General features: G+C 38.9%; 50 protein-coding genes and 1 pseudogene (1 of these 51 cut by a window edge). 28 read left to right on the top strand and 23 right to left on the bottom strand.

The window, feature by feature from the left end; translation table 11 throughout:
• Together nfuA and OOA_RS14910 are read right to left on the bottom strand one after the other, a co-directional pair.
• Positions 1-166 carry the 5' end (the start) of a Fe-S biogenesis protein NfuA gene (gene nfuA / locus OOA_RS14915; protein WP_008912992.1) on the bottom strand. 413 nt of this gene lie to the left of the window's left edge, so only the first 166 of its 579 coding nucleotides appear in the window; it begins with the start codon at positions 164-166; its stop codon lies beyond the left edge, outside the window.
• Between the two features lie 89 nt (positions 167-255).
• Entirely contained in the window at positions 256-939 is a 684-nt protein-coding gene (locus tag OOA_RS14910; protein ID WP_008912991.1) for a phosphoribosyltransferase family protein, read from the bottom strand.
• A 33-nt stretch (positions 940-972) separates the two neighbouring features.
• Here OOA_RS14910 and bioH point away from each other — a divergent pair, with 33 nt between their 5' ends.
• Complete coding sequence (gene bioH / locus OOA_RS14905) at positions 973-1,752, top strand: pimeloyl-ACP methyl ester esterase BioH (protein WP_008912990.1); 780 nt, start codon at positions 973-975, stop codon at positions 1,750-1,752.
• Positions 1,753-1,792: 40 nt separating this feature from the next.
• Here the strand turns inward: bioH and OOA_RS14900 are convergent, their stop codons facing one another.
• The 4 genes from OOA_RS14900 to OOA_RS14885 all read right to left on the bottom strand — a co-directional run bounded on the left by OOA_RS14900 (position 1,793) and on the right by OOA_RS14885 (position 7,585).
• On the bottom strand, positions 1,793-2,026 hold the full coding sequence (locus tag OOA_RS14900; RefSeq protein WP_008912989.1) for a FeoC-like transcriptional regulator: 234 nt from the start codon (positions 2,024-2,026) through the stop codon (positions 1,793-1,795).
• An 11-nt stretch (positions 2,027-2,037) separates the two neighbouring features.
• Positions 2,038-4,359: a Fe(2+) transporter permease subunit FeoB gene (feoB, locus tag OOA_RS14895; protein ID WP_008912988.1), complete on the bottom strand. Its 2,322-nt coding sequence runs from the start codon at positions 4,357-4,359 to the stop codon at positions 2,038-2,040.
• Positions 4,360-4,413: 54 nt separating this feature from the next.
• Complete coding sequence (gene feoA / locus OOA_RS14890) at positions 4,414-4,644, bottom strand: ferrous iron transporter A (RefSeq protein WP_008912987.1); 231 nt, start codon at positions 4,642-4,644, stop codon at positions 4,414-4,416.
• A gap of 610 nt (positions 4,645-5,254) precedes the next feature.
• The gene (locus OOA_RS14885) at positions 5,255-7,585 is read right to left on the bottom strand and encodes a Tex family protein (RefSeq protein ID WP_008912986.1); all 2,331 of its coding nucleotides are present in this window, start codon (positions 7,583-7,585) and stop codon (positions 5,255-5,257) included.
• Positions 7,586-7,889: 304 nt separating this feature from the next.
• Between OOA_RS14885 and greB the strand changes: the two genes are divergently transcribed.
• The 5 genes and pseudogenes from greB to OOA_RS14860 all read left to right on the top strand — a co-directional run bounded on the left by greB (position 7,890) and on the right by OOA_RS14860 (position 12,511).
• Positions 7,890-8,375 carry a transcription elongation factor GreB gene (gene greB, locus OOA_RS14880; RefSeq protein ID WP_008912985.1) on the top strand — a complete coding sequence of 162 codons (486 nt, stop codon included), beginning with the start codon at positions 7,890-7,892 and terminating at the stop codon, positions 8,373-8,375.
• Positions 8,376-8,500: 125 nt separating this feature from the next.
• Positions 8,501-9,220 carry an osmolarity response regulator transcription factor OmpR gene (gene ompR, locus OOA_RS14875; protein ID WP_008912984.1) on the top strand — a complete coding sequence of 240 codons (720 nt, stop codon included), beginning with the start codon at positions 8,501-8,503 and terminating at the stop codon, positions 9,218-9,220.
• Positions 9,217-10,551: a two-component system sensor histidine kinase EnvZ gene (gene envZ, locus OOA_RS14870; RefSeq protein WP_008912983.1), complete on the top strand. Its 1,335-nt coding sequence runs from the start codon at positions 9,217-9,219 to the stop codon at positions 10,549-10,551. Before ompR ends, envZ begins: the two co-directional genes overlap by 4 nt.
• A gap of 507 nt (positions 10,552-11,058) precedes the next feature.
• Positions 11,059-11,823, top strand: a pseudogene (locus OOA_RS20915) (arylamine N-acetyltransferase family protein).
• Positions 11,824-11,953: 130 nt separating this feature from the next.
• Positions 11,954-12,511 carry an RBBP9/YdeN family alpha/beta hydrolase gene (locus OOA_RS14860; RefSeq protein ID WP_008912980.1) on the top strand — a complete coding sequence of 186 codons (558 nt, stop codon included), beginning with the start codon at positions 11,954-11,956 and terminating at the stop codon, positions 12,509-12,511.
• A 224-nt stretch (positions 12,512-12,735) separates the two neighbouring features.
• On the opposite strand, the gene OOA_RS14855 is transcribed toward OOA_RS14860, so the two are convergent.
• Complete coding sequence (locus OOA_RS14855; RefSeq protein WP_008912979.1) at positions 12,736-13,338, bottom strand: RBBP9/YdeN family alpha/beta hydrolase; 603 nt, start codon at positions 13,336-13,338, stop codon at positions 12,736-12,738.
• Between the two features lie 223 nt (positions 13,339-13,561).
• On the opposite strand from OOA_RS14855, the gene OOA_RS14850 reads away from it, so the two are divergent.
• The 19 genes from OOA_RS14850 to hemN all read left to right on the top strand — a co-directional run bounded on the left by OOA_RS14850 (position 13,562) and on the right by hemN (position 35,527).
• A complete protein-coding gene (locus tag OOA_RS14850) occupies positions 13,562-14,374 on the top strand; it encodes a hypothetical protein (RefSeq protein ID WP_008912978.1) in 813 nt (270 codons plus the stop codon).
• Between the two features lie 918 nt (positions 14,375-15,292).
• Entirely contained in the window at positions 15,293-16,087 is a 795-nt protein-coding gene (locus tag OOA_RS14845) for a class I fructose-bisphosphate aldolase (RefSeq protein WP_008912977.1), read from the top strand.
• Positions 16,088-16,230: 143 nt separating this feature from the next.
• Complete coding sequence (locus OOA_RS14840; protein ID WP_008912976.1) at positions 16,231-16,788, top strand: glycerol-3-phosphate responsive antiterminator; 558 nt, start codon at positions 16,231-16,233, stop codon at positions 16,786-16,788.
• 253 nt (positions 16,789-17,041) lie between these two features.
• Complete coding sequence (locus OOA_RS14835; RefSeq protein ID WP_008912975.1) at positions 17,042-18,595, top strand: FGGY-family carbohydrate kinase; 1,554 nt, start codon at positions 17,042-17,044, stop codon at positions 18,593-18,595.
• Positions 18,596-18,618: 23 nt separating this feature from the next.
• Positions 18,619-19,380 (top strand): SDR family NAD(P)-dependent oxidoreductase, encoded by a 762-nt coding sequence (locus tag OOA_RS14830; protein WP_008912974.1) that lies wholly within the window; start codon positions 18,619-18,621, stop codon positions 19,378-19,380.
• A gap of 125 nt (positions 19,381-19,505) precedes the next feature.
• Positions 19,506-20,498: a 2-hydroxyacid dehydrogenase gene (locus tag OOA_RS14825; RefSeq protein ID WP_008912973.1), complete on the top strand. Its 993-nt coding sequence runs from the start codon at positions 19,506-19,508 to the stop codon at positions 20,496-20,498.
• 373 nt (positions 20,499-20,871) lie between these two features.
• The gene (locus OOA_RS14820; RefSeq protein ID WP_008912972.1) at positions 20,872-22,128 is read left to right on the top strand and encodes a PTS galactitol transporter subunit IIC; all 1,257 of its coding nucleotides are present in this window, start codon (positions 20,872-20,874) and stop codon (positions 22,126-22,128) included.
• Between the two features lie 255 nt (positions 22,129-22,383).
• Complete coding sequence (locus OOA_RS20650) at positions 22,384-23,199, top strand: hypothetical protein (RefSeq protein ID WP_008912971.1); 816 nt, start codon at positions 22,384-22,386, stop codon at positions 23,197-23,199.
• A 703-nt stretch (positions 23,200-23,902) separates the two neighbouring features.
• On the top strand, positions 23,903-24,946 hold the full coding sequence (pstS, locus tag OOA_RS14810; RefSeq protein WP_008912970.1) for a phosphate ABC transporter substrate-binding protein PstS: 1,044 nt from the start codon (positions 23,903-23,905) through the stop codon (positions 24,944-24,946).
• A gap of 109 nt (positions 24,947-25,055) precedes the next feature.
• On the top strand, positions 25,056-26,012 hold the full coding sequence (gene pstC / locus OOA_RS14805; RefSeq protein WP_008912969.1) for a phosphate ABC transporter permease PstC: 957 nt from the start codon (positions 25,056-25,058) through the stop codon (positions 26,010-26,012).
• A gap of 1 nt (position 26,013) precedes the next feature.
• Positions 26,014-26,895 (top strand): phosphate ABC transporter permease PstA, encoded by an 882-nt coding sequence (gene pstA, locus OOA_RS14800; protein WP_008912968.1) that lies wholly within the window; start codon positions 26,014-26,016, stop codon positions 26,893-26,895.
• A 37-nt stretch (positions 26,896-26,932) separates the two neighbouring features.
• Positions 26,933-27,709, top strand: coding sequence for a phosphate ABC transporter ATP-binding protein PstB (pstB, locus tag OOA_RS14795; RefSeq protein WP_008912967.1), 777 nt, complete (start codon positions 26,933-26,935; stop codon positions 27,707-27,709).
• Between the two features lie 13 nt (positions 27,710-27,722).
• A complete protein-coding gene (phoU, locus tag OOA_RS14790; RefSeq protein ID WP_008912966.1) occupies positions 27,723-28,445 on the top strand; it encodes a phosphate signaling complex protein PhoU in 723 nt (240 codons plus the stop codon).
• A 391-nt stretch (positions 28,446-28,836) separates the two neighbouring features.
• Complete coding sequence (locus OOA_RS14785) at positions 28,837-29,667, top strand: ABC transporter substrate-binding protein (protein WP_008912965.1); 831 nt, start codon at positions 28,837-28,839, stop codon at positions 29,665-29,667.
• Positions 29,668-29,833: 166 nt separating this feature from the next.
• Positions 29,834-30,586 carry an amino acid ABC transporter permease gene (locus OOA_RS14780; protein ID WP_008912964.1) on the top strand — a complete coding sequence of 251 codons (753 nt, stop codon included), beginning with the start codon at positions 29,834-29,836 and terminating at the stop codon, positions 30,584-30,586.
• Positions 30,587-31,345, top strand: a complete 759-nt coding sequence (locus OOA_RS14775; protein WP_008912963.1) for an amino acid ABC transporter permease — start codon at positions 30,587-30,589, stop codon at positions 31,343-31,345.
• A 213-nt stretch (positions 31,346-31,558) separates the two neighbouring features.
• Positions 31,559-32,893 (top strand): NCS2 family permease, encoded by a 1,335-nt coding sequence (locus OOA_RS14770; protein WP_008912962.1) that lies wholly within the window; start codon positions 31,559-31,561, stop codon positions 32,891-32,893.
• Positions 32,894-33,095: 202 nt separating this feature from the next.
• Positions 33,096-33,620: a Der GTPase-activating protein YihI gene (gene yihI / locus OOA_RS14765; protein ID WP_008912961.1), complete on the top strand. Its 525-nt coding sequence runs from the start codon at positions 33,096-33,098 to the stop codon at positions 33,618-33,620.
• A gap of 533 nt (positions 33,621-34,153) precedes the next feature.
• Positions 34,154-35,527, top strand: a complete 1,374-nt coding sequence (hemN, locus tag OOA_RS14760; RefSeq protein WP_008912960.1) for an oxygen-independent coproporphyrinogen III oxidase — start codon at positions 34,154-34,156, stop codon at positions 35,525-35,527.
• A gap of 44 nt (positions 35,528-35,571) precedes the next feature.
• Here hemN and ampC read toward each other — a convergent pair whose 3' ends face one another.
• Positions 35,572-36,714 (bottom strand): class C beta-lactamase, encoded by a 1,143-nt coding sequence (gene ampC, locus OOA_RS14755; protein WP_008912959.1) that lies wholly within the window; start codon positions 36,712-36,714, stop codon positions 35,572-35,574.
• Positions 36,715-36,897: 183 nt separating this feature from the next.
• Between ampC and OOA_RS14750 the strand changes: the two genes are divergently transcribed.
• Positions 36,898-37,782, top strand: coding sequence for a LysR family transcriptional regulator (locus tag OOA_RS14750; RefSeq protein ID WP_008912958.1), 885 nt, complete (start codon positions 36,898-36,900; stop codon positions 37,780-37,782).
• Between the two features lie 65 nt (positions 37,783-37,847).
• On the opposite strand, the gene OOA_RS14745 is transcribed toward OOA_RS14750, so the two are convergent.
• The 11 genes from OOA_RS14745 to glnA form a co-directional block, all read right to left on the bottom strand.
• Positions 37,848-38,132 carry a helix-turn-helix domain-containing protein gene (locus OOA_RS14745; RefSeq protein ID WP_008912957.1) on the bottom strand — a complete coding sequence of 95 codons (285 nt, stop codon included), beginning with the start codon at positions 38,130-38,132 and terminating at the stop codon, positions 37,848-37,850.
• Between the two features lie 68 nt (positions 38,133-38,200).
• A complete protein-coding gene (locus OOA_RS14740) occupies positions 38,201-38,464 on the bottom strand; it encodes a helix-turn-helix domain-containing protein (protein WP_008912956.1) in 264 nt (87 codons plus the stop codon).
• 78 nt (positions 38,465-38,542) lie between these two features.
• Positions 38,543-39,040 carry a fimbrial protein gene (locus OOA_RS14735; RefSeq protein ID WP_008912955.1) on the bottom strand — a complete coding sequence of 166 codons (498 nt, stop codon included), beginning with the start codon at positions 39,038-39,040 and terminating at the stop codon, positions 38,543-38,545.
• A gap of 10 nt (positions 39,041-39,050) precedes the next feature.
• Positions 39,051-39,563 (bottom strand): fimbrial protein, encoded by a 513-nt coding sequence (locus OOA_RS14730; protein ID WP_008912954.1) that lies wholly within the window; start codon positions 39,561-39,563, stop codon positions 39,051-39,053.
• A gap of 9 nt (positions 39,564-39,572) precedes the next feature.
• Complete coding sequence (locus tag OOA_RS14725) at positions 39,573-40,544, bottom strand: fimbrial protein (protein ID WP_040691720.1); 972 nt, start codon at positions 40,542-40,544, stop codon at positions 39,573-39,575.
• Between the two features lie 14 nt (positions 40,545-40,558).
• A complete protein-coding gene (locus OOA_RS14720) occupies positions 40,559-43,057 on the bottom strand; it encodes a fimbria/pilus outer membrane usher protein (protein WP_008912952.1) in 2,499 nt (832 codons plus the stop codon).
• 24 nt (positions 43,058-43,081) lie between these two features.
• Positions 43,082-43,750, bottom strand: a complete 669-nt coding sequence (locus OOA_RS14715) for a fimbrial biogenesis chaperone (protein ID WP_008912951.1) — start codon at positions 43,748-43,750, stop codon at positions 43,082-43,084.
• Between the two features lie 192 nt (positions 43,751-43,942).
• Positions 43,943-44,467, bottom strand: a complete 525-nt coding sequence (locus OOA_RS14710) for a fimbrial protein (RefSeq protein WP_008912950.1) — start codon at positions 44,465-44,467, stop codon at positions 43,943-43,945.
• Positions 44,468-45,159: 692 nt separating this feature from the next.
• The gene (glnG, locus tag OOA_RS14705; RefSeq protein ID WP_008912949.1) at positions 45,160-46,605 is read right to left on the bottom strand and encodes a nitrogen regulation protein NR(I); all 1,446 of its coding nucleotides are present in this window, start codon (positions 46,603-46,605) and stop codon (positions 45,160-45,162) included.
• 9 nt (positions 46,606-46,614) lie between these two features.
• On the bottom strand, positions 46,615-47,664 hold the full coding sequence (glnL, locus tag OOA_RS14700) for a nitrogen regulation protein NR(II) (protein ID WP_008912948.1): 1,050 nt from the start codon (positions 47,662-47,664) through the stop codon (positions 46,615-46,617).
• A 175-nt stretch (positions 47,665-47,839) separates the two neighbouring features.
• Positions 47,840-49,249: a glutamate--ammonia ligase gene (glnA, locus tag OOA_RS14695; protein ID WP_008912947.1), complete on the bottom strand. Its 1,410-nt coding sequence runs from the start codon at positions 49,247-49,249 to the stop codon at positions 47,840-47,842.
• Positions 49,250-49,680: 431 nt separating this feature from the next.
• On the opposite strand from glnA, the gene yiaA reads away from it, so the two are divergent.
• The gene (gene yiaA, locus OOA_RS14690) at positions 49,681-50,154 is read left to right on the top strand and encodes an inner membrane protein YiaA (RefSeq protein ID WP_008912946.1); all 474 of its coding nucleotides are present in this window, start codon (positions 49,681-49,683) and stop codon (positions 50,152-50,154) included.
• A gap of 71 nt (positions 50,155-50,225) precedes the next feature.
• Here the strand turns inward: yiaA and OOA_RS14685 are convergent, their stop codons facing one another.
• Positions 50,226-50,885 (bottom strand): PadR family transcriptional regulator, encoded by a 660-nt coding sequence (locus OOA_RS14685; RefSeq protein ID WP_008912945.1) that lies wholly within the window; start codon positions 50,883-50,885, stop codon positions 50,226-50,228.
• A 420-nt stretch (positions 50,886-51,305) separates the two neighbouring features.
• On the opposite strand from OOA_RS14685, the gene typA reads away from it, so the two are divergent.
• Positions 51,306-53,129, top strand: coding sequence for a ribosome-dependent GTPase TypA (gene typA, locus OOA_RS14680; RefSeq protein ID WP_008912944.1), 1,824 nt, complete (start codon positions 51,306-51,308; stop codon positions 53,127-53,129).
• A gap of 69 nt (positions 53,130-53,198) precedes the next feature.
• On the opposite strand, the gene abgT is transcribed toward typA, so the two are convergent.
• The 3 genes from abgT to OOA_RS14665 all read right to left on the bottom strand — a co-directional run bounded on the left by abgT (position 53,199) and on the right by OOA_RS14665 (position 57,582).
• Positions 53,199-54,728, bottom strand: coding sequence for a p-aminobenzoyl-glutamate transporter (gene abgT, locus OOA_RS14675; protein WP_008912943.1), 1,530 nt, complete (start codon positions 54,726-54,728; stop codon positions 53,199-53,201).
• An 87-nt stretch (positions 54,729-54,815) separates the two neighbouring features.
• Positions 54,816-56,264 carry a M20 family metallopeptidase gene (locus OOA_RS14670; RefSeq protein ID WP_008912942.1) on the bottom strand — a complete coding sequence of 483 codons (1,449 nt, stop codon included), beginning with the start codon at positions 56,262-56,264 and terminating at the stop codon, positions 54,816-54,818.
• Positions 56,257-57,582 carry a M20 family metallo-hydrolase gene (locus OOA_RS14665; protein ID WP_008912941.1) on the bottom strand — a complete coding sequence of 442 codons (1,326 nt, stop codon included), beginning with the start codon at positions 57,580-57,582 and terminating at the stop codon, positions 56,257-56,259. The genes OOA_RS14670 and OOA_RS14665 overlap by 8 nt, the downstream gene beginning before the upstream one ends.
• Positions 57,583-57,671 lie beyond the last annotated feature (89 nt).

Genomic DNA, 57,671 nt, shown 5'->3' with positions numbered 1-57,671 from the left:
ACACTTGGTCTGTTGCTTCAACGGCATCTGGTGGGCAGTAAGAAACGCCGCATTCCGCAGAAGGAGTGCCTGGATTAATTACAAACACACGAATTTGGGTTCCAGGCTCTTGATTTTCTAGTAATTTTGCAAAGTGAGTCTGTGCTGCTTCAGTAATATTAATCATAATGTGTACTCAATAAACCTGCTCAATAAATATGCTCAATACATAGTTGAGTGCTTCAGTTGGTTATAATACGCCCATTTGCCCTCATCCTACAAGGTACGACATACAGACCAAGCCTCTACAGTCTGTACACCCGCACAAATTAGCAATTGTGCAGCGGCTTGCATAGTGGCTCCAGTAGTAATGACATCATCTAAAATGGCGACCTGTCGCCCAGTTACGGATGTTGTTAGGCTAAATGCGCCATTAAGATTGCTGTGGCGGTATTTACGTTTTAATGTTATTTGAGTCAGTGTATCACGAGTACGCAATAATGAATTTCGTGAATAGGTAATATTTAACCACCTGGCTAAATATTCACCAATAAAAGCGACATGATCAAATCCACGTTGCCACAACCGATTAGGATGCAGCGGAATAGTGACTATCATATCTGGTTTCGGCCAGCGCATTTGCCGGTAGCCATTTAACCAATGTAAAACAAATATTCTGGCGAGTGCAAAGGCCAATTGAGATTGAGAATTAAACTTATAGCGATGAATCAACTTGCGTAAAGGAGCCTGATAAGGCGTAACTGTTACTAACCTCTGCCAAGCGGGCGGTTGCTTTAAACAGCGGCCACACATGACATCTTGCTGTTCGGAAGGCAGCGCACAACGTGGGCAGCAATTTGGCATTAGTGGTAAGCTTTTTAGGCAAAAAGAGCAAACCCCTTGGCTTATTAATTTTAAAGGCTGGTGGCATAGCCAACAGGCACCTTCCATTGATAGCATAAACATATTCCGTTGAAAAAAGAGAGTGTAACCATGGCGCAGTTATATTGGGAGACGATAGGTGAAGGTTCGCAAGATCTTGTGTTACTACACGGATGGGGTTTGAACTCAGATGTTTGGCGTTCGATTATTCCACGAGTAGCTTCCCATTTTCGTTTGCATTTAGTTGACCTACCCGGCTATGGTCGTAGCCAAGGGTTTGATGCTATGGATGTACAGTCCATGGCAGATACGGTATGGCAGTATGGTCCTAAAAATGCAATTTGGCTTGGTTGGTCATTAGGGGGATTAGTGGCAAGCCGTCTTGCTCTTGATCATCCCCAGCATATTAATGGGCTGATTACGGTTGCTTCATCTCCTTGTTTTCAAGCTCATGAAAACGTATGGCCGGGGATCAAGTCAGAAGTATTATTGGGATTTGAACATCAGCTCTCAAATGATTTTCAACGTACAGTAGAACGTTTTTTAGCATTACAAACATTAGGAACTGAAAGTGCTCGTCATGATGCCAAGCTACTAAAATCAGTAGTGTTAGAGCAACCTATGCCAAAAGTTGAAATACTTAATGCGGGGCTTGAAATATTACGAGTTATCGATTTACGTGATGAATTAACTGAGTTAACTGTTCCATTTCTACGAATTTATGGTTATTTAGATGGTTTAGTACCACGCAAAGTTGCCACTTTGTTAGATGATTTATACCCGCATTCTCCTTCGGTGGTGATGCGTCATGGTGCTCATGCGCCGTTTATTTCTCATCCGGATGAGTTTTGTGAATATTTACTCGATTTTCTAGCACGATTAGAAGAGTGACCTTGAATTCATGGTTAAATGTGGCTGATTTAGTCGTTAACTATTTGATTTTATATACATGGTGGGTACAGTTGCTACCTTCAGGGCAGCTTTTACAACTCGAGCCTGTTAAACAGGCACTAAAGTCGACTTCTTCTAGTTTACCCATTGATACTAGCTTATCAATCATTGCTTGAATCAAGGGTTTGGGTGCTTTGAGCTGTTCACTCAGTAAGTTAATGTCAGCTTGTCCATACAGCGCAATTAAATCTCTGATTTGTAACAAGCTGACCATAACTAACTTCCTTAATGACAGGCTTTATTATTTGAGCACCCAGAACACTGACCTGCGGTAGGGCTTTTAAGATTGAGTGTTACTCGGCTACGCATTTGACGTAGTAGGGCAAACAGCACAATATTAAACAGGATAACAGCCACAATTGTGATCAAACTACTTTGTGGGTGTTCGCTAAAGGTTACGGTCTGGTAGAACAGAGCCGCAAGGCTATAAGCCACATTGAGGCCCCATAAGATAGAGAAAGTCATCCATCCTTTATTGGTCTCACGAGCAATAGCTCCCATCACCGACACACAAGGTACATAAAGTAGAACAAAGATCAGGTAACTATAGGCCGCGATACCAGAGCCAAATTTCGATGCCATTGTCCCCATTGAGCCAGAATCCATCTCTCCATCGCCTTTACTTGCTTCGATAGGGTTAGATAGAGCACTGAGTGTGAACGTTTCTTTCAGGCTGTCCCACGTTTCGGATACAGCATCTTGTAGCTCTTCTAACAAATTAAATGATTCAGGATCAAAAGGTTCGTTGATAATGCTTTCTGCGGTGTAGAGTGTATTTAATGTCCCAACCACCACTTCTTTTGCCATCGCTCCTGTAATTAAACCCACAGTCGCTTGCCAATTATCTTCATGTACGCCAATCGGTTTTAGTACTGGCGTGATGACTTTACTGACGGATGCAAGAGCAGAATCATTAATGTTATCAACTGGGTTACCTGATAGTGAGAAGCTATTTAATGCACCGATAAGCATACTTGCGATAACAATCACTTTACCTGCACGGAGTACGAAGCCTTTCAAGCGCTGCCAAGTTTGGATAAGCAACGTTTTGAGATGTGGTACATGGTAAACCGGCAATTCCATAACAAATGGAGAAGCTTCACCTCGCATTAAGGTATGTTTGAGTAACAGGCCTGTTAAAATGGCAACGACAATTCCGAGTAGATAAAGCGAAAACACAATACTAGCGCCACTCTTACCAAAAAATGCCGCTGCAAAAACAGCAAAAATTGCCAGTCTTGCACCACAGGACATAAATGGGGCCATCAAGACGGTAATCAAACGTTCACGAGGTGCATCAAGTGTTCTGGCCCCCATGATAGACGGTACGTTACAACCAAACCCAACGATCAACGGGACGAATGATTTACCGGGTAATCCCAATGCTTGCATTAATCTATCCATCACGAAGGCGGCACGTGCCATATAGCCGGAGTCTTCCAATACAGATAAAAACAGATACATCATGCCGATTTGTGGCACAAGTGGCAGCACAGTATTAATACCGCCACCAATACCTTGAGCAAGGAACACGGTCAGCCAATCTGGGAAACCAAAGTAAGCTCCAACCCATTGGATCCCATGGATAAAGATAGCTTCGGAAGCACCTTCAAAGAAGGGTTGTAGTGCTCCACCAATATTAATTGCCAAGACGAACATCAGGTACATGACAAATAAGAAAATAGGCACACCTAACCAGCGATTAAGAATGAATTTATCAAGGGATTGTGTCAGTTGATTAGGTTTTGCGGCGCTATTATTTATCGCATTATCACAGATAGCGGCAATTGACTGGTAACGCGCATCGGCGATTAACAGTTCAGGCTCTTCATTTAAATTAATTTTTAAATTCTGTTGTGTCTTGCTAAGTTGTTCTAGGCTGATATTCGCACGTTGGCGACTGTAAATATCACCTTCAAGAATTTGTAGTGCTAGCCAGCGACGCTGTTGTTGACTAAATTGCTGTATAGAAATTTGTTCAGATAAAGAGTCTACTTCTTGTAACAAAGCAGCAGGATATTCAACTAGTGCCTGCATATTATTTTGTGGATTGCTATCAATGGTTTGTTTGAGTTTATCGATTCCTGTAGCACGGGTTGAAACCAATGGTATGACAGGGCAACCAAGTTGATGTTGAAGTTTTTCAACATCAATTTCAATATTCTGGCTTTCCGCAATATCCAACATATTAAGTGCAACGATACAGGGCACTCCGAGCTCAACCAATTGCAGTGTTAAATAGAGGTTACGCTCTAAGTTAGAGGCATCGACAACGTTGATTAACATATCGGCTTCACCACTTAAAATGAAATAGCAAGCAATCTGTTCATCAAGTGATGTTTGTTCTGAAATGGTTGTTAGGGAGTAAGTGCCCGGTAAGTCAACTAGCTCAATATTGTATGCCGCAGTATTAAAACGCCCGACCTTTCTTTCAACAGTGACGCCTGCCCAGTTACCAACTCGCTGGCGAGAACCAGTTAATTGGTTGAATAGGGTCGTTTTACCGGCATTAGGGTTGCCAATCAGGCCGATAGTTAGTGGTTTCATAGTGTTTACCAACAGTAAAAATAAAAAAACTACTTGGTACAGCAACACGCGGTTCTAAGCAGATGTGGCTTCATCAAGATTGAGTAGAGCTAAATCTTTTTTTCTGAGAACTAAGCTAACTCGGTGAGTTTCAATTTGTATTGGGTCACCTAAAGGGGCGAAACGTACCACTTTAAAAATTGAGCCTGGCAATAAGCCAAGAGAGAGTAGTTTTTGTCTATAAGCTGGATTTATCTCAGGTGAGAAGCCAAGTATTTTATAACTGCGTTGAGGAAGTAGTGGCATAGTGCCTTCCATTTATCGTAAGTGATAATATACACATCATACTTCAAGTTGCTTGGGTGTTGACTTCGCTCAGTGAGCCGAGTCACATAGTTATCTATGCTCCTAGACTAGCTTCGTTCGTCGCCTACATGCATCTTGAATTATTTTGTGTATAAACATTAATAATAATAATTATTGTTTATAACTGTCATATTACAAGCTAAATCGACGGGTAAACAGAAATAAATCTAATTAATAATGAGAATAATAATCATCAACCATTCGTTATATTTAGCCTCTTTTTTGGTCAAATTGAATTGATGTGGATCAACTAAAAGGGGGGTTAGCCCGTTTTTGGAATGAAGGTAAGCTAAAGAAACACTCGACGATATTTTTATATCTGTGATGATATGTTTGAAATTCAGTTATCTTGGGTGCTGGTGGATTGAATCAATATTTGATGAAATATCTCAAAAGTAGCTTTATTCAATGAATGTATGAATAACAAATTATTTTTGGTGTATTTATTTTACGAAAAATTAAGCTTTAATAATTTTTTTTGCTACTAATTTGTGATTAAGTAGGTAAAGCCCCATTACCAAAAATCGGTATGATAACGAGGCTTTGATTATTAACGTTTTTTACCAAAAGCAGCCGCTAAAGCATCACCCATCGCACTATTACTTGATGACGATGAGCTATTTTTTCGTGACATGTCACGCTGCTGTGTTTTACGCGGATTTTTGTCTTGTGGGGTATTTGAGCGACGTGGTGAGCTATTTGTATCACCCGGTTGTTCATCAAGACGCATTGTCAGTGCAATACGCTTGCGTGGGATATCAACATCAATCACTTTCACTTTTACGATGTCGCCTGCTTTAACTACTTTATGTGGATCTTCAACGTAGCTGTTAGATAACGATGAGATATGCACAAGGCCATCTTGGTGAACCCCAATATCAACGAAGGCACCAAAGTTAGTTACGTTAGTGACAGACCCTTCTAAAATCATGCCCAATGTCAAATCGTTCATGGTTTCAACACCTTCAGCAAAGGTCGCTGTTTTAAACTCAGGACGTGGGTCGCGACCCGGTTTCTCAAGCTCTTTGATGATATCAGTGACAGTTGGAACACCAAATTGCTCTGTGGTGAAATCACGTGGGCTGAGGCTATTCAATGCTTGTGAATTACCCATAATCTCTTTGAGAGGTTGACGAACTGCATCAAGGATTTTTTCAACAACAGGGTATGCTTCTGGGTGAACAGTCGATGCATCCAGTGGATTATCACCATTGGTAATACGCAAGAAGCCGGCACATTGCTCAAATGCTTTTGGCCCAAGACGAGTGACTTTCAGTAGTTGCTTTCTATTATCGAAACGGCCATTTTCGTCACGCCAGTTGACCACGTTTTGAGCAATCATTTTACTCAGACCGGCAACGCGAGTTAGTAGGGGAACTGAAGCAGTATTGAGATCAACACCGACTGAGTTTACGCAATCCTCAACAACCGCATCAAGTTTACGTGCGAGCTGTGTTTGGCTGACATCATGTTGATATTGACCAACCCCTATAGATTTCGGATCAATTTTGACCAGTTCTGCTAATGGGTCTTGCAGGCGACGGGCGATAGAAACGGCACCACGTATTGATACATCTAAATCAGGAAATTCTTGAGAGGCAAGCTCGGATGCAGAATAAACAGATGCTCCTGCTTCACTGACGATAACTTTTTGTGCGATGACATCAGGGTACTGTTTTTGTACTTCAATAAAAAAGCGTTCAGTTTCTCGTGAAGCTGTACCATTACCAATGGCAACTAATTCAACATGATGTTTTTGGCATAATGCGGCAACGATAGCGGCTGCTTTAGTAGCTTGCCCTGTATGAGGGTAGATAGTATCAGTTGCGATAACTTTACCTGTATTATCAACAACAGCAACTTTGACGCCTGTACGTAAGCCAGGATCGAGACCCATTGTTGCACGCATGCCAGCAGGTGCTGCCATCAGCAAATCGCTTAGGTTTCTTGCGAAAACATTAATCGCTTCTTCTTCAGCTTTTTCGCGCAATGAACTCATAATTTCAGTTTCAAGGTGCAACAGAATTTTTACACGCCATGTCCAACTGATAACAGCTTTACGCCATTGGTCAGCAGGCGCATTATTCAGTCTAACATCAAGATGGCGGGTGATGATTTCTTCACAGTAACTCTCTTTTGGTGGTTCCTCAAACTGAGGGTCGCAATTGAGTGACAGCTGCAAAATACCTTCATTACGGCCGCGGAACATGGCGAGTGCACGATGAGAAGGAACTTGAGAGACGGGTTCTTGATGCTCGAAATAATCACTGAACTTTGCACCTTCTGCTTGTTTTCCGTCAGCAACTTTGGAAACGATATGTGCATTCTTTAATAAATAGTCGCGAACTTTCGCGAGAAGGGATGCATCTTCGGCGAAACGCTCCATTAAAATATAACGAGCACCATCTAGCGCTGCTTTGTTGTCAGCGATACCATTATCTACATTTACAAATGTTTGTGCTAAATCGTCAGGTGACTGACTTGGATTATTCCATAATGAGTCGGCTAATGGTTCTAATCCTGCCTCAATCGCAATTTGCCCACGTGTACGGCGTTTAGGTTTAAATGGCAGGTAGAGATCTTCGAGCTCAGTTTTGTTCAGGGTATTATTGATCGCTGAAGCAAGTTCTGGAGTCAGTTTTTCTTGTTCTTCGATTGACTTAAGAATGGTTTGCTTGCGTTCATTCAATTCCCTTAAATAACCTAAACGGCTTTCTAATTGGCGTAGCTGAGTGTCATCTAGCCCGCCAGTGGCCTCTTTGCGGTAACGAGCAATAAACGGGACTGTATTTCCTTCATCCATTAATGTGATAGCAGAAAATACCTGTTTCGGCTGAGCTTGCAGCTCAGCTGCGATTATCTGACTTAGAGTTTCATTCATGTCGCTTTTTAATACCTACACAAAGAACAGTTAAAAAATTGATGGCACTGTTATACTTGCTGAGGAACAGAATTTCCAGACCGAAGTTCGGTCTAATGTCACTAAAGTTGTCGATAAATGTTATTGATAGTCGCCATATTTCACGTTATATCCAGTGCATTGTTAATCGAAAATGGTGCTCTGAGACTTGAGTCACAGGGTTATTCATCGTTTTTGGGATAGCCGATTTTGGTTACATACAACTCAAATTATTTCAGGTATATAATCTATAGATTATTAAACTTATTTACTCATGTTGAAGGTTATGACGAAAAGTCTATTAATTACCCGTGAAGGTTGGGATACCCTCGACAAAGAACTGAAATATCTTTGGAGAGAAGAGCGCCCTAAAGTAACGCAATCTGTTTCTGAGGCAGCGGCTCAGGGCGATCGCTCAGAAAATGCAGAATACATTTATGGTAAAAAACGGCTACGAGAAATTGATCGGCGAATCCGTTTTTTATCTAAAAGATTGGATCAGTTGAGAATTATTGAACCCGATCCACGACAAGAAGGACGTGTATTTTTTGGTGCATGGGTTAAACTGGAAGATGAAAATGAAAATATCAGATTATTCCGGTTAGTAGGTGCTGATGAATTTAATCCAGCAAAAAATTGGATTTCAATTGATTCACCAGTGGCTCGCGCACTAATCGGCAAGCAGGTTGATGATGAAATTAGTGTCGATACGCCGGGGGGGGTTGCAATTTATGCAATACTCGAGATCAGCTATAAGCAACTTAGCTTATAACGCGTAAAAATATTCATTAAATTTCAAGTTGATGGTAAATTAGCGGATTAACTATCTTATATTTACTTGATTTTTCTTACTCAAAAAGAATAATTTGATAGATTGCACATCTTGAGGGCTAAAAAATGCAAGAAAGTTATAAAATTCTTGTCGTCGATGATGATATGCGTTTGCGTGCCTTATTAGAACGCTACCTCACAGAGCAAGGGTTTCAGGTTCGCAGTGCTGCGAACTCTGAACAAATGGATCGAATTCTAACGAGAGAATCCATTCATCTCATCGTTTTAGATTTAATGTTGCCAGGTGAAGATGGTCTGTCAATTTGCCGCCGTTTACGCAGCCAAAACAATCCAATCCCGATTATTATGGTGACGGCGAAGGGTGAAGAAGTTGATCGTATTGTTGGCCTAGAAATTGGTGCCGATGACTACATTCCCAAACCGTTTAATCCTCGTGAATTATTAGCGCGTATCCGTGCTGTACTGCGTCGCCAAGCAAATGAGCTTCCGGGCGCACCTTCACAAGATGATGCGGTTATCACTTTTGGTAAATTTAAGCTCAATCTTGGTACACGCGAAATGTTCCAAGGTGAAGAGAATATGCCTTTAACCAGTGGCGAATTTGCAGTACTGAAAGTACTTGTTTCGCATCCAAGGGAACCATTGTCTCGTGATAAGCTGATGAGTTTAGCGAGAGGACGTGAATATAGTGCGATGGAACGTTCTATTGACGTTCAAATTTCACGTTTACGCCGTATGGTTGAAGATGACCCGGCTCACCCTCGTTATATCCAAACAGTTTGGGGCTTGGGTTATGTCTTTGTACCGGACGGTAGTAAAGCATGAAGCGACTGAGGTTCTCTCGCCGTAGTACATTTTCTCGTTCATTATTTTTGTTCGTGGCATTACTTTTTGCCAGTCTTGTCACCAGCTATATGGTGGTGCTGAATTTTGTTGTGATGCCAAGTTTGCAGCAATTCAATAAAGTTTTGGCATATGAAGTCCGAACATTGATGACCGAAAATATGGTACTGCAAGATGGAACCACAGTACGGGTGTCTCCCGAGTTACGTAAAAAAATCTACAATGAGTTAGGCATTACTTTCTATGCCCAATCAGCTGCAATGGCAGAAGGACTGAATTGGGCGAAAGAGTATGATTTTCTCAGTGAAAATATGACAGAGTATATGGGAGGAGAGGCTCAAGTTCGTCTTGAACTTGGTCGCGATTATCCGATTTTATGGTTAACCTCCTACCTTGCCCCCGATATTTGGGTAAGAGTTCCATTAACCGAGATTGGTCAAAACCAATTTTCAGTGGTATTCCGTTATACGCTCGCTATCTTTCTGGCTATTTTTGCTGGTGTTTGGCTTTATATTCGTTATCAAAATAAACCATTACTTGAACTTGAGTATCATGCAGGGCAAGTCGGAAAAGGTGTCATATTACCTGCAATGCAGGAAAAAGGTGCGACCGAAGTACGGGCAGCGATCCGTTCTTTTAATCATATGGCAACGGGAATTAAAACCCTTGAAAATGACCGCACTATCTTGATGGCTGGCGTCAGCCATGATCTACGTACACCATTAACGCGAATTCGTTTAGCGACTGAAATGATGGATCCAGCGGATAGTTATCTTGCTGAATCTATCAATAAAGATATTGAAGAGTGTGATGCAATCATTGGTCAGTTTATGGACTACCTGAAAACAGGGCAGGAAATGACCATGGAGTTCTGTGATCTCAATGCTATTTTGAATGAAGTGGTTACCGCAGAAACCAGTGTTGCGGGTGAAATTGAAACGGCATTTGAGCCAGGAAGCATTATTGTCAATGCTAACCCACTAGCAGTTAAACGTGCCATTACAAACATGATCGAGAATGCGCATCGCTATGGTGGCGGTTGGATAAAAGTTAGTAGCGGTAAAAGTGAAGAGTTTGTTTGGTTCCAAGTCGAAGATGATGGTGTTGGTATCAAAGAAGAAGATATTCAGCGTCTATTTCAACCTTTTGTACAAGGCGAAAAAGCTCGTAGTAATAAAGGTACTGGGCTGGGGCTTGCTATTATTCGCCGGATTATCGATGCACATGAAGGTAGTATCGAAATCCATAAAAGTGAACGTGGCGGCTTCGCTATCCGAGCGCTTCTTCCATTAAAAGAGAAAGAAGAAGAATAACAAAGGGATGGCAGTAAGGTTGCTGATAAGCTGTCTGTCATCTATGTCATGACATTTTTGTACTCAATGGCTATTTAAGTCCATCAAAATTATATATTTCCTCATTTTTATCTCACTTCTTTTCACGATTCATGAATAATATACGAAATTTCTCTGGTTAAAATCATTGTCATTACATTATCTATAATGGATTTATGTTGTGATGATAATTAATATTAATAAAAAAGAATGATAGAAATATAGGCGAAAATAATAGATAAATCTTATCGGTCATTTTTTTAATCATGTTGTCTTATATCAATTCAATTAATTAATTTAATTTTTTATTTTTCAATATAAAAAACAAGTTGATATTAATTCATTCCGTATTTTTATTTTAATTTAAAATGTAAATAATAAACGTTTATAATCTTTCAGATTAAAAAATAAGTTGTTTTGTTAGATATTATTACCTACCATCGGCATGAGAATAATAACATTCTATAGAAAATAACCTGTGAGAACAGAATGAAAGACATATGGAGTTATATAAATCGATTAGCTCTATCTTACCCGCCAAAGGTAAATTTAATTTACTTATCACAGCTGCATTATTCTCATTTTTATACCATTCCTTTTGAAAACTTTAATATGAAAGAAAATGCTCAGCATAGTTCAATATATTCGGTAACCAAAAAGGCTATTTTGGAACATAAAAGAGGTGGTATTTATTTTGAGTTTGCTGGATTGATAGTTCCTTTTTTTGAAAAGGTCGGTTTTATATATCATTTTCGACTTGCCCGACTTTTCCTGCCGACTATGACACCTGCAACACATCAAATATATATTATTTCTATTGAAGGTCAGGATTGGCTTTTTGATGTAGATTTTGGCGCTAGAGGGCCTAGAGGATTATTACTGCTTAAAGATGGGTTTGAGCACAAGCATCCTTTTCTATCCTCTCGAATTAGTAAGTCTGAAATCTATGGATGGGTCGTATCAATAAAAGAAAATAGCAAACCAGACGCTGATTGGGAAAATATATATGCTTTTCATGATATTTAAACGACAGCTAAAGACATTGAAATGGCATATTTTTATACGCTGTATTCACCGAATAGCCTTCTAAATACGAATGAAGTTGCCAGTCTACCGACCGAAGAAGGAAGAATCAGTATAGGTAATAACAGGCTAACTGAAGTGAAGGGACAGTCGATTACTATCAAAGAAATCTTAAGTGAAGAAGAAATGTCTAACCTTCTTTTTTCACGATTTGGAATATGCCAAAAATAGTTCGAATGATATGTAGGAATCGAGCAATATGATTCCCATAACAAAAGCCCAAGGCATATAGATAATACTGTGATTCATATAGTTGAGCGATGAACTATGTTCACAACACTAACTCATTTATGAGGAAAAAATGACAACGACATTCATTATTGTTCCTGGATACACAAATTCGGGTCCAGAGCACTGGCAGTCCTTCCTAGAAAGAAAATATGCAAATGTTATTCGTGTCATTCAAGATAACTGGGATAGTCCCAACCATCACCTATGGGTAAAGCGTCTTAATGAAACGATAGAGAACACCATCGGTGATATTATTCTTATCGGTCATAGTTGTGGAGCCGTTACAGTTGCTCAATGGGCAGCATGTTCAGAAAATAGAAGAGTGAAGGCTGCTATTTTAGTTGCACCTGCAGATGTTGATTCGGAATTAGCCTTAGATGAATTGCATCAACAAAGACCACTTTCGACAGAAAAGTTATCAATACCCTCTTTACTTATTTGTAGTGATAATGATGAGCATCTTTCATACACACGAGCGCATGAGTTAGCCTCAAAATGGGGAAGTGAAATTATTGTTATTGAAGGGGGTGGGCATCTTCACACTGCGGCCGGTTATGGGGAGTGGCTGGAGGGTGAGAACTTGATTATTAACTTTACGGGACAGCAATTTATTAAAGATGAAATGTGATGTTAAGGACGCAAAAAGAGATGGGATATGGATTCCAACGGCTCACAAATTTTGATTGCTTCATGTTGAATGGGGTTATGCAACATTATTATTAAATCAAAGTTAAGTACATTTATTATGCTTAAAGTTACACGGGACATATTGTAAATAGTCGCTCAATTAGATCTACCTGAGGCACATCGTTTTATATGCACCTCAGGCTATTTTTTACTTAGATATGTAATTTAACTTATTTGAAATCCATTCTTTAAGATATCTAGAATAAGTGGGAATTCACTGAATCCTTCTCTATCTAAGAAATGACCTGCGTTCTCAACGGTAATAACGTTTGTTTCTAATAAATCAGCTAATGTTATCGATGATTGTGGTGAAACAATTATATCATTTGATGAAATGATAGAAATTCTGTTATCAGATACGGATTTTAAATAAGGATAATTTAATGTGAAATTTGTATGTGCTTTTAATTCTGGTAATGTTTGTTGCTCATCAGCAAAACCAGAAACCAAGATATAACCACCTACTTTGGGATTTTGCTGTTGCTGTGCCATTAAGAAACGCAATAGGGTAATACAGCCGAGGCTATGACCAATCAAGATAGTTTCCGTATCAAGTTCTATTTGGCTATCTTGTAAATGCTGTAACCAGTGTGTAGGGTCCGGTGCGTGTGTATCAGGCATTTCAGGCACAAATACGGATGCTCCAAGCTGTTCAAGTTGCACTTTTAGCCAAGGAAACCAATTTTTTTGTGGGGAAGCCGTATATCCATGAATAATGATTATTTGTTTGTTCGTTAAATACTGATTATTAATGTGGGTATTATTCATGGTTTAATTTCCTTTTATTAACGTAAGTTAATTATCACTCTATTATAATTAAATATCACTTTAAATACTATGTTGGCTTATCATGAAGTTATCATTGTTGATATTGATAATTCGTCATAAACAATGATATCGGTTTACTCCATTTTTTGGTAATAATCTTATTATCGCTATTTTAAAAATCGTTATAATCCACCGCTTATTTACAATTATTGGACACTGCATCGTGCAAAATAGCATTCAACCTTCAGATAATTTATTACAAGCATTTCCTTCTCGAGAATTAAAACTTAGCCCATTGAAAGGCGATGGTGGAATAGGACGTACGCTGTTCTTAATAATAGCCATGGTTGCCATAACCTTATTTTGTGCATATCAACTACCTAATATCGCTTATGATTATAAAATTGGTCAAAATGCAATTCCAGTTGATGCCAATATTAAAGGGTCATGTAAGACGAGTTTGCTCGTTATCACTAACTGTAGCGTTGATTTAAGTTATCAAGGCCATTCAGTTTCGCGTAATTTTACCTTCTTAGGGTTCAATGGTGGAGATATTGAGGTTATGCCTTTAGCTGACGGAAATGACCGATCAAAATTAACCGTTGATATAGCGGTTGATAATGTCATGCTTCGTTTTGTGACTACCCTTATTCTGATTGCCTTATTTGTCTTTTGTATCTTTATCTTTATCAAGCGCCAAATATTGGCTGGTAAGGTTAAAAAAGCGCTATTATCTGTTGGCTCTAAGCCGTTAAAGTTGATTGCTATTCCAGCGAAAATTATATCAACCAATAAGATGATTATTGCCAATTATAAATTTGATTTAGATGGAAAATCAGAGTCTATTGCATATTCAGGCAATAAGAAAACGACGCCAATTATTTTTGAACTTAATGGAAGTGAACATGTTTTAGCAGTATGTGATCCACAACAAAATATCCCTTATGTTTTAGATTTACCACTAAAAAGAATTCAAGCGACGCCTGAAGAAGTTCAGCGTTTTCAGGATGCGTTACGTGAAGAAGGTTTGATCTAAATTATTCTAAACATCTTGAATAATTCAGCGTTGTTGCTGAAGGAAGACAACAACTCAGTTTGAAGTCTGATAGGAATAAAATGGTTGGGCTACAATGTGGCCCAACCAACGATCGAAAAAATTTATCTATGACTTCATTTTTAAGAATAGAGGCTTAATTTTCAACTCAATATCATGCCTTTCCTATCTTAACCCTCAGGCCGTTCCTTCGTTAAATGAGCCTACATCTCATCAAAAATGCGCTTATTCTTTAGCAATATTCGAGACTATAGGATTAAAACTAACTAAAGCTAGTTAACTATTATTAATAAAAATATCTTATTAATAAGGCGCTATTTTGAGACTTAACATAAATGAGTTAATCACGGCTTTTTAAAATATAAAATTTATTAGTGAATCTGTTAGGGAAAGATCATTAAATGAGAAGTATGTTGTATAAATATTTAGAGTTTAGTATCTCTTCTCATCAACCAAAATGAAAAATTAACTTTCAGAAGAGTATGCTAAATTCAAAAACCGATGAGTGAATTAATTTATCAATAAATTCAATTGGATTTGATCGGTTTTTAATGCCAGCATTAAATGCCATAAAATATTTAACGAGATTTTAATCACAAAATTGCAACATGCATTAGACAATGAAAACTTTTATATGTTAGAGATAATAGCAACGAAACGACTTATTAAATTTAATTCATTATCGCTATAAGCAGAACTAACTTTAATAAGTCACTTACTGATTAATTTTCTTATCGATATGTTTAGATTAAAAAAATTAAAGTAAGATTGGCGGTTAACACATATTTATGTTTGTATTTTTTTGCGTGAAAAATATAAACAATAGGGTCAGTGAATCGAAAGCCCTCAGAGATCATAACGGTCTCTGAGGGCTTTTTTTATTTTTAATAAGGAAACATTATGTCTAAACAACGCCGTTTATCGAAAATTTTTGCTCAAGATGGTAAATCAGTCACACTTGCATTAGATGGGTATTTTTTCTCAACCAAAACTGCGGGTATTGATGAGACTATCAAGAGAATGCCTGAGTTGGTCGCTAATGGTTTAGATTGTGCATTAATCACTTATGGGATGGCCAGAAATTATGCTGACGCATTTAACGATGTTTCTATCGTGCTGCGTGTTGATTCAACAGTGAGTATTTATGAAAACGGCGTACCTGATACACAACAAGTTTTTGGTGCAGAAGATGCATTGAAAATAGATGCTGACGGTATGGTATGCATGACTTTCCCCGGTGCATTTAATGAAGAAAAAACCCACGCAATGGCGGCTAGACTTGCAAAAGAAGCTGAACTTTGGGGTATGCCATTTATCGTTGAATCACTCCCTTATGGTTATGCAGTCTCTAGCCCAGAATCTAACGAAGCGAAAGTGATCGCAGATGCTGCACGTATTGGCGTAGAGTTAGGTGCAGATATCATCAAAACTCGTTTCTCTGGTACGCCAGATGATTACTTGATTGTTGAAGCTTCAATTGTGCCTGTACTAGCTCTCGGGGGACCAAAAACCGATACATTGAATTACTTCAAATTTGTTGAGCACTGTATGAATATGGGGGCTAAAGGCGTTGCCGTTGGTCGTAACATTACACAGGACCCGAAACCCGTCGCTATGGTTGCTGGTTTGAATGCAATTATCCACCAAGGTGCATCACCAGAAGAGGCATTTGCAATTTATAATACGCAAAAATAATTCGAGTTACATGTAGGCATCAAATAAAGATAACTCAAGGGATATAGATAATTATATAACTTGAATGTCTCAGTGATGATAAAACCCATGGGACTCGAAGGATGATGCGTATATCAAAATAAAAATTAACTGGAATTAATCCTATGAATTTAAATAACACCATCATTCCATCAGTCAGAAATTATAAATATTTTGAGCATGCACTGAAAAGTCGCTCCGAATATATCTTATTACCAGATGCTGATATTGGTAATTTGCAATCGATGATAGGGAAATGCCATAAAGCAGAAAAAAAGGTATTAGTTCATTTAGAGCTATTAGGTGGATTCAAACCTGACCAAGCAGGCATTACCGTGTTAAAGAATTTTTATAAAGTTGATGGTGTTATTTCTTCAAATTTTACAGCTCTGCGTTATGCCAAAAAAGAAGGATTAGACACAATATTCCGAGTGTTACTGATGGATTCACGTTCACTCGAACAAGCAAGCAACATGGTAAAGAATAATTCTGTCGATGTTGATGCAATTGAATTATTACCCGCTGAATATGCTTGCACATGTTTTGATTTATTAAAAAGAAGCTTTAATCAAGCCAATACCCAATTTATTGCAGGCGGTTTTGTAAAAAGAAAGTATCAAGTTGAGAAGATTTTTTATACCGGCTTTAACGGCATTACAACCAGTGAACATACCTTATGGTAAATATCTCCTGTCCTATTTCAAGCTGCACGAAGAACATAGATAAGTATATGTTTAAGAATTACGAACGCAGTTAACAAAGATGCGGTATGAAATATGGCAGGTATACCCTACAACATAATATATAAAAGACCTATATCCAAAGTAGTTCGTGTTACAGCTAGAAGATAACAGTGGGAGCATTAAAAGTTAGAGCTCACAAATGTAATCAACAAAGCCGTAATACGGAATATGAAAGATATAAGAGAGGCTCATCATGAAAAAAAATTACTATATCATGGGCATTGATAACGGCGGCACGGTCACTAAAGCTGCAATTTATAATTTGGAAGGCCAAGTACTTTCCATTGCCTCAAACACCACTCGAATGATTACACCAAAACCTTTCTTTACGGAAAGGGATATTGATGAACTTTGGCAATCTAATATCTTAGTTATCAAGGAAGTATTAAAAAAATCGAACATTGATGCTGGTGACATTGTTGGTATCTCGGTGACAGGTCATGGCAATGGTTTATATCTTGTTGATGAGCATGGAAAACCAACTCGAAACGGTATTATTTCGACAGATAATCGTGCCAAATCCTATGTTGAAAATTGGTATCAATCACCAAAATTTGAAAGTGATATTCTTCCGAAAACCATGCAGTCCATTTGGGCTGGGCAGCCTGTAGCCTTACTGGCTTGGTTGCAAGATAACGAACCGGAATCACTCAACAACGCTCGCTATATTTTTATGGTTAAAGACCTAATTCGCTTTTGCCTTACTGGTGAAGCTTACCAAGAGCTGACAGATATATCAGGTACTAATCTGATCAATGTGCGCGATAGATGTTATGACGATGAAATTCTGGCTTTCTGGGGGGGATTATCTTGGAAAGATAAATTACCACCGATTAAGCTTTCAACGGATTGCTGCGGACATATCACGGAAGACATTGCAGCTCTGACAGGCTTAAAAGCGGGCACACCGGTTTCTGGCGGTGTTTTTGATATTTCAGCTTCTTCTCTCGCCTCCGGTATTAATCAAATCAATAAATTGGCGATTGTAGCAGGAACGTGGAGCATCAATGAGTATGTCACCGATAAACCTGTTGTTGATAAAAACTTGTTCATGACGTCGATTTATCCAATGGAAAATCGCTGGCAGATCACGGAAGCTAGCCCAACCTCTGCAAGTAACTTAGAGTGGTTTATTACCCATTTTATGGCAGCTGATAAGCATTTAGAGGAAGCCAAAGGTAGTTCAGTATACGAACTTTGTAATCAATTAGTTGATATCACTACGGCGGATGAAAGCCGATTAATGTTTTTCCCATTTGTATTTGGTTCTAATACGATCCCTGATGCGACAGCTGGGTTTGTAGGGGTTACTAGTTTTCATCAACGCTCACATTTCTTACGTGCTATTTATGAAGGCGTTGCTTTTAGTCACCTTTATCATGTTGAACGGCTTCGTAATATTAATCCACAACTTAGTGATGTGATCCGTATTGCTGGGGGGATTACTCATTCACCCGTTTGGCTACAGATTTTTGCTGATATATTCCAATGCCAACTCGAAATCGTTGATGTGAAAGAGCATGGGACTCTGGGTACAGCAATGACAGCAGCAGTAATGGCGGGTTACTTCCCTGATGTATTCGCAGCTTGTGAGTCGATGGTTAAAGTTTCCAAGGTGATTCATCCCCAACCGGATAAAAAAGCAGTATATGCAGAAAAATATGCTTTATATAAGAAGATGTTAAATGATATGCAGGCAACTTGGAAATCATGTAGTACGGTCAAAAAACAAGCCGTTGAAGCTTAATATAAACAAGGAAAAAACTTACCATGGAACTCAATTTACAAGGTAAAAATGCGTTAGTCACTGGTGGTGCTACAGGCCTTGGCCGTGAATTTGTACGTTCACTAGTGCACGAGGGGGTAAATGTTTGTTTTACCTATCGTAGCCACCCTGAAGAGGCCTTGGCGTTAGCTAGTGAACTGAATAGTTTAGGTTATGGAAAAGTTGCTGCAATTCAAACTGATTTGGGGAATAGCCAAGAGATTGAAGCACTATTTGAAAAAGGGCTAAATACTTTTGGTCAATTCGATATTCTTATCAATAATGCCGCGATTTGGTTATCAGGCAAAGTGACGGATATCTCGCTAGAAGATTGGGATCGTGTGATGAATGTGAATCTAAAATCAGTATTCCACCTTAGCCAATTATTTGTGAACCATTGTTTAATTAAGCAAATTACCGGATCAGTTTTGAATATCACCTCTCAAGCTGCATTTCATGGTTCAACGACCGGTCATTCTCATTATGCTGCGAGTAAAGCAGGGCTAGTTGCTTTCTCAATTTCTCTCGCCCGTGAAGTCGCGAATCAAGGTATTAATGTTAACAACATTGCTGTCGGCATGATGGATACTGACATGGTTCGTGGCAATCTTGAAAAAAACGCACAGTACTACCTAAATCGTATTCCTGTAGGGCGTGTCGCATCCCCATCTGAAATTGCCGACATTGGCGTTTTTTTAGTTTCTGAGAAAGCCAGCTATATGACGGGTGCCACCATTGATGTAACTGGCGGTATGTTAATGCGTTAAAAAGTCTATGTGCCCATCATATTTCTAATTTCATGGCATGTGTCGCTAAAGTGCGGTGCTCATGATATGCAGCTCGAATTATTTTGGGTATCAACAAAAATGAGTCGAATAGTTTGGAGAAAAAAATGAAATGTCTGGCAATTGCTGATCTATTTATAGATAAACCAACGATGGAAATAGGATTAGAAAAATTACGTCAACACGGGTTTGATGTCATTGTACGTCAGTGGGATCATTCTTCGATTGAAAAATTGCAAGAGGATAATCTGCAAGTAGAGCAACATGGTGCGGAGGCTGTTACGTTACCCGAGGAGTTATATTCTGATCTACATGATGTTGATCTGGTGATCACTCAGTTTGCGCCTATCAACCAAGCTGTTATTGATAAATTACCACAGCTGAAGTGCATCGGCGTATTACGTGGTGGCATTGAAAATATAAACAAAGAGTATACTGAAGAAAAAGGCATTAAAGTCATGAATACGCCGGGTCGTAATGCGCGTAGTGTTGCGGAATTTACGGTGGGAATGATCCTCGCTGAAACACGTAATATTGCTCGAGCTCATGATGCATTGAAAGATAAACATTGGCGCAAAGATTTCCCGAATGCTAATGTGATCCCCGAAATTGGTGGAAAAACAATAGGTTTAATCGGCTTTGGGCATATCGCACAACTGGTCGCTAAATTCCTCAAAGGCTTTGATGCTAATATTCTTTTTTACGATAAGTATGTTGATCATTGTGAAGGCTATACCAAAGTTGAGTCATTAGAAGAGCTGGTTAAAGTGGCTGATGTTATTTCACTGCATGCGCGTTTATCGCCAGAAACTCAAAATTTAATAAATGAAAAACACTTTAAATTAATGAAAAAAACCGTTGTGATTATTAACACAGCTCGTTCAGGGTTGGTTAATGAACACGATTTACTGCAAGCACTCAAAGAAAAGCGCATTATGGGGGCTGCCATTGATACCTTTGATGATGAACCATTAAAAGAGGATAGCGAATTTTATTTACTGGATAATGTGACGATTACTCCACATATGGCAGGCAGTACATTAGATGCTTTCAGTAATACGCCAAAATTATTTGCTGATTTATTTTTAAAACAATTATAATTAAGACTGCATGAAAACCAAACTATTAGGTGGTTATATATAATGGCGATAATAACTTGATGGTTAATGAAATATGCATTTTAAACTATAAAAGGCAGTAATTAAAATAAATATAAATAAAACGATAGGGTGATAACACATTCTTTGTGGTCACCCTGTACCCTACATAAATATACTGTAAATAATTTGCATTATAGATTTTCAATATATAGGAATGTAATTAATGGAAAAATTAAATTTATAATTGATAATTTCATAATGTAAAATATAACAGATGAAGACCCGAAATAATTTAAGTTAGAATGAATGGTTTTCTAGTAGACGGCAGATATACGCTGAAACTTAAATAATAATGGGGATTTGAGGAAAAACTATGGACATTATTAATAGCATCATTGGTCTTGGCGCCTCAGTCATGATGCCGATTATTTTCTTTATTATCGCATTATGTTTTGGAGTTAAAATAGGTACTGCATTTAAAGCAGGTATGTTGGTTGGAATTGGGTTTGTCGGTGTAGGTTTAGTCATTAACTTACTACTTTCTAACCTTGGCCCTGCATCACAATCGATGGTTGAAAAAATGGGACTTAACCTTACGGTTGTTGATACTGGTTGGCCGACAGCATCGACTATTGGCTGGGGTTCGCCAATTATGTTACCGGTGGTTATCGGCTTTATTGTTATCAATTTGGTAATGGTGCTCTTTAAATTAACTAAAACTATTAATATAGATATCTTTAATTACTGGATATTTTTATTGGTAGGTTCTGTCGTTTATGCAGGTACTGAAAGTTATTGGGTGTCGATCGGTATTACTTATGTGATATTTATTGGGACATTAGTTGCAGCGGATATTACAGCACCTTATTTACAACGTAATTATAATTTGCAAGGGATCTCTTTCCCTCATTTAACCTGCATTATGTATGTACCATTTGGAATTGTGACCAATTATATTATCGAAAAAATTCCTGGATTAAATAAAATTAATTTAGAACCAGAAATGATTAATAAAAAGTTTGGGGTATTTGGGGAACCTTTGACTCTCGGATTTATTTTAGGACTAGTATTAGCGTTAATGGCTGGTTACCCACTTAGTGAATCTGTTGCATTGGCAGTGACTGTTTCAGCGGCTATGTTACTGTTACCAAAAATGATCGAAATATTAGTACAAGGGTTGTTGATCGTTCGTGATGCGGTTGAAGCTAAATTGAAAAAGAAATTCCCGAATCGTGATTTTTATATTGGGATGGATACCGCGCTATTAATTGGCGAACCTTCTGTGCTAGCAACAGGATTGCTATTGATTCCAATGGCAATAGTATTGGCATTCGTATTGCCGGGTAATAAAGTTCTACCTTTCGTTGATCTTGCTTCACTGATGTTTCTATTAGCTATGGTAACTCCATTCTGTAAGCGTAATATGTTCAGAATGTTTATCTGTGGCACATTAGTGCTGACGTCTATTTATTATGTCGGAACAGATATTTCCACAGAATACACGCAAGCTGCGGTGAACTCGAATATTCCAGTGCCAGAGGGTATTTCAGAAATGACTAATATTGTTGGTGGTGCAACGACTCCAGCAGGTTGGGCAGCAGTTAAAATAGGTGAATTGATCGCTAAATAAGCCATAATAGCCAACTTATTATCGTTAATAGGTTGGCTATATTATTTTTACCATCCATAATAATATTGCGAGTAAAATTAGCTAATTCACTGTGTTAATTTCAAAATGCTTAATTTTAAATACTTAATAATAAAGTTTTCTTGACTGCATTGAGAATAAAATAAGGATATTTATAAATATATAATCGTTTTTTATAAGATGGATTGTAATTTTGTATGTATTTTGAAGGATAATTAATACATCAAGGTGAGCTTAATGGTCAAGAGTGTAGATTTTAATGCAGTGTCTCATAGCAAATTCTCAAATAATACATCAGAGTGTTCACGGTCACATGATGTAGAACCTCTAGTGAATAAAGTTGTGCGTGTCACTGATGCAGAAAAGGAAAAAACAAATATTCCACTGCTAAAACCAATGCTTCCATCATCAAAAAAAAACGATAATCCACCGCCACCGCCACCGCCACCGCCACCGCCACCGCCACCGCCACAATCTGGTTTAGTGAAAGAATGTAATATTCTAGATCAAGCAGTTAGAACGGATAACAATAGTTATATTCAATCATTAAAGACAATATGTTGGGCTGATATAATCGCTGAGCTGAAAGAGGGATTTAGCAAGAGGCATGGTGGTGCTTTCATGGATAAATTAGAAGAGCCAATAAGTACAGAGGTAGATTCTAAGAAATCAGTACCATCAGATAACCACAAAAATATCACTAAAGTACCCGTCAACGCTTATACGCCAATACAAAACTTATCATGTAGGGACGCATTCTTAGCCGAGCTGAAAGCAACACTAGCAGCAAGGTCTGGTTTTACACAAACCATAGAAACTCTGCCCACTAAAAATGGTCAGGAAAAAAATATAAGAGAGCAACCTACGAACTATTATCGTAAAAAGAATGTAAAGGTATTGGCAACGAGCGGTGATACAAAAACCAGTATGGATGGAGTGCTGGCTGAACTCACCGAATGGTTTGCGCGCCATAAGAAAGGATCTACTGTTGAAATAGAAGATATTGCTGAGGCTGTAGAATCGTTACTAGAAGATAAAAATACTGAAAATTAAGAACTCGTCGGGGATAGAATGTAATCAAGCATTACACGTGAATATGGTTATTGCACAAATGGCTCTAAACTTTGTAGAGGAACCTCGTAAATAATTCTGTGTATTTGCCTATTGATTAAAAGTTGTCGTTTACGCAATCACTTTTAATAATCAACAATAAAACGACTCATTGCTTATTTCCTGTTTTGGATTTGCGTACTTCATTTTTTAGCGAGAAATGTCGTAAATCCTCATGCAATGTGTGTTCTAACCCAGTAAAGTTTTCCTCATCCATAATTTGCCTGTCTTTTTGTTTGGATTAACATATTAAAAGCAGGCAAATGCGCAATTAAAGTTATAGTCCTGATAAGGTCATTGATTGCTTCCTCAGTTATTTCCATTGGCCATCGACATGCAACTTGCATTATTCTGGGTATAACAAGCCTGTTTATTTAATAAAGTGTGAACGACGACTTTTATGTGACAGTTTGTCATTTTTATTTCAGTACTCATTTTTAGCAGGATTTGTTGCGATTTATTGATTTTATTATCATTTTATTTTTTATCTCTTAGATTGTCTCTCAATATTGCTTATCAATGATGCGATTGTCATAAAACTGTCATAAATAAGACATGTTGCTGTAACCAAATTGTCCTATTTTTCCTCCTGTGACTTTCACCAACAATTTACACTTAGTTGTTTCTATACATCCCCGGAGGGATTATGAAAATGATGCGTACAACCTTAGCTAGCGTAATGGCAGCAACTCTTTCAATGACTGCGATGTCTTCTTTTGCTGCCACTAACTTAACAGGTGCAGGTGCAACATTCCCTGCTCCCGTTTATGCTAAGTGGGCGGACTCTTATCAAAAAGAAACAGGTAATAAAGTGAACTATCAGGGGATTGGTTCTTCTGGTGGGGTTAAACAAATTAATGCAAAAACCGTTGATTTCGGTGCGTCTGATGCGCCATTGACGGAAGAAAAACTAAAAGAAGATGGCCTGTTCCAATTCCCAACAGTGATAGGCGGTGTTGTACTGGCGGTTAACGTAAAAGGCGTTCAATCAGGTCAATTGACCTTAGATGGTGCAACATTAGGCGACATCTATCTTGGTAAAATCACTAAATGGAATGATCCTGCAATCACCAAGTTAAACCCAAGTGTTAGCTTACCAAACCAAGATATCGCAGTGGTAAGACGTTCTGATGGTTCAGGTACAACTTTCGTTTTCACCAGTTATTTAGATAAAGTTAGCTCAAGCTGGAAAAATGAGATTGGTGCCGGTTCAACAGTTAACTGGCCGAAAAATAGCGTAGGTGGTAAAGGTAACGATGGTGTCGCTGCTTTTGTTCAACGCTTACCGGGTTCTATTGGTTATGTTGAGTATGCTTACGCTAAACAAAATAACCTTGCTTACACTAAACTGATTTCAGCAGATGGTAAGGCAGTTTCTCCAACGGGTGAAAGTTTCAGCGCCGCAGCGAAGAAAGTCGACTGGTCTAAGTCATTCGCTCAGGATTTGACTAATCGTGATGGTGAAAATGCATGGCCAATCACATCAACGACATTCATTTTGGTTCATAAAGCCCAAGAGGATGCAGTGAAAGGTAAAGCTGTTCTTGATTTCTTCAACTGGGCATATGAGAAAGGTGGTCAGCAAGCAGAAGCGCTTGATTATGCTATCCTGCCACAAGAAGTCGTGACAGCAGTACGTGCAGCATGGAAGACAGAAGTTAAAGATAGCCAAGGTAAATCACTGTTCTAAAATGACATTTGGATTGGTAGTGGCAGGCGGATGCTTAGGGTTAACATCCGCTTTCTAACATAGATAGAAAATCCTACTAGTAAAGTAGGTGTAGGATGAGACAAAAAACATGGCCGAAAAAATAACGGCATTTAAAGCACCGAGCAGGTCAGGCGACGTGATATTTAGCGCACTAGTAAAGATTGCGGCGCTAATAACATTATTAATGCTTGGTGGCATCATAATTTCCCTTATTTTTGCATCGTGGCCGAGCATGCAAAAATTTGGGTTTTCGTTTTTATGGACTAAAGAGTGGGATGCTCCGGCTGAACAATTCGGTGCCTTAGTGCCGATTTATGGCACTATCGTGACCTCCCTTATCGCTCTTATTATCGCCGTGCCAGTGAGCTTTGGTATTGCTCTATTTTTGACGGAACTTGCTCCTAATTGGTTAAAGCGCCCATTAGGTATTGCTATTGAGCTTCTCGCGGCAATTCCAAGTATTGTTTACGGTATGTGGGGGCTGTTTGTTTTCGCACCGCTATTTGCCGAATATTTCCAAGAACCTGTTGGCAATGTGATGTCGAGTATTCCCATTGTTGGAGAGCTCTTCACTGGTCCTGCGTTCGGGATTGGTATTTTGGCAGCAGGTATTATTCTCGCTATCATGATCATTCCTTATATTGCTTCGGTTATGCGTGACGTGTTTGAACAAACACCTGTCATGATGAAAGAGTCCGCATATGGTATCGGTTGTACCACATGGGAAGTAATCTGGAATATTGTTCTGCCTTATACCCGTAATGGGGTAATAGGGGGAGTCATGTTAGGCCTTGGTCGTGCATTAGGTGAAACGATGGCTGTGACTTTCGTGATCGGTAACACTTATCAACTGGATAGCGTCTCTCTGTTTATGCCAGGTAACAGTATTACTTCTGCTCTTGCGAATGAGTTTGCTGAAGCTGATAGTGGTGTACACACTGCTGCGTTGATGGAGCTTGGCTTGATTCTGTTTGTGATCACTTTCATTGTTCTGGCGATATCAAAACTGATGGTTATGCGTCTAGCGAAGAACGAGGGCCGTTAATATGTCGACATCTCAGCAATTTGTTGTGAATGAGAAAGAAAGAGCTCGTCGTCAAGCTTGGCGTCGCCAAGTAAATAGAATGGCATTGTTCATCTCGATATTAACTATGGTATTCGGCCTATTTTGGTTAGTTTGGATCTTATTTTCGACGGTAACGAAAGGGATTGATGGGATGTCCCTGAACTTGTTTACCGAAATGACTCCTCCGCCAAACACACCAGGAGGCGGTTTAGCCAACGCCATCGTGGGGAGTGGATTGCTCATTTTTTGGGCGACAGTTGTAGGTACACCGCTTGGGATCCTCGCTGGGATTTATTTGGCAGAGTATGGACGTAAATCGTGGTTGGCTTCTGTAACCCGTTTTATTAATGACATCTTATTGTCTGCACCATCAATTGTTGTCGGTCTGTTTGTCTATACCATTGTGGTTGCGCAAATGCAGCACTTCTCTGGCTGGGCAGGCGTTATCGCGTTAGCACTGCTACAAATTCCAATAGTTATCCGCACAACTGAAAACATGTTGAAACTAGTGCCGGATAGCCTACGTGAAGCAGCATATGCACTAGGTACGCCAAAATGGAAAATGATTTTATCTATTACGCTAAAAGCATCTGTATCCGGGATTATTACAGGTATTTTGTTAGCTATCGCTCGTATCGCGGGAGAAACCGCGCCATTACTGTTCACTTCACTGTCGAACCAGTTCTGGAGTACCGACATGAGCGAGCCAATTGCTAACTTACCTGTCACTATCTTTAAATTTGCGATGAGTCCGTTCTCTGAATGGCAAGAACTGGCATGGGCAGGGGTTCTCTTAATCACCCTATGTGTCCTGTTAATTAACATTATCGCACGCGTTGTGTTTGCCCAGAAAAAACACTAAACCCGGATTGAATAGAGATTTATAGAGAGAAGTTGCCATGATTAATGCGAATCAAATTACAAACAGTAAAATTGAAGTACGCGACCTTAATTTTTATTATGGAAAATTCCATGCGTTAAAAAATATCTCGCTGGATATCGAAAAAAACAAAGTTACAGCGTTTATCGGCCCATCAGGTTGTGGTAAGTCCACGTTATTGCGTACTTTTAATAAAATGTATGAACTGTATGGTGAGCAACGTGCAGAAGGCGAAATTTTACTGGATGGCCAAAATATACTGACCGATAAACAAGATATCGCATTGTTACGTGCGAAGGTCGGAATGGTATTCCAAAAGCCCACTCCATTCCCAATGTCTATTTATGACAATATTGCGTTTGGCGTGCGTCTGTTTGAAAAATTATCACGTGTCGATATGGATGAACGTGTTCAATGGGCATTGACTAAAGCAGCATTGTGGAACGAAACCAAAGATAAATTGCATCAGAGTGGTTACAGCCTTTCAGGTGGTCAACAACAACGTTTATGTATTGCTCGTGGTATTGCAATCCGCCCAGAAGTTTTACTCCTTGATGAGCCGTGTTCAGCGCTTGACCCAATTTCAACTGGGCGCATTGAAGAATTGATCAGTGAGTTAAAGTCAGAGTATACCGTTGTAATTGTTACCCACAATATGCAACAGGCTGCACGTTGTTCTGATTATACGGCCTTTATGTATTTAGGTGAGTTGATTGAGTTTAATGATACAGACAAGATGTTTACCACCCCTGCAATGAAACAAACTGAAGATTATATTACTGGCCGATACGGTTGATATGGAGCCGACGATGGATACGCTGAATCACAACAAACATATTTCCGGGCAGTTCAACGCTGAACTGGAACATATCCATACTGAATTGATGACAATGGGAGGGCTGGTTGAAGAACAGCTCACCAAAGCTATCACTGCAATGCATAATCAGGATGCGGCTCTTGCGCGTGAAGTTATCGAAAATGATCACAAAGTCAACATGATGGAAGTGTCTATCGATGAAGAATGCGTCAAGATTATCGCCAAACGCCAGCCTACTGCGAGCGATTTGCGCCTGATTATGGCAATTTCAAAAACAATTGCAGAATTAGAGCGAATTGGCGATGTAGCGGATAAAATTTGTCAAACGGCACTGGAGAAATTCTCTCAGCAGCACCAACCTTTACTGGTGAGCCTTGAGTCATTAGGGCGCCATACAGTGCAGATGCTACATGATGTTTTGGATGCATTTGCTCGTATGGATCTCGAAGAAGCCATTCGTATTTATCGGGAAGACGAAAAAGTTGACCAAGAATACGAAGGTATTGTTCGTCAATTAATGACTTACATGATGGAAGACCCGCGAACTATCCCAAGCGTATTAACAGCACTGTTCTGTGCGCGTTCGATTGAGCGCATTGGTGATCGTTGCCAAAACATCTGCGAATTTATTTTCTATTATGTGAAGGGGCAAGATTTCCGTCACGTAGGTGGTGATAAGCTAGAGAAGATGTTGACTAAGAAAGACGACGAATAAATATGCCGGTCATAATTCGAGCCGCGGCGCGCGTATTTTAAATATAGCGCTGCGGCTCGAATTATTTAGGGCATATGGAAAAATCGCCATAGATAGAATTTTTATATGCATTTATTAATAGAAATCTCCATTCATCAACTTTAATTACATCGTTATTTAAGCACCTTCAGTGATTATATATTTACCCTCTAACTATAACCCATATTATTTAGGTTATATAAATCAATAACTATGACTTAAGCGACCACATATCTAATGATTATATAACCCTAAGTCAAATGCTATATTCCTTTTTGATATAAGCATATCAAATAATAATATTTCAAGAAATAAGGGTTCCTTGATAAGTTCAGCTTGTCGATTTACATAAATTTACCATCAGAGGTGTTCAATGAAAGTTCGCTTTTTAACAACCGCATTACTTGCAGGTCTTGCTCTGGTGGCCAATGTCGCCAACGCAGACAAACTCGATGATATCAAGCAAGCGGGTGTAGTTCGTATTGCTGTATTTGACAGTAATCCACCATTTGGGTTTATTGACCCAGAAACTAAAAAACTTGCGGGCTACGATGTGGATATCGCTCAAGCGATTGCCGATAATCTTGGTGTCAAATTAGAGTTGCGCCCAACTAACCCAGCGAATCGTATTCCATTGTTAACCTCAGGCAAAGTTGATTTAATCGGGGCAAACTTCACTATTACAGATGAACGCGCTAAACAAGTTGATTTCTCTATCCCTGACTTTGCAACAGGACAAAAATTTATCGCCCGTAAAGGCGTGCTGAAAACAGCTGATGATATCGCACCTCTACGTATTGGTGCTGATAAAGGGACTGTTCAAGAAGTCACACTGCGTGAGCGTTATCCAGATACTAAAGTCATCTCTTATGATGACACACCTCAAGCATTTGCTGCCCTGCGCAATGGTAACGTCCAAGCCATTACTCAGGATGATGCAAAATTAGTTGGTTTACTAGGTAACTTGCCAGAAAAAGTCAAAGCTGACTTTGAAATCTCACCATTTAGTATCACACGTGAATACCAAGGTGTTGCAGCAGCGAAAGGTGAAACACGTTTAGTTGAAAATGTGAATGAAGCATTATTGACACTGGAAAAAGAGGGTAAAGCGGAAGTTATCTATGAGCGCTGGTTTGGCCCAGAAACTAAAGCCGCTCAGCCACGTGGTGACTTCAAATTTGCACCACTGGATCAGCAAAAGTAACTGAAGTATAGATAAACAACGTATTCGGTTAGTCATTATCGTTTTAGTTGTGATTCTATGATGAAAAGTACAGTAAATAACCCCGCACTATAGTGTGGGGTTATTGGTTTTGGTATCTTCCTCGTACTTAGAGGTCTTACTGTACAGAGGATAAAAGGCATCATATATGTTTGAGAAATTTATTAGCGGCGAATTTTTTTCTGAGCACTTTTTGGCTCCCGAATATCTGGAATGGTTCGGCTATGGTTTCTTGCTAACGATTTGGATTTCCGTTTGTACCATTATTGCTTCAACGCTATTAGGGTTTTTGGTTGCTTCTGCGAGGGATAGCCAAATTGCTCCATTGCGCTGGGTCGTGACCATCTATATTTCCATTTTTCGTAATACCCCTTTACTGGTACAACTCTTTTTTTGGTATTTTGCTTCAGGTGAAATTCTCTCCTCTGATGTTATGACATGGTTAAATACCCCTCATCAAATCACTATTGCAGGTATTACTTTAGGGTGGCCTTCGTTTGAATTTTTAGCGGGCTTTGTTGGATTGACATTGTATACCGTGCCATTTATTGCTGAAGAGATCCGCGCTGGTATTCGTGGTGTACGCCAAGGACAAAAATATGCAGCTTTCGCATTAGGCCTAACAGGCTGGCAGGCGATGAAGCATATTGTTTTGCCTCAAGCAGTTAAAATCGCCATGCCACCACTACTTGGGCAATATATGAACGTGGTAAAAAACTCCTCATTAACCATGGCGATTGGTGTGGCTGAATTGTCTTATGTATCGCGCCAAGTTGAAAGCCAAACCTTACAGACCTTCACGGCATTCGGCCTCGCAACGGTGCTCTATATTGCGATTATTGCGGTGATGGAAGGTTGGGGTCAGTGGCGAGCGCAACGCAATTTAGTGGAGGGAGTGTAAATGGATTTTTCTGTTATAGAGCAAAACTGGCAATACCTACTATTTGGCGCATTTCCAGATGGTCCAATTGAAGGTGCAGCTCTTACGTTAATAATCAGTTTAATCGCAGGTGCGGCTTCAATTGTCTTAGGAACATTAGCAGGTGTGGCATTAGCCATGTTACGTGGCTTTTGGATGAACCTTTTTGCTGCTGTTTTAGGTTTTTTCCGTGCTATTCCCGTCATTATGTTGATTTTTTGGACCTATTTCTTCTTGCCTGCCGTGCTAGGAATGGAAATTCCGGGTATTACTTCGGTGATTTGTGCATTAGCTTTAATTACTTCAGCTTATTTAGCCCATGCAGTAAAAGCCGGTATTTTAGCCATAGGTAAGGGGCAATGGCAGGCTGGGTTGTCTTTGGGGTTCAGCCGCTGGCAAGTGCTATGGCAAATTGTATTACCTCAAGCTCTACGAATGATGGTTCCATCTTTTATAAATCAGTGGGTTGCGTTAATTAAAGATACTTCACTGGCTTATATTGTTGGTGTGGCGGAGTTGTCATTTTTGGCGACTCAGGTGAATAATCGTGAAATGATCTATCCACTTGAAGTTTTCCTCTTTGTTGCTTTTGTTTATTTTGTGATGTGCATGACTTTAGAAATCGTTGCCAACCTTGTGGCAAAGAGGCTCAGCAGCGATCATGCAATCAAAAAATCATCAGCTAAAAAAAGGTCATTATTATTTTGGCGTAAGCAAAAAATGATGATATCACCTCGATAATCAGAATGTGGCGATTGAACGTAGTCGCCACTATCCGTTTGAAAATTTCTTTTTTTTAATTTATTCGAATTCATCTTGCTGTATCAGTAAGTTATCCCATTTTATACGATAGCATTTACGCAAACGTTTTCTTTTTTTCATTTTAACGGTAACACTCTCGATTTGTTTGTTGTAGGATAGGGCGAAAAAAACTTTTTTTGGGCGCAATATCTAATGAGTAATCAATCTCCTGGCTCTATGCCGCAGCAGAGTCTGTTCCAACGTGTTTTTAAATTACAAGAACACGGCACAACAGTGCGAACAGAAGTGGTTGCCGGTTTCACTACTTTTTTAACGATGGTCTACATCGTCTTTGTTAATCCACAAATATTATCTATCGCGGGAATGGATATCCAAGCTGTTTTCGTGACCACCTGCTTGATCGCTGCATTCGGCAGTATTCTGATGGGATTACTCGCTAATTTACCGATTGCTATTGCTCCTGCAATGGGGTTAAACGCCTTCTTTGCTTTTGTGGTAGTTGGTGCAATGGGCTATTCATGGCAAGTGGCGATGGGTGCTGTATTCTGGGGGGCTGTTGGTCTATTTATTCTGACGCTTTTCCGTATCCGTTACTGGATCATTGCTAATATCCCTCTAAGCTTACGTGTAGGTATCACCAGCGGTATTGGCTTATTCATTGCCATGATGGGTTTGAAAAATTCAGGCATTATCGTGGCAAATCCAGATACTTTAGTGTCCATCGGTAACTTCACTCATCACAACGTATGGTTAGGTGCGCTTGGCTTTTTTATTATTGCCATATTAGCAGCGCGTAATATTCATGCTGCAGTATTAGTTTCGATTGTGGTGACTACGTTGATTGGTCTTGCATTGGGCGATGTCCAATTTACGGGTATCTTCTCGATGCCACCGAGTGTCATGACTGTAGTTGGCCAAGTTGATATCATGGGCTCTCTCGACCTTGCACTTTCTGGTGTTATTTTTGCCTTCATGCTAGTTAACTTATTTGACTCTTCAGGCACCATGATTGGCGTAACAGATAAAGCGGGTATCAGTGATTCTCGTGGTACTTTCCCGCGAATGAAACAAGCATTGTATGTTGATAGCTTAAGTTCAGTAGCTGGCTCCGCAATGGGAACCTCTTCTGTTACTGCTTATATTGAAAGTACTTCAGGGGTTTCTATTGGTGGACGTACAGGCTTAACTGCCATTGTCGTGGGTGTATTATTCCTACTGACGATGTTTATTTCTCCGCTGGCTGGTATGGTACCTGCTTATGCAACCGCAGGCGCACTGATCTATGTTGGCGTATTAATGACATCAAGTCTAACTCGTGTTAAATGGGAAGATTTAACTGAGTCGGTACCTGCATTCATTACGGCAGTGATGATGCCATTTAGTTTCTCTATTACGGAAGGTATCGCACTTGGCTTTATTGCTTATTGTGCAATGAAAATCGGAACTGGCCGCTGGCGTGAGCTGGGACCATGTGTCATCTTAGTTTCGATACTATTTATTTTAAAAATGGTACTGGTTGACGCTTAGTTCAATTCTTTGTAAAACGGCTTCAATTTAGAGGCCGTTTTCCCACCAATCGCCATCAATTCAAGCTATACTTAACGTTGTCTTGCCGTGGCTGAGAAGCAGAATTAAAAAAAACTGTATTTATTGCTGCGCAGTGCTTTCGCAGTAAGAGGGATTCTGCTAGATTCCGCAGCAGAAACTGACATTATCAAGGTATCAGATCATGAATTTACCAAAAAAACCGGCCAGCAAAACAGTCGGCAAAACAAAGAAAAAGTACCGCAAGTCGAAAGAAGAACTGAATGCGGAAGGGCGCGAGCGTAAACGCGAGAAGAAACATAGTGGCCATAAAGCGGGTAATCGCTACCAAGATAACTCTGGTAATGGCTCAAAAAATGGTCAAAACCAAGCTGCCGATCCACGCTTAGGTAGTAAAAAGCCAGTTCCTTTAGTTGTCGATGATAAGGCTGTAACGACTCGCCCAGCTAAGGTAAAAGAACCTACTACAAAAGTGAAGTTATCACCTGAACAAGAGTTAGCAATGCTAGAGCAAGATGACCGCTTAGATAGCTTGTTAGCACGTTTAGAAGATGGTGAAACTGTCACTGCGAAAGAGCAAGAATATATCGATACTTGTTTAGATCGCATCGATGAGCTGATGACCATTTTAGGCATCGAACTCGAAGATGAAGAAGAGGAAGAAGAAGATAAGCTTGATGACATCATGCGTATCTTAAAAAGTAAGTAATTGATTTTAAGATGTAAGTGCCTGCTTTCGATTTGTTAAAGTTAACAACTAAAGTAGGCGCTATCATTAATCAAAAAAGCATGAATTAGCCATTATTCTCTATTTGATATACTCCCTACTTATATTCGAACACATTCATTATTTTCAGCGACCTCTATACCTGAATCACTATCAGCATATCTCAAAGCAATCTATAACATGTGCTATTTTGTGAATTTTATATGATAAAGATGTTGTTTGAATTTCACTCAATCAAATTCATTCTTGGTGCTGCATCAAATCTGCTAATCCAATCGTAAGTTATAATTTCAATGTCTTCATATGAAATTTCAAGTTTTATAGCTTGTTCAGTAAATATAAAGACCGTGCTAGTTACCTGAAATATTTAAATTTTTATATCTATCGAGGTATCTTCATCAGTCGCTTACATGCAACAAGAATTATTTTTGGTATAATAATTCGCCAATAAAATAACTTATAAGATCCTGTCCGTAAGCGAGCTTTCGGGTATTGGGCGTAATTGAGGAGTGTTAATGTCACAAGAAAATATCGTTTGGGATCTTTCTCTTATCCAAAAGTATAACTATTCAGGGCCGCGATATACGTCATACCCGACCGCCTTAGAATTTAATCAAGACTATGATGAGAATGCATTTATCGCAGCAACGCAGCGCTATCCTGAAAATCCATTATCACTCTATGTGCATATTCCTTTTTGCCATAAGCTCTGCTATTTCTGTGGTTGCAATAAGCTGGTTACGCGCCAAAAACATAAAGCCGATGAATATTTGCAGGTTATTGAGAAAGAAATTATCCAGCGTGCTGCCTTATTAAGAAATCGTACAGTGACACAAATGCATTGGGGTGGCGGTACACCAACTTATCTCGATAAAACGCAAGTTAGCCACTTAGTTTCTCTATTGAAAGGTCACTTTCATTTTGCGGATGATGTTGAGATGTCCATTGAGATAGACCCTCGTGAAATTGAGCTTGATATGATTGATCACTTGCGCAGCGAAGGGTTTAACCGCTTGAGCATGGGCGTTCAAGATTTCAATAAAGAAGTACAAGTGTTAGTCAATCGTGAGCAAGATGAAGATTTTATTTTTGCACTTATTAATCGTGCGAAACAAATAGGCTTTACATCAACTAGTATTGACCTTATTTATGGCTTACCAAAGCAAACGCCAGAAAGTTTTGCTTTTACGTTGAAGAAAGTGATCGAATTGTCACCAGATCGTTTAAGTGTATTTAATTATGCTCACTTGCCTAATTTGTTTGCTGCGCAACGTAAAATTAAGGATGAAGACCTACCTAATGCAGAGCAAAAGCTTGATATTTTACAGGAAACTATCACAACGCTAACTCGTGAAGGTTATCAATTTATTGGTATGGATCACTTTGCTAAACCACAAGACGAGTTGGCTATTGCTCAACGAGAGGGGGTTTTGCATCGTAATTTCCAAGGTTATACCACGCAAGGGAATTGTGACCTCTTGGGACTTGGCGTGTCGGCGATCAGCATGTTAGGTGATAGCTATGCTCAAAACCAAAAAGATTTAAAAACCTATTATGCGCAAGTGGAAGATCAAGGCCATGCCTTATGGCGCGGCTTAGCATTAACAAATGATGATTGCTTGCGCCGTGATGTAATCAAAACGCTGATTTGTAACTTCCAGTTAAATTTTGCACAAATCGAAGCGCTATATCCAATCGACTTTAAAACTTACTTCGCTGAAGATTTAGAATTACTTAAACCAATGTTAGAAGATGGATTAGTCGAAGTTACAGAAAAAGAGATTAAAGTCACACCGCAAGGGCGCTTGCTGATCCGTAATATTTGTATGTGTTTTGATGTTTATTTGCGTAATCAAATGCGCCAACGTCAATTTTCTCGCGTCATTTAAATTGATAATGGCTCTGTAATTAATACCGGAGCCACTAATCATCATTAACGATCTATTTTTTCGAGTAACTGATAAGTGGCAGTGACGCGCTGTGGTATTGGATACCATTTATTTGCCAATATCACGATGGCAATTTTCTCTTCAGGGATAAATACGGCATAAGATGCAAAGCCGTTAGTAGAACCCGTTTTATTATATAAGGCACGTGTTTCAGGCGGTAAAGGTGGTTGTATTAACTCCACTTTTTGTGGCTGCAATGCCATATCATCACGGTTCCCTTGCAATAATTGAGGAAGGGATACTGGCCATGGATAGCTTTCCCACATCATCGCTTGAATATAGGAATCGGTTAAATAGATGCCCGTATGGGTATCTTCAACCGCTTCCTGCCAAGATTTGGCGACTTTGGTCATCTGCATATTAATTTCTAAATAGCGGATTAAGTCTTTAGCATTCGATTTCAACCCATAAGCTTCCGCATCTAAAATGTCTGGCGTCACTCTAACGGGTTGGTTCTGCTTATTATAACCTTGAGCATAATATTCTTCTTGGTTTTTCGGGACATGAATATAGGTATGTTTCAGACCCAATGAAGGTAGCATTAGCTTCTCCATCGCTTGAGAAAAAGGCATATTGAGTTGTTTTGCTGCCACGATACCCAGTAGTCCGGTACCTAGATTGGAATAGGAACGATATTGGCCAATCGTTTTTTCTGGGATCCAATGGTGAAAATAGTCCATTAATTGAGTGCTGGTTACTACGCCTTTAGGTACAAATAATGATAGTCCTGAAGTATGAGTTGCTAGATTCATAATACTAATATGATCAAAAGCGCTATCTTTTAATTCAGGTAAATAGTCACTGACTTTCTTTGCAAAATCCAGTTTACCTTGAGTTTGGGCATAGGCAGCAAGAGTTGCCGTGAACGTTTTTGATAACGAGCCTATCTCATACAATGTTCTGTCGGTAATCGGCACTTTGGTTTGTGTCGACTGAATACCATAGTGGTAAATTTCTTGTTTACCATCAATTGAAATAGCCACAGACATACCCGGAATCTGTTCTTGCTTCATCAAAGGTCTAATGATTCCATCGACTTCCTTTTGTGTCAGTGCAGAGGCCGAAATTGATGTAAATGCTAAACCCAAGGCGATAAAAAGCTGCCCCTGACGAAAAAAATTTTTCATAGAGTATCCATTAAAGTAAAAGTTTTAGTTATTGCTGATGAAATTCAGGTATGCTGTTTTACCGATTTTAAATAGGTCTCAGAATCGATTATTTCTATATGGAATCATTCTGAGGAAAGAGTATGCCTATTTTATTTTTTTATTTGAAACGATATAAAATTCGATGAGGTAAAAGAAAAACTTATGTCAGGGAATTATCGTTACCGCCTTCCTCTAAATGCGTTACGTGCGTTTGAAGCCTCCGCTAGACATCTGAGTTTTACACGCGCAGGTCTTGAATTGAATGTTACTCAAGCCGCCGTTAGCCAGCAGGTGCGTTTACTTGAAGATCAACTTGGATTGGTATTATTTACTCGACTTCCTAGAGGATTAGCGCTAACAGATGAAGGGCTTGCATTGCTTCCTGTATTAAGTCGTTCATTCGACCAAATAGAGTCATTGCTTCAACAATTTGAAGATGGTCATTATCATGAAGTTTTGAGTATCTCTGTTGTCGGAACCTTTGCGGTAGGCTGGTTACTACCGCGTTTATCTGTTTTTGCTGAGCTTTATCCCTATATTGACTTACGTATTATGACCCATAATAACGTAGTCAATTTAGCGGCTGAAGGTGTTGATTTTGCGATCCGTTTTGGGGATGGGATGTGGTCACTAACGGATAATACGGCATTATTTTTAGCAGCGCACTCGGTACTCTGTTCAGAAAAAGTAGCTAACCAACTTATCGATCCGATAGATTTAAAAGAGCAATGTTTAATGCGCTCTTATCGTAAGGATGAATGGGAAAAATGGCAAATTGCAGCAAAACTAGATCCGTGGAGAGTGAAAGGTCCAGTATTTGATTCCTCACGTCTGATGGTGGAAGCTGCACTATTAACGGATGGTGTGGCGCTTGCGCCAAGTTGTATGTTTGAGCATGAGCTTAGCGCAGGTATATTAGTAAAACCCTTCGATATTAGTGTAACTCTTGGGGGTTATTGGCTTAGCCGTTTAAAATCTCGTCCAATAACTCCAGCTATGGCAACGTTCCATAATTGGTTACTCACCGAGGTTAAATCACAAGGATAGGTACTGATGCAATACAGCATCAATACCTATAATAATCTTATTCTGGGGAATATATTTGTTAACCATTAAATAATTGTTTCAGCTTGATAATAGGTTTTTGATTTATTGATTTGAATGTTATTTTCATTAGTTAATATGGATTCAGAAAAAAAATAATCAGGTTTTATATCAAATATCTGAGTTAGATAATAGATCGTTTCAACATGAATATTAACGTCCCCATTTTCATAGCGAGATTGGTGTTGTTGGCTAATTCCTAAAAGAAGACTCAGTTCTTTACCTGTCATTCCATGTCTTTCCCGCAATATTCGTATTTTTAAACCAACAGTTTTAGATATATTTTTATGCATGTTATTGAACCTCATTATAATTATTTCATATAACTAATGACGATTACTGAGACGTAATTCAAAAATCATCATTTAATAACATCAATATTATTAATTTCATCAATTTCAATTTCATTTAATATAAAAAACTCACTGAGATTAATATTAAAATAATCAGCATATAAACTTAGCCTATGTAAGTTTATTCTATTAATACCTCTTTCGTATCTTGACTGTTGTTGTTCACTTACTCCGGTAACTTTAGCGAGTTCGGTTAATGATATTCCCTTCATTTTTCGATAGTAGGTGATTTTTTTTCCTATTATCTTCGAAATAGGATAATAATTAGGCATAGTATATTCCCCTTGATAGAGAAAAATAAAATTAATCTCCCTCTTTCATTAGAGACTTAATTTTTCTCTAAATAAAAATTAATTGTAAAGTAATGTAAACTCAACATGACTTCTAAATGTTCCTACACTCATTCCGTTACCATAACCGACAATTCTTGCAGAAAGTGGAATTTCGACACTACGACTGTTATTATCTACAGCTACTATTATTTTTGTACCATTTTTTATCAATGTTTTATTTAATGTATTGACTAAATTCAATGCGGAATTTTTTGATGTACCCGTATTGATAAAATAGTCACCATTGATTAAATCACTAGTACCAGTAATCGTCATAATTACTTGTGTTGTTTTTGTGGGACAGTTTTTAAATTTAATCGAAAAATCGACCCAAGGTGAAACTTGGCTATCTCTAATATTCCATGCATTGACCTTTTTTAAATCAATAGAGTAATTATTTCTTTCAATTTCACATGGCATCGCAGCAACATAACCTGAAACATTAATATTAACTGCATCGGCTGATGTAAATGCAGAGTAAATTAACAGTGAAAATAAAATGGTAATGTGTTTCATAATATCGCCTTTATAGATAAGTAATAGTTGCTGTAATATTGGCTGATATTGACCCTGGGATCGCATTACCTGAAACGGAAAAAGCACGCGTTCGTAAAGGGATGGTTGCCTCTTGATTGGTGACACTTGCGGTCAATATTTTTTGATTACCTAAAGGAATCGATCCATCCCCATTTTGTAGTTGTACAGCTATATTCGTTGCCGTACCTTGATTTTTATAGAGGCTATCTAGATCACCTGTATCAGCTGCGCCACTGAAAGTTAACTTAACCTGATTAATTGATGATGAGCAGTTAGTTAAATTAATATTAAAATCATGCCACTCAGATCCACTTTGGGGAGTATTAAATAAATCAACAGGAATACGTTCTAAATCAATATTAATATTATTCCCGCCCGTAATATTACAGCTAGCAGCTTTAATATTACCAGAGAAATCTAAAGTAATATTTGTTTCTGCCTTTGATGTTAAAGGTATCAATGAAATATGTATTAATAATAAACTAATAAGTGGCTTTTTCATTTTAAACTCCTATTCATAACGCACATTAACTGTTGCGGTCGCATTGGCAGAACCTGGAGTAATAGTGTTTGCAGTTTTAATATAACGAGCCTTCCAACCAAAAATATAATCACCCGCAGGTGTATTATTTACGATAGTATTTTTAGTATTTAAAGGGATTGGTGTGTTATTTTTATCTACAAGTTGAATTGCGATACCTGTTGCTTTATTTGTCCCTGATAAAGCGAGTTGCCCTTGAGCTGCATTAATATAACCAGAAGTACTAGTAATTGTTGCTTTAATGTTAGTTCCTGCTAAACAACTAAGTGTAATCGGAATGTCGACATTAGTGCTTATATCACCAATATTTTTAAATTGAGTATCATACCAATCACCCATATTAATTTTTATATTTTCATTTTTGATTGAACAATTAACAACATTAATTTTAATTGCATTAGCTGGAATGTTCAAAGTTGCTAAATTCCATGTTGAGTTACTCGGTATAGTATTAGTTTGAGTAAGCCTAGCAACAGTGCCTGAATTTAGCGTCCCTGATTGTGTGACTGCTCCCGTTTTTTTAATGACTACAGTCCAATTCGTACCATTAACCGTCCAGCTATTTGCTGCTGGGCCAAAGCTAGTATTGAAATCACCGATACCAGCTGTTTGAATGGTGATGCCAATTCCTGAAATATTGGTTTTAGCAATTTTATTCGTATCTGGTATCCAGCCATTTAAATAATCTCCTCTTAGGTAGGAGCTACCACAGGTACTATTTCCAGTGCTATGTGAAGTTAGGGATCCAGGGCCATAGGATACAGTGATAGTATCCAAATTTTTTACTGAAACATCATCATATTGGATAGTGTATGTTCTTGATGGGAGACTTGACTGTATATTATTAAAGCTTGGATTTTGAACACAAGCCGCATTAATATATCCTGAATATAAAAATAGGCATCCCGTTATCGCCGCTAATTTATAAATTATTTTGTTCATCATATTTATCTCGATTATTGGCAAACAGCCCTCGTTTTATACAAACCTAAATAATTAGGTAACCCTGCTAAATTATAATTTACATGACATTGCTGTTTATCGTTATATTGAATAATAAAGCGGCCATTTTCAGCTAAACCTGATAAATAAATCTCTCCATCATTACCTACCATGGCATTCAACTTATTGTTATCATCAAAAATAGTTTGCGCACCAAAAGGAATCGGTTTGCCATCAGCAAACGTCACAACCATGAATGCACGATAACCGACATTGGCAACAAAACTGGCTTTAGCAAGAGCACCACGACTTGGCGCGACTGTTTGACTGGTCAACTCCATTTCCGTATTTTCAGGTAGTGCTGAGGTATCAATATCAATGGTATTTTTGCGATAAGCAGTAATATAGGGTACTAAAGCGTAGCCTTGGTTATTGGTAATGATTCCTGCTTGATTTGAGATAGGTACACCACTTGCATCCGGAATCTCGACGAGTGCAGCGGTCTCCCCCAGTTGTTGGCCTAATACAATACCGCCGGAATGTATGACTAAGCTACCGTTAGTGCCATAATAAACATTATTGTTATTTTTATTGTAGCTTGTACCACCTGACACCTCGCCATACTGTCCTTTATAGGAAGCATTAAGATTACCTGATGCGCCTTGCCCTCTATTAGTATAGCCCTGCTGTATACCCCAATTTAAACGATTATTGAGTTGTGAAGCGGATACACCAATATTACCGGAGCTATCGCCTTGGCTACTGTTACTGCTATTCATATTGATATAGGCAGTATCCTCAAACAGAGCAAATGGAATGCTAATTGAAAATGCAAACAGATGGTTATCATCATTTTTATTTTGAGGGCTGGAAATGTAAGAGTAACTATGAGTATTTTTGTTATAAGTGTAATTCAGACTATAACTAACTCCCTGCCAGCTATTATTATAACCAAGTGTTGCAGATTGGGTTTTGCGATTGCTATTCCAATAGTCTTCACTAACATAGCCAGCAGAAACCGAACCATAAGTAGTTCCTAAATTTTGGTTTAGTGTGATTTCACCACGATTACGACGTCGCTCAATTTCTGGTATATAGTTAGTATCACGGTAACTATCAAATACTTCCGATAAACTATAAAAATCATTAGTCGAGTAGCGATAACCCGCTAAGGCGATATTCGTACCAATATCATTGAGATTTTTGTTATAGCGAAAGCGATATGATTGCCCATGATATTTTTTATTATCACTGAGTGTGGAATTGGCTTGTGTGATATCCACTGAAATAGCGCCGATTTGTCCTAGGTTTTGTCCCGCGCCTATAGAATACGACTGGTAGTTTTCGCTAAATTGGCTTCCGCCATATGCCGTAAGCCCGTAAGGTAATCCGTAGATTAAGGTGAATTGCCCAAATTTGGTTTTATCAACATGGCTATCGTAAGAACGATATTGCCCACCAGTTACACTATAAGAGACATAACCTTCCCGCTGTAATACGGGTAAAGAAGCAAAAGGAACAATTTGTGATTGTTCACCACCATTAGACTCTTTAATCGTGACATATAGGTCACCGCTACTGCCAGTTGGGTATAGATCAGAAATTTCAAAGGGACCTGCGGCAATATCGGTTTGATAAATAATATAACCGTTTTGCCTAATAGTAATTTGTGCGTTACTACGCGCAATGCCACGAACAACAGGAGCGTAACCACGTAGACTTTCAGGGTACATATCATCATCTGTAGCCATTTGAGCGCCACGAAATGGCACACTATCAAATACTAATGATGGTGTAATTTTATCACCTAGAGTTACTTGGCTTTTTAGACTATTAATATTGCGTGAGGCGTAGGTATAGACCGTATTCCATTTATTTGATTCTCCATCTCTGCTTGACCACGTGGTGTAATTGCGTAGCCGCCAAGCGCCAATATTAAAACCTGGTCGTAAGTTAACATAATTAGACGAACTATTTGACCCATCACCTTTGCGGTCATAGGTTTTAGATCCACTGTAGCTATAATTCAGTAATAATGCATTAACACCATTATCAATATCTGCTAAATCAACATAACCACGTGGATTTTTATCGAGCGCAATTTGAGGGATATTTAAATACAGACGCTGTGAGTGAAATTCGAACTCGCTTTTTGCTTCAGGAATCGCGGATAAATTAACACACTGATCATTTCCATCTTGTAGCGCAGGGTAATCCGCGGTTTTAATACCAAACTCTTTGAGGTCAGCAATAGATAAACAAGGTAATAGAGAGCTATGGCTATTTTTTTTAAAATTTAAATTTTTAGCACCAATTAAATTACTATTCACATAAATATCAACATAGTAACGACCCGCTGATTGTTCATTATTCTCGAACTGTGATAAATCAATAGATTCTTTGTTCGGTAATTCAAGAAAGTCAGGGTCAAAATAAGTTTCTTTTTCCGCGTGTAAAGCGTTGATATAGCCTAAGGATAAAAATAGGCCTATGCATATTTTATTTATTTTCATGTGAAGACCTAAAATTATAATAATTTATATTTTTACTTCAGATGTGATATCCGCAGAACCATAATCATTAATAATTTCCCATTTAATAACGCCATGTGCTGATGAATCATTAATTTTAAATGAGGTCGATTGAAAAGGTGCTACATATGAAATATCATCTGCCTTCTTGCTATTAAAAGAAATACTTTGAAAATTTATATAATACGGTGTTGGGTTTTTGACAATAACGTCATTGCCATTTCTTGACCATACTAGTTTCTTTTGCTCTTCAGCGAAGTTGACATTTTTAATCGATGCAGGGCGATAAATTAACTTCATTTGAGTTTTAAAAGCGATTTGCAATGAATTTTCAGTTCTTTCAGTTGCAGGTATTGTTTTAATATTTAACCAAAATAGAGACTCTTGATTGTTCGGTAATTTATTTTCTGTTAAAAATATTCTTAATGCATTAGTTTTTTCTTGATTCAACCTGAATAGAGGCGGTGTGATAGTAAAGTCCGATTGCTTACCACCTTGTGCATCCTCTATCCAAGATTGAATTAAATAAGGGATTTTATCTGGATTTTGTACACTAATACTGACATCTTTATTACCTTCAAGGTAAATAACGCGAGTGCCACCAATTATCACACCAGCATAGGCTGTATTAATGGTTATTATTGTTGAAATAAAAAAACAAATAAAAAATCTCATATTTTCACCATTGAATTAAGGATATAAGGCTTAAGTCCTTTTAGGCCTTAAGTAACTGTCATATTTCAATTTATATTTAATGAATTTAATGAATTTAGATAATTAGATAATTAGATTATAGAGTTATCTAGGTTATCCAGTTCATTTTACTTAGTGCTTAGATACGCTTATAATTATTTTAGGTGTATCAAATTAATTATAGTTAATTGTAAATGTTGCGTTAGCGTTTGCTGGGCCAACAGTAACTGCATCTGTTTTAGCGATATAACGAGCTCTAAAATCTAAGCTGTTTTCGACACTTTGTTTTAATGCATATGCTTTAGATGGTGTGAATAATGGAACAACCGTATTTGTGTCATCTGTAATTTGAATACCAACACCTGTTGCGACATCAGTTTCATCTTTCAGTGCAATAACTTCATCATCACCTGCATAAGAATCAGCATCAAATTGGACTTTTGCACTGATAGCCGTTGCAGGGCAATTAATCAGCTTAATAGTGAATTTTGTTGCAGCAGCAGTAGCACCTGTAGCTGGCAATGCTGTTTTAGATACTTTGCCTAGAATTACTTTTAATGCATTAGCACCCGTTGCGAATTCACAAGCTTGATCAGTAATTTCACCTGTAAATTCAATAGTACCATCAGCTGCCAATGCATTATTAACTGCAAAAATAGATGTTGCAGCAATTAATGATGCAAGTAGTTTTTTTTTCATTTAATTTCTCCGAAAAGAATATTTATATTTTAATTGGGTTAATTAGAGTTGTTACATATCTACTCTAGTCGAGGGTATTTTGTTACTATTTCACTCAATAAACAAGTTTGTGTTTTTTTAGATTAATCTATTGCTTTTTATTTTTCAGTAGTTTTAAAAATCAAAAAACACATTATCCGTTAGGTTTCTTTTGCTTTAAATTTAAGGGTGAAGATAATTAACAATTTGTAATATATTTAATAAATATAAATAAAAGTTATATTCTTTATATTTATTAATATTACGTGATTGGGCTTATAGCTAACTCATAATGTGTATGGTTTTGTTTTTTGTTTTTTTTGTTTTTTTATAAGAGGGGTGAGGTATTCATAGTTTGACTTATTATGACTTTCTCTTTAAGAGGGGTGTTTATTATAAAGACAAAAATAAAGTTACATGTTTTATTATGATAGTCGTTTAAGGTTAATTTAAGAAATGAAACCTGAGTTATCTGTAGTGATTAAAATAGTTTGTTCATAAAATGAAAATAAGATGTAATCGAGTGATAGATATTCCCTTCAGATAGAATTAACATGTTGTAAATGATAAAAAATAGGTTAATTAAAAATAGCAGTCTTGAAGTTGCCAAGTTAATCATTTTCATCTAAAAAAGAATAAACAAGCTGATAGGGAGAGATACTCCCTATCTTTTTTTACTCGATACCCAATTCTTTTAACTTGCGTGTGAGTGTATTTCGTCCCCAGCCTAATAAACGAGCTGCCTCTTGTTTATGCCCATTGGTATATTTCAAAGCACAGTTGAGCATGGTGTATTCCATCAATGGTATTGTTTGAGCGAGCAAATTTTCTTTACCATCAGCCAATGCGTTTTCAGTCCAATGCTCAAGTAATTCAAACCAAGGAATATTATTATTCTGCGTGTGGTTACGTGCAATAGGTTCAATTGCAATGTCATCTTGTTGATCATTACCGAGAAGATCTTCCGGTAAATCTTGAGGTAAGATCTCTTGGCTAGCGGCCATAACGGTTAACCAGCGGCAAACGTTTTCAAGCTGCCTGACGTTACCTGACCAATGGTAGTGCTGTAAAATACGTTCACTATCAGGGTGGAGTATTTTGCTATCAACACCGAGTTCTTTTGCTGTATTTTGCAAAAAAAAGTGTGCAAGGCGAGGGATATCCTCAATTCTTTCTCTTAGTGGTGGGAGCTGAACACGGATAACATTTAAACGATGGAACAAATCTTCACGAAACAAGCCTTCTTTAACGCGTTTTTCGAGATGCTGGTGAGTTGCGGCAATGATACGGACATCAACTTTAACCGGTGTATAACCACCAATACGGTAAAATTGTCCTTCAGCCAATACTCTTAATAGACGTGTTTGAATATCGAGAGGCATGTCGCCAATCTCATCTAAAAAGAGCGAACCTCCATTGGCTTGCTCGAAACGGCCTTGTCTGACTTGAGTTGCGCCTGTAAAAGCCCCTTTTTCATGCCCAAATAACTCTGATTCAATCAAATCTTTGGGGATAGCAGCCATGTTTAACGCAATAAAAGGCTGACTAGCGCGAGGGCTATGTTGATGCAATGCATGTGCAACCAGTTCTTTACCTGTCCCTGATTCACCATTAATTAGCACACTAATAGATGAGCGTGAAAGGCGGCCAATAATACGGTAGACCTCTTGCATCGCAGGCGCTTCGCCGATCATGGTTGAAGATACGCTATCAACTTTTTGTTTTGGGTCGCGCTCAATATGGTTTTGCTCGCGGCTGTGACTTAATGCTCGTTCGACTAATGCCACTGTTTCATCAATATCAAAAGGCTTAGGCAGATAATCAAAAGCTCCAGATTGATAGGCATTCACCGCGGCATCAAGATCGGAATGAGCAGTCATAATAATGATAGGTAGCAATGGATGAGATTGTTTTAGCTGATTGAGAAGTGCTAAACCATCAATACCGGGCATGCGAATATCTGATAACAGTACATCAGGGAGATCATTTTCTAGTGCTTTAAGAACAGCATCAGCACTATTAAAACAAGTGCAATTAAAAGAGGCGTTATTTAAGGCTCGCTCAAGTACCCAACGAATAGAACTATCATCATCAACAACCCAAATTTTTCCCTGTTGCATTGTTATCTCCTATTTTTTTATTGGCAGATAAATAGAAAACTCGGTATGACCCGGCCAGCTAGTAAATTCAATTTTACCTGCATGCTGGTCAACTAAACTGTGAACAATAGATAACCCTAAACCTGTTCCACCTAAACGACCACTCACCATGGGATAGAATAGAGTATCTTGTATTGCAAGAGGAATGCCCGGGCCATTATCTTCAATATCGATTCGAGCTGCTAATCGATAACGTTCACCGTGAAGCATGACTTGGAACGCGGTGCGAGTACGTAAAGTAATCATACCGCCTGTATCTGAAAGAGCCTGTAATGCATTACGGATAATGTTCAGTAGTACTTGTTCGATTTGGTCTGGATAGTATTCAAGATCAGGTAAGCTTGGATCATAATCTCGAACTAATGTGACATTGTCCGGTTTCTCTAATGAGACTAATCGCACAATATTTTCTGCGCTATGATGAATACTTTGCTGCGTTTTAGGACCTGGGTATTGGGGTCCAAGTAATCTATCAACCAATGCTCTGAGCCTATCTGCCTGTTCAATAATAACTTGTGTATATTCATTTAATTGAGGGTCAGGCAATGCTTTTGAGAGCAACTGTGCTGCACCTCTTAATCCACCTAATGGGTTTTTAATTTCATGTGCGAGGCCTCGAATAAGCTCTCTTGCTGCTAATTGTTGCGCGTTTTGTGCTTGCTCTTGGCTGAGCCGACGTTGACTATCGAGCTGAGAGAGCTCTAGCAAAATAAATTGTGCTGAAAAAGGTTGGGCACTGAGTGACATCACATGTGAGTGATTGCTAAATACGAAAGTGACTTCGTTATCAGTAAAGCTATGGCCCTCTTTTAAGCTATTTAGCATTAGCTCATCATTTAAAGAGCAATAGCTACAGAGAACAGGCAATGGTGTGCCATAGATTTTGCGTTGGCTCTGAGCGAGTATTTCTAAGGCGGAGTGGTTGGCATAGTGAATAACAAGGTCATAATCAACTATCAATACACTATTTAATAGTGAATCAAGAATATGTTCTGGTGCTGGCAAATGTTCGGTTTTCATGTAATTTCGCTCCTGCACTATTTTGGTGCATTATACTTGATCTACCCAACAAAGCTGCATTTGAATAAACTACATCGACTTTGAGTATGCCACCGAAAAGGTTTAGAGATAAAAGGCCCCATCAGAGATGGGGCAAATGTTTCACGGCAACAAAGACTAACAGTGGAACGGCGTGTTACACACTGTAGTACATTTCAAATTCTAATGGATGCGGTGTCATGCGAACGCGTTGAATGTCGCTACGCAGCAATTCGATATAAGCATCGATAGCATCGTTAGTGAAGACACCACCACGTGTTAAGAACTCACGATTGTTATCTAGCTCAGCCAATGCCTCTTCTAAAGAGCCAGCAACTGTTGGGATTTCTTTCGCTTCTTCCGGTGGTAGGTCATACAGGTTTTTATCCATGGCATCACCAGGATGGATCTTATTAATGATGCCATCAAGACCCGCCATTAACTGTGCTGCAAACGCTAAATATGGATTAGCTGCTGGGTCTGGGAAACGGACTTCAATACGACGCGCTTTAGTACTCGCTACAACTGGAATACGGATTGATGCAGAGCGGTTACGCGCTGAGTAAGCCAACATAACAGGTGCTTCGTATCCTGGAACCAAACGCTTGTATGAGTTGGTTGTTGGGTTAGTAAAAGCATTCAATGCACGAGCGTGTTTGATGATCCCACCAATGTAGTAGAGAGCCATTTCAGATAGGCCGCCGTATTTGTCACCTGCAAACAGGTTGATACCGTCTTTTGAAAGTGACATATGGCAATGCATACCAGAACCGTTATCACCAACTAATGGTTTCGGCATAAAGGTTGCAGTTTTACCATAAGCATGTGCAACGTTATGCACGACATATTTATAAATTTGAGTCTCATCTGCTTTTTTGGTCATGGTATTAAAGCGACATGCAACTTCGTTTTGACCCGCAGTAGCAACTTCATGGTGGTGAGCTTCAACAACCAGCCCCATATCTTCCATGGTAGTACACATTGCAGAACGTAAATCTTGTGATGAATCGACAGGTGGAACAGGGAAGTAACCGCCTTTCACACCCGGACGATGGCCTTTATTGCCACCTTCATATTTGGTCCCTGTGTTCCATGCGGCTTCAATATCATCAATGTGATAATAGCTGCTGTGCATGCTGTTACCAAAACGGATATCATCAAAAATAAAGAATTCAGGTTCTGGTCCAAACAGGACGGTGTCAGCAATACCACTGGCACGGAGGAAATCTTCTGCGCGTTGAGAAATAGAACGAGGGTCACGATCGTAGCCTTGCATCGTACCTGGCTCAAGAATATCACAACGAATAATCAGCGTTGGATCTGCGAAGAATGGGTCTAGCAGCGCTGTTGATGTATCAGGCATCAATACCATGTCTGATTCGTTAATACCTTTCCAGCCACCGATAGATGAACCATCAAACATTTTGCCTTCTTCAAAGAAGTCTTCGTTGACTTGGTGAGCAGGGATAGTGATGTGTTGCTCTTTACCTTTGGTATCAGTAAAACGCATGTCGATAAATTTGATTTTGTGCTCTTCTATCAGCGATAAAACATGTTCTGCAGACATTATCGGCTCTCCTGGTCGGGTAGGGTCAGCAAAATAACAACATATGGTTGCTTTGCTTTTTGCAATTGTTAGTTGAAGTTCAGAATTCGTTTTTCAACGTATCACTTCTAATAATTAAGTATAAGCGAAAACTGTGCCAACTTTTCAAAATAGAGTAAATACTGGCTGTTGCGATGTAATGACGAATTAATAGAGGGCGAAGTTACTTCTTTTGCACCAAAGTTGGGCGACTTATAAAGAATGATGCACCATAATGGTGCTGATTTGTATTGGTATCGGCTTTCATATATATCGAAATAATTTAATTATACCTAGTTATCATTTTAATCTGGTGCTAATTATTTTGCCTATGGAGATATATTGTTACAAATTTATTATTTTGAGTAGAAGTTAATCGGATAGAATTATATTTTTAAAATGGAGAATAAAAAATGCAGGAAGATAATAAAACTGAATATAGATTCAACGCCTTTCATTTAATTTCTTGGATAGCGGTTGTGGGTGGTGTGGTTGTGTATCTTTTAGGGTTATGGCGCTCCGAGATGCAATTGAATGAAAAAGGTTATTACTTTGCGGTGCTTATTTTAGGCCTTTTCTCGGCAATATCGATTCAAAAAACGGTTAGAGATAAGGAAGAAGGGCTCCCGACAACCCAGTCATACTATATTGCTTGTGGGCTAGCATTTTTTATTTCTATTGCATTAATGGCTATTGGATTGTATCACGCGGATTTATTGCCAAGCGAAAAAGGGTTCTATGGTATTGCTTTCTTTTTATGTTTATTTGGCTCAATTTCAATTCAGAAAAATATTCGTGACATGTCACAAATTGCACCAATTTCGACAATGCAGTCTAAACGATCTAAACCTCAAGTTTTAACTGAATCTCAAAAAGCGATTGAGTAAACAAATAAGGCCATGATAGTTGACATGGCCTTATGCTTAATTATTAATAATAAAAACAGAGGGTTGATTCGTTAATCATCAATATTATTGGTTAACAATGTATTTACTTGTTCAATTTGTTTTACTGCATCATTAATGATTTGTGCAATTTGGCGAGTTTGATCTTCATTTAATTGTTTTAAAACCATTTTATGACGTAATAACGCTTTGAATCGATGAACAGCCACTTCAATATCTTCTGCTAAATTGCCGCCATGTTGCATATCACGAGCTTTAGCTAATTTACGAAAAATAATGGCCTCAGTTTCTTGATTTTGCTGTAAATGCTCTACACCTTCTTGGGTGATTGTGAAGCTTTTACGATTACGCTCAATGACTTCAGATTCAAGGAAGCCTTGTTCTTCTAGTAGCGTCAATGTTGGGTAGATCACGCCAGGGCTCGGAACATAAAGACCGCTTGAGGCTTCCTGAATATCTTTGATTATTTCATAACCATAACTTGGTTTTTTAGCAACCAATGAGAGTACCATAATATGTAGATCACCATGGTCGAATAGACGACGTAAACCACGTCCTCGGCCTTTATGACGACTTTCACTATGTTCATGGTGACCTTTTCCGTGACGGTGATCTTCACCACGACCATGGCGACCTTCGCTGTGGCAACATTGGTGTCCATGCTCATCTTCGTGGCGTGAATGATAAACGTGACGACAGGAATGAATTCGCATATAATTCTCCTTCTTTAGATATATCGAATTAGCTTGAGTTTAATATATTCCGATATATCTAATTGGTCAATTTAGATATATCTAAATTGCAAAAAATGGTTAAAAAGTGGAAATTGCGAAAGAAAGTCTATTTTTTATTCTTTTTTTTGGCTGTTAACATTTAATATATAGCGTATTATCCTGTTACTTTGTGATTTCTCAGTACTGATACGGGTTATTTTCTGATATATTCTGCCATTGTTACGCAACTGAATGTTTTTTAGTTAAAAACTTTTTATACAGTGATGAGTTTCACATTTATTCCACTTGAGCGGAAAAACGTGTAAAATAACAGCAAATTAACGAAGAAAGTATGCACCCTGTTGATAAGCAGGTTCTATAAAGCATATTCCTTTCCTGTCAATTAAATGGTAAAAATCCTTGTCAATTCAAAATTTAAGAAATATCGCCATCATCGCTCACGTTGACCATGGCAAGACAACACTGGTTGGTAAATTATTGCAGCAATCAGGCACGTTCGGTGAACGTGAAACTGTTGACGAGCGTGTTATGGACTCCAATGACTTGGAGAAAGAGCGTGGTATTACCATTCTTGCTAAAAATACCGCTATTCAATGGAATGGCTACCACATCAACATCGTAGATACCCCAGGTCACGCCGACTTTGGCGGTGAAGTTGAACGTGTTATGTCAATGGTTGACTGTGTCCTGCTAGTGGTTGATGCAACTGATGGCCCAATGCCACAAACGCGTTTCGTTACACAAAAAGCCTTCGATAATGGCTTAAAACCAATTGTTGTTATCAACAAAGTTGACCGTCCAGGCGCACGCCCTGACTGGGTTGTTGACCAAGTATTCGACTTATTCGTTAACTTAGGTGCTACGGATGAGCAGCTCGATTTCCCTATCGTTTATGCATCTGCATTAAATGGTATCGCAGGTCTTGAGCATACAGAAATGGCGGAAGATATGACGCCACTTTACGAATCTATCGTAAAATATGTTGAGCCACCAGCAGTTGATCTGGAAGGTCCTTTCCAGATGCAAGTTTCGCAATTAGATTACAACAGCTACTTAGGTGTTATCGGTATTGGCCGTATCAAACGTGGTACTGTGAAGCCAAACCAACAAGTTACTGTTATCGACAGCGAAGGTAAAACACGCAACGGTAAAATCGGTAAGGTACTGACTCACTTAGGTTTAGAGCGTATTGATTCACAAATCGCAGAAGCTGGTGATATTGTTGCCCTGACCGGTCTAGGCGAACTAAATATCTCTGATACTATTTGTATGGTTGGTAATGTTGAAGCTCTACCTGCATTAGCGGTTGATGAGCCAACAGTTAGCATGTTCTATTGTGTTAACACCTCGCCATTCTGTGGCCGTGAAGGTAAGTATGTGACTTCTCGTCAGATTCTTGACCGTCTGAACAAAGAACTTGTTCATAACGTAGCACTGCGTGTTGAAGAAACTCAAGATCCAGATGCATTCCGTGTTTCTGGTCGTGGTGAGCTACACTTATCTGTTCTGATCGAAAATATGCGTCGTGAAGGTTTCGAATTAGCTGTTTCTCGTCCAAAAGTTATCTTCCGTGAAGTTGATGGTCGTAGACAAGAACCGTTCGAACAAGTGACCTTAGATGTTGAAGAACAACATCAAGGTGATGTCATGAAAGCGTTAGGTGAGCGTAAAGGTGACCTGCGTGACATGATGCCAGATGGTAAAGGCCGTGTACGTCTTGACTACATTATCCCTAGCCGTGGTCTGATTGGTTTCCGTACTGAATTCATGACGATGACTTCAGGCACTGGCTTGCTTTATTCAACATTCAGTCATTATGACGATGTTCGTCCAGGCGAAATCGGTGGCCGTCAAAACGGCGTATTGATCTCAAATGGTCAAGGTAAAGCGGTTGCTTACGCATTATACAGCCTGCAAGATCGTGGTAAGTTGTTCTTAGGTCATGGTGCAGAAGTTTATGAAGGCCAAGTTATTGGTATTCACTCACGCTCAAATGACTTAACAGTTAACTGCTTGACTGGTAAGAAATTAACTAACATGCGTGCATCAGGTACTGACGAAGCAACTACTCTGTCACCACCAATCAAAATGACTCTGGAACAAGCTCTAGAGTTTATCGATGATGACGAATTAGTTGAAGTGACTCCGCTGTCTATCCGTCTGCGTAAACGTCACCTGAATGAGAACGATCGCCGTCGCGCAAGCCGTTCTAAAGATGACTAATTACAGTTATTAAAACTGTCATTAAGAGTGAAAAAGGTGCCAATTTGGCACCTTTTTTTTAGCTTTTGATTATGAGGACAAGAGTGGATAAACCCCAGGTCCTATCGGTAAGCCCGCATAGTACCAACCAACAAGTAATAATATCCAAACAGCAAAGAAAATTAATGGATAAGGCAAAATTAAAGTGTAATAAGTACCTAGCTGTGCATTTTTATAATATCGCTGAAGGAACCCTAAAAACAGTGGTAAGAAAGGCGACATTGGTGCAAGAGGAAGCACTGCGGAATCAGCAATACGAAAGACGATTTGTGCAAATGCAGGATGGAACCCGAGTAAAATGAACATAGGAACAAATATTGGTGCCAAAATTGACCAGATTGCAGAACCACTTGCAATAAACATACATAAAAAAGCAGATAAGAACATTAAACCAATAAACGCAGGAACTCCTGTCATTCCTAAGTTTTCAAGCACATCAGTTAAACCGATCGCCATGAATTTCCCCATATTGCTCCAATTAAAGAAAGCCACGAATTGGGATAAAGGGAACACCATGACGATAAAACCTGCCATATTTTTCATTGGGTCGACGAGTAAATCGGGAATATCATTAGCCTTCTTGATTTGTTTGGTTGAAATACCATAACTAATTGAAACAACGAAGAAGAAAATAATAATGACAGGCACAATTCCCTTGATAAAAGGTGACGGAATAACTGAACCTGTTTGTGGGTCACGAAGAGGAGCTCCTTCAGGCACGACCATCAAAGCAACGATAGCAATAAAGATTAGTGCTGATAGGCCGCTCATCAACAACCCGCGGTTTTGTAGTGGTGTGAGTGTCTCGAGGCGGTCGTGAGATGTTCCTTCCCACTTAGGCAACCGAGGTTCAATAAACTTATCAGTTATAATTGCACCTGTAATAGTTAATACAATCACAGATGTTGCCATAAAATACCAGTTATCAATAACGCTAACATGTAAGTTAGGATCAATGATCATTGCAGCTTCAGTACTGATACCTGAAAGTAAAACATCCGTTGTCACAATCAACAGGTTAGCTGTAAAGCCAGAGCCCACACCTGCTATAGCGGCTAGCAAGCCCGCAACTGGATGGCGGCCTACAGCAATAAAAATCAATGCACCTAAAGGAGGCATTACCACTAAGGCAGCATCGGATGAAACATGGCTAAAGAAAGCGATAAATAGCACCATATAACTGGCATAACGTTTATTGATCCCCGAAGCCATTTTGTACATTAATGCTTGTAATAAACCGACTTTTTCAGCTAACCCTGCACCAATGACTAATGCCAGAATTGCTCCTAATGGTGTAAAACTGCTGAAGTTCTTGACGATATTCGGCAAAATCCATTGGATACCTTCGACGCTCAATAAATTTTTAACACTCACTAGCTCGCCATTGGCGGGATTTTTTACGGATAAATTAAACCAAGAAAGTATTGCTGTTGAGATCATCAAGACAGCAAGAAGATAAACAAAGAGAATAAAGGGATTTGGTATTTTATTACCAACACGCTCTATCCAACGAAAAATAGCACCGGGGCTCTTATTCACGGGGGCTGTAGTTCCGCTCATAGTGATTCTCCTTTGTATTTGCAAGTTTTTTTCTTTTATATTTTTGAAAGGCGAGCTCAGGGATAATTAACTCGTCAATCCAAAAAATTATTTTAATTTGGAAGGTTGAATTTCGTTTGGAATAGGGCAGTTATAAGGTTGTTCGCTTCGTTGGCGTTGGAATTCACTTTTGGCTTGTGAAAGTAAGGTTGGTGTTGTGAGTAGATCTATTGTTGTAGCCGCCATCACTTTTGCTGATAAGAGCATGCCTTTATGGGCTATAGATGTTCTTCCTTGCGCGACTAACTGCCATGTATGTAGTGGCGTCCCAAATGCAAAACATGGGCTAAAACACTGAGCAGTTGGCGCTACCCAGCTCACATCACCCACATCAGTTGAGCCATACATCAATTCTTGGGATTCGACATAAGGCAACACTTCATCAGTCAGTGCTTTGTCAGCTTGCCGCTCACCCCATTTAACACCCTGTTCACCCCCAGTACGCGCGGCATTTAATTTAGCATTACGCAAGTCATCCTTGGTGAGCGTAGCATGAATTTCCTTAGCAAATTGGCGCTCTTGTTGATTATATTCTGGGATGCCAAAAGTAGTGATATGTTGATACATTGCTTTTTCAATGGTGCGATTCGGAACATAGTTAGAACAGGCTTTATCAAAGCGAATGTCCAGAGTCGTACCTGTCATTAATGCCGCCCCTTTAGCAATATCAATAACACGTTGATAAATATCTTGTGTTTGGTCTAATTGTGGTGCGCGAACTAGATATAATACTTCTGCATCAGCTTGCACAACATTAGGTGAAGCTCCACCTGTATTGGTAACAGCGTAGTGAATACGTGCTTCTTGGATAATATGTTCACGCAAGAATTGAACACCAACATTCATTAAACTAACGGCATCGAGTGCACTACGACCTAAATGCGGAGAGTTTGCAGCATGTGCAGCAATGCCTTTGAAGCGAAATGCGGTTTGAATGTTAGCCAGTGATTGAACATTGAAAACACCACTGAATGACTCAGGATGCCATGTTACAGCGGCATCAATACCATCAAATAGGCCATCTCTGACCATAAAGGTTTTACCAGAGCCGCCTTCTTCACCGGGGCATCCGTAAAAGCGCACCGTACCTGATAATTTATTTTCTTGTAGCCATGCTTTGACTGCAAAAGCAGCTGCAAGAGCAGCGGTACCGAGTAAGTTATGACCACAACCATGACCGTTACCATTTTCAATTACTGGATTTGGTTTACTACAAGCCGCATGTTGACTTAAGCCTGCGAGGGCATCATATTCCCCAAGTAATGCGATAATGGGAGCTCCCGAACCAAAGCTAGCAATAAATGCAGTTTCAATATCACCTACACCCCTATCAACATGAAAGCCTTCTTGTTCCAATGCATCGGCTAATAGTTCAGCTGAATACGTTTCTTCAAAGCGTGTTTCTGGGTGATCCCAAATAGCATCACTTAGTTGAGTAAAGCGTGAATGGTTCTGCTCAACATAGTCGTCGATAAAAGATGTAAATTGTTTACTCATGATGATCAGCTCCATATTCAGGTAACGAAAGGGCAATGGTCGCTAAGGTTTTAACGGCAACAGGCATGACATTCTCATCGAAGTCAAAGCGTTCATTGTGATGCCCAGCACTAAGCTCAGTACCGAAAATCATATAAGTTGCTTGCCCGCCTAAAGTCTTTGTTCGTTCCATAAAATAGGTCGCATCTTCAGAACCGGCGGCTTCAGGCCGATTTTTTACAACTGAGGTTAATTCTGGAATTTTGTTTTGTGCTAAGCGAGCAATAAAATCAACCCACTGTGGACTAGCATGGCTACTTTGAGCGGCACCCATTAATTTAATATCAGCCTTGACGTCTTGCATTTTTGCAGCTCCTTCAATGATATTGATGGCTTGTTGGTACATGAATTCATTGATTTCATTTGTTTCACCACGAGTTTCAACTTTCATGAGAGCATGGTCAGGGATAACATTTCGACCGATTCCTGCATTGAGCACACCGACATTAACGCGCGAGCTGCCTTCGCTATGACGTGGTATGCCATATAAGCCGAGAGTAGCTTGTGCCGCGGCAATCAATGCATTTTTTCCTTCTTCGGGTTTAGCTCCTGAATGCGAGGCCTTTCCGTGATAAGTAACATCAAATTTAGTGGTCGCCAAAAAACTATTGCTACCACAAACTAATTCACCTTTTGGTACCCCAGTACCGATATGTATGGCAACAAAGAAATCCACATCATCAACTACACCAGCTTTTGCCATCGATTTTGCACCGCGTGTACCTTCTTCTGCTGGCTGAAAGATAATTTTGATACGACCAGTGAGCTGAGATTGGTACTGTTTTAAAATATGGGCTAAGCCCAGACCAATTGCTGTATGGCCATCATGACCACACGCATGCATCATTTGTGAATTACAAGATGAAAATCCCTCAGCGTGAGGACGATGTTGATTAGTAAGTTCTTCATTCAGGTCTAATGCATCCATATCAACACGGAATGCAAGAGTTGGGCCAGTTTTACCAGTATCTAAGGTGGCAACAATTCCGGTAAAACCACCTGAGAAGTGTGGAAGCCATTCAATTAAAGCACCTTGAGTAATCGCACGTTTTTCTTGAACCGCTAATTGTGCTGCAGAAGGTAGCCCCATACGACTATCAGCATCAATAACTTCCTTACCTAGTTGCAACTGATAGCCAAGACGATTGAGCTCATCAGCGACTAAAGTGGCCGTACGGAATTCAAACCAGCCAGCTTCAGCATATTTATGAAAATCACGTCGCCAAATTTGTAATTGACCGGTGATATTTTCTACCGCGTTATTTAAACAAATCTCCATAATTATTATCTCTTTTAGTTATCACGAAAAGGTTAGCTGTATAAAGGCGTTTACTTGATTCGTTGTTAGTTAATAAAATTAGCAATTAC

Origin of the sequence: Providencia burhodogranariea DSM 19968, assembly GCF_000314855.2 — a bacterium.
GTDB classification, from domain to species: domain Bacteria; phylum Pseudomonadota; class Gammaproteobacteria; order Enterobacterales; family Enterobacteriaceae; genus Providencia; species Providencia burhodogranariea.
This window is presented reverse-complemented; position numbering and strand designations above follow the sequence as displayed.

Excerpts from the sequence above, each read along its gene's own strand:
- OOA_RS14910 (WP_008912991.1), bottom strand. The coding sequence starts at position 939 with ATGCTATCAATGGAAGGTGCCTGTTGGCTATGCCACCAGCCTTTAAAA.
- bioH (WP_008912990.1), top strand. The coding sequence starts at position 973 with ATGGCGCAGTTATATTGGGAGACGATAGGTGAAGGTTCGCAAGATCTT.
- OOA_RS14900 (WP_008912989.1), bottom strand. The coding sequence starts at position 2,026 with ATGGTCAGCTTGTTACAAATCAGAGATTTAATTGCGCTGTATGGACAA.
- feoB (WP_008912988.1), bottom strand. The coding sequence starts at position 4,359 with ATGAAACCACTAACTATCGGCCTGATTGGCAACCCTAATGCCGGTAAA.
- feoA (WP_008912987.1), bottom strand. The coding sequence starts at position 4,644 with ATGCCACTACTTCCTCAACGCAGTTATAAAATACTTGGCTTCTCACCT.
- OOA_RS14885 (WP_008912986.1), bottom strand. The coding sequence starts at position 7,585 with ATGAATGAAACTCTAAGTCAGATAATCGCAGCTGAGCTGCAAGCTCAG.
- greB (WP_008912985.1), top strand. The coding sequence starts at position 7,890 with ATGACGAAAAGTCTATTAATTACCCGTGAAGGTTGGGATACCCTCGAC.
- ompR (WP_008912984.1), top strand. The coding sequence starts at position 8,501 with ATGCAAGAAAGTTATAAAATTCTTGTCGTCGATGATGATATGCGTTTG.
- envZ (WP_008912983.1), top strand. The coding sequence starts at position 9,217 with ATGAAGCGACTGAGGTTCTCTCGCCGTAGTACATTTTCTCGTTCATTA.
- OOA_RS14860 (WP_008912980.1), top strand. The coding sequence starts at position 11,954 with ATGACAACGACATTCATTATTGTTCCTGGATACACAAATTCGGGTCCA.
- OOA_RS14855 (WP_008912979.1), bottom strand. The coding sequence starts at position 13,338 with ATGAATAATACCCACATTAATAATCAGTATTTAACGAACAAACAAATA.
- OOA_RS14845 (WP_008912977.1), top strand. The coding sequence starts at position 15,293 with ATGTCTAAACAACGCCGTTTATCGAAAATTTTTGCTCAAGATGGTAAA.
- OOA_RS14840 (WP_008912976.1), top strand. The coding sequence starts at position 16,231 with ATGAATTTAAATAACACCATCATTCCATCAGTCAGAAATTATAAATAT.
- OOA_RS14835 (WP_008912975.1), top strand. The coding sequence starts at position 17,042 with ATGAAAAAAAATTACTATATCATGGGCATTGATAACGGCGGCACGGTC.
- OOA_RS14830 (WP_008912974.1), top strand. The coding sequence starts at position 18,619 with ATGGAACTCAATTTACAAGGTAAAAATGCGTTAGTCACTGGTGGTGCT.
- OOA_RS14825 (WP_008912973.1), top strand. The coding sequence starts at position 19,506 with ATGAAATGTCTGGCAATTGCTGATCTATTTATAGATAAACCAACGATG.
- OOA_RS14820 (WP_008912972.1), top strand. The coding sequence starts at position 20,872 with ATGGACATTATTAATAGCATCATTGGTCTTGGCGCCTCAGTCATGATG.
- OOA_RS20650 (WP_008912971.1), top strand. The coding sequence starts at position 22,384 with ATGGTCAAGAGTGTAGATTTTAATGCAGTGTCTCATAGCAAATTCTCA.
- pstS (WP_008912970.1), top strand. The coding sequence starts at position 23,903 with ATGAAAATGATGCGTACAACCTTAGCTAGCGTAATGGCAGCAACTCTT.
- pstC (WP_008912969.1), top strand. The coding sequence starts at position 25,056 with ATGGCCGAAAAAATAACGGCATTTAAAGCACCGAGCAGGTCAGGCGAC.
- pstA (WP_008912968.1), top strand. The coding sequence starts at position 26,014 with ATGTCGACATCTCAGCAATTTGTTGTGAATGAGAAAGAAAGAGCTCGT.
- pstB (WP_008912967.1), top strand. The coding sequence starts at position 26,933 with ATGATTAATGCGAATCAAATTACAAACAGTAAAATTGAAGTACGCGAC.
- phoU (WP_008912966.1), top strand. The coding sequence starts at position 27,723 with ATGGATACGCTGAATCACAACAAACATATTTCCGGGCAGTTCAACGCT.
- OOA_RS14785 (WP_008912965.1), top strand. The coding sequence starts at position 28,837 with ATGAAAGTTCGCTTTTTAACAACCGCATTACTTGCAGGTCTTGCTCTG.
- OOA_RS14780 (WP_008912964.1), top strand. The coding sequence starts at position 29,834 with ATGTTTGAGAAATTTATTAGCGGCGAATTTTTTTCTGAGCACTTTTTG.
- OOA_RS14775 (WP_008912963.1), top strand. The coding sequence starts at position 30,587 with ATGGATTTTTCTGTTATAGAGCAAAACTGGCAATACCTACTATTTGGC.
- OOA_RS14770 (WP_008912962.1), top strand. The coding sequence starts at position 31,559 with ATGAGTAATCAATCTCCTGGCTCTATGCCGCAGCAGAGTCTGTTCCAA.
- yihI (WP_008912961.1), top strand. The coding sequence starts at position 33,096 with ATGAATTTACCAAAAAAACCGGCCAGCAAAACAGTCGGCAAAACAAAG.
- hemN (WP_008912960.1), top strand. The coding sequence starts at position 34,154 with ATGTCACAAGAAAATATCGTTTGGGATCTTTCTCTTATCCAAAAGTAT.
- ampC (WP_008912959.1), bottom strand. The coding sequence starts at position 36,714 with ATGAAAAATTTTTTTCGTCAGGGGCAGCTTTTTATCGCCTTGGGTTTA.
- OOA_RS14750 (WP_008912958.1), top strand. The coding sequence starts at position 36,898 with ATGTCAGGGAATTATCGTTACCGCCTTCCTCTAAATGCGTTACGTGCG.
- OOA_RS14745 (WP_008912957.1), bottom strand. The coding sequence starts at position 38,132 with ATGCATAAAAATATATCTAAAACTGTTGGTTTAAAAATACGAATATTG.
- OOA_RS14740 (WP_008912956.1), bottom strand. The coding sequence starts at position 38,464 with ATGCCTAATTATTATCCTATTTCGAAGATAATAGGAAAAAAAATCACC.
- OOA_RS14735 (WP_008912955.1), bottom strand. The coding sequence starts at position 39,040 with ATGAAACACATTACCATTTTATTTTCACTGTTAATTTACTCTGCATTT.
- OOA_RS14730 (WP_008912954.1), bottom strand. The coding sequence starts at position 39,563 with ATGAAAAAGCCACTTATTAGTTTATTATTAATACATATTTCATTGATA.
- OOA_RS14725 (WP_040691720.1), bottom strand. The coding sequence starts at position 40,544 with ATGAACAAAATAATTTATAAATTAGCGGCGATAACGGGATGCCTATTT.
- OOA_RS14720 (WP_008912952.1), bottom strand. The coding sequence starts at position 43,057 with ATGAAAATAAATAAAATATGCATAGGCCTATTTTTATCCTTAGGCTAT.
- OOA_RS14715 (WP_008912951.1), bottom strand. The coding sequence starts at position 43,750 with ATGAGATTTTTTATTTGTTTTTTTATTTCAACAATAATAACCATTAAT.
- OOA_RS14710 (WP_008912950.1), bottom strand. The coding sequence starts at position 44,467 with ATGAAAAAAAAACTACTTGCATCATTAATTGCTGCAACATCTATTTTT.
- glnG (WP_008912949.1), bottom strand. The coding sequence starts at position 46,605 with ATGCAACAGGGAAAAATTTGGGTTGTTGATGATGATAGTTCTATTCGT.
- glnL (WP_008912948.1), bottom strand. The coding sequence starts at position 47,664 with ATGAAAACCGAACATTTGCCAGCACCAGAACATATTCTTGATTCACTA.
- glnA (WP_008912947.1), bottom strand. The coding sequence starts at position 49,249 with ATGTCTGCAGAACATGTTTTATCGCTGATAGAAGAGCACAAAATCAAA.
- yiaA (WP_008912946.1), top strand. The coding sequence starts at position 49,681 with ATGCAGGAAGATAATAAAACTGAATATAGATTCAACGCCTTTCATTTA.
- OOA_RS14685 (WP_008912945.1), bottom strand. The coding sequence starts at position 50,885 with ATGCGAATTCATTCCTGTCGTCACGTTTATCATTCACGCCACGAAGAT.
- abgT (WP_008912943.1), bottom strand. The coding sequence starts at position 54,728 with ATGAGCGGAACTACAGCCCCCGTGAATAAGAGCCCCGGTGCTATTTTT.
- OOA_RS14670 (WP_008912942.1), bottom strand. The coding sequence starts at position 56,264 with ATGAGTAAACAATTTACATCTTTTATCGACGACTATGTTGAGCAGAAC.
- OOA_RS14665 (WP_008912941.1), bottom strand. The coding sequence starts at position 57,582 with ATGGAGATTTGTTTAAATAACGCGGTAGAAAATATCACCGGTCAATTA.